This window comes from Oceanobacillus polygoni, from assembly GCF_008304605.1.
Lineage (GTDB): Bacteria > Bacillota > Bacilli > Bacillales > Amphibacillaceae > Oceanobacillus > Oceanobacillus polygoni.
The window spans coordinates 1-57,135 of sequence record NZ_PIJY01000003.1 but is presented as its reverse complement, the minus strand read 5'-3'; the positions used below and the strand labels follow the sequence as shown (position 1 = coordinate 57,135).

69 protein-coding genes are annotated in these 57,135 nt (G+C 34.3%); 35 read left to right on the top strand and 34 right to left on the bottom strand.

Annotation, left to right across the window (positions count from 1 at the left end):
- Positions 1–47: 47 nt before the first annotated feature.
- The 5 genes from F1560_RS01430 to F1560_RS01410 form a co-directional block, all read right to left on the bottom strand.
- A complete protein-coding gene (locus F1560_RS01430) occupies positions 48–1,355 on the bottom strand; it encodes an acyl-CoA thioesterase/bile acid-CoA:amino acid N-acyltransferase family protein (protein WP_149472887.1) in 1,308 nt (435 codons plus the stop codon).
- A 146-nt stretch (positions 1,356–1,501) separates the two neighbouring features.
- The gene (locus F1560_RS01425) at positions 1,502–2,398 is read right to left on the bottom strand and encodes a DUF2268 domain-containing putative Zn-dependent protease (protein WP_149472886.1); all 897 of its coding nucleotides are present in this window, start codon (positions 2,396–2,398) and stop codon (positions 1,502–1,504) included.
- A gap of 13 nt (positions 2,399–2,411) precedes the next feature.
- Positions 2,412–3,158 (bottom strand): MerR family transcriptional regulator, encoded by a 747-nt coding sequence (locus tag F1560_RS01420; protein ID WP_149472885.1) that lies wholly within the window; start codon positions 3,156–3,158, stop codon positions 2,412–2,414.
- 369 nt (positions 3,159–3,527) lie between these two features.
- Positions 3,528–4,019 (bottom strand): ImmA/IrrE family metallo-endopeptidase, encoded by a 492-nt coding sequence (locus tag F1560_RS01415; protein ID WP_149472884.1) that lies wholly within the window; start codon positions 4,017–4,019, stop codon positions 3,528–3,530.
- A gap of 65 nt (positions 4,020–4,084) precedes the next feature.
- Entirely contained in the window at positions 4,085–4,429 is a 345-nt protein-coding gene (locus F1560_RS01410; RefSeq protein WP_149472883.1) for a helix-turn-helix domain-containing protein, read from the bottom strand.
- 214 nt (positions 4,430–4,643) lie between these two features.
- On the opposite strand from F1560_RS01410, the gene F1560_RS01405 reads away from it, so the two are divergent.
- The 26 genes from F1560_RS01405 to F1560_RS01280 all read left to right on the top strand — a co-directional run bounded on the left by F1560_RS01405 (position 4,644) and on the right by F1560_RS01280 (position 23,295).
- On the top strand, positions 4,644–4,883 hold the full coding sequence (locus tag F1560_RS01405) for a helix-turn-helix transcriptional regulator (protein WP_149472882.1): 240 nt from the start codon (positions 4,644–4,646) through the stop codon (positions 4,881–4,883).
- Positions 4,884–4,911: 28 nt separating this feature from the next.
- Positions 4,912–5,163, top strand: coding sequence for a hypothetical protein (locus F1560_RS01400; RefSeq protein ID WP_149472881.1), 252 nt, complete (start codon positions 4,912–4,914; stop codon positions 5,161–5,163).
- Between the two features lie 538 nt (positions 5,164–5,701).
- Complete coding sequence (locus F1560_RS01395) at positions 5,702–6,268, top strand: hypothetical protein (protein ID WP_149472880.1); 567 nt, start codon at positions 5,702–5,704, stop codon at positions 6,266–6,268.
- A gap of 39 nt (positions 6,269–6,307) precedes the next feature.
- A complete protein-coding gene (locus F1560_RS01390; protein ID WP_149472879.1) occupies positions 6,308–6,724 on the top strand; it encodes a hypothetical protein in 417 nt (138 codons plus the stop codon).
- Positions 6,725–6,779: 55 nt separating this feature from the next.
- Entirely contained in the window at positions 6,780–7,007 is a 228-nt protein-coding gene (locus F1560_RS01385; protein WP_149472878.1) for a hypothetical protein, read from the top strand.
- Between the two features lie 88 nt (positions 7,008–7,095).
- Positions 7,096–8,466: an FtsK/SpoIIIE domain-containing protein gene (locus F1560_RS01380; protein ID WP_246811894.1), complete on the top strand. Its 1,371-nt coding sequence runs from the start codon at positions 7,096–7,098 to the stop codon at positions 8,464–8,466.
- A gap of 94 nt (positions 8,467–8,560) precedes the next feature.
- Complete coding sequence (locus F1560_RS01375; RefSeq protein WP_149472877.1) at positions 8,561–9,775, top strand: replication initiation factor domain-containing protein; 1,215 nt, start codon at positions 8,561–8,563, stop codon at positions 9,773–9,775.
- A 419-nt stretch (positions 9,776–10,194) separates the two neighbouring features.
- Positions 10,195–10,440, top strand: coding sequence for a hypothetical protein (locus tag F1560_RS01370; RefSeq protein ID WP_149472876.1), 246 nt, complete (start codon positions 10,195–10,197; stop codon positions 10,438–10,440).
- Between the two features lie 37 nt (positions 10,441–10,477).
- Entirely contained in the window at positions 10,478–10,768 is a 291-nt protein-coding gene (locus F1560_RS01365) for a hypothetical protein (RefSeq protein WP_149472875.1), read from the top strand.
- Between the two features lie 31 nt (positions 10,769–10,799).
- Positions 10,800–11,114 (top strand): hypothetical protein, encoded by a 315-nt coding sequence (locus F1560_RS01360; protein ID WP_149472874.1) that lies wholly within the window; start codon positions 10,800–10,802, stop codon positions 11,112–11,114.
- Positions 11,111–12,142 carry a conjugal transfer protein gene (locus tag F1560_RS01355; protein WP_149472873.1) on the top strand — a complete coding sequence of 344 codons (1,032 nt, stop codon included), beginning with the start codon at positions 11,111–11,113 and terminating at the stop codon, positions 12,140–12,142. Before F1560_RS01360 ends, F1560_RS01355 begins: the two co-directional genes overlap by 4 nt.
- A 13-nt stretch (positions 12,143–12,155) precedes the next feature.
- Positions 12,156–12,407 (top strand): hypothetical protein, encoded by a 252-nt coding sequence (locus F1560_RS01350; RefSeq protein ID WP_149472872.1) that lies wholly within the window; start codon positions 12,156–12,158, stop codon positions 12,405–12,407.
- 11 nt (positions 12,408–12,418) lie between these two features.
- Entirely contained in the window at positions 12,419–12,964 is a 546-nt protein-coding gene (locus F1560_RS01345; RefSeq protein ID WP_149472871.1) for a conjugal transfer protein, read from the top strand.
- Positions 12,915–15,347, top strand: a complete 2,433-nt coding sequence (locus tag F1560_RS01340; RefSeq protein ID WP_281292617.1) for an ATP-binding protein — start codon at positions 12,915–12,917, stop codon at positions 15,345–15,347. Before F1560_RS01345 ends, F1560_RS01340 begins: the two co-directional genes overlap by 50 nt.
- Before the next feature lie 17 nt (positions 15,348–15,364).
- Complete coding sequence (locus tag F1560_RS01335; RefSeq protein ID WP_149472870.1) at positions 15,365–15,601, top strand: hypothetical protein; 237 nt, start codon at positions 15,365–15,367, stop codon at positions 15,599–15,601.
- A gap of 50 nt (positions 15,602–15,651) precedes the next feature.
- Entirely contained in the window at positions 15,652–15,909 is a 258-nt protein-coding gene (locus F1560_RS01330) for a hypothetical protein (RefSeq protein ID WP_149472869.1), read from the top strand.
- Positions 15,910–15,973: 64 nt separating this feature from the next.
- Positions 15,974–16,237, top strand: a complete 264-nt coding sequence (locus tag F1560_RS01325; protein ID WP_149472868.1) for a hypothetical protein — start codon at positions 15,974–15,976, stop codon at positions 16,235–16,237.
- A 26-nt stretch (positions 16,238–16,263) separates the two neighbouring features.
- Positions 16,264–16,545, top strand: coding sequence for a hypothetical protein (locus F1560_RS01320; protein ID WP_149472867.1), 282 nt, complete (start codon positions 16,264–16,266; stop codon positions 16,543–16,545).
- A 67-nt stretch (positions 16,546–16,612) separates the two neighbouring features.
- Entirely contained in the window at positions 16,613–16,849 is a 237-nt protein-coding gene (locus F1560_RS01315; RefSeq protein WP_149472866.1) for a hypothetical protein, read from the top strand.
- On the top strand, positions 16,839–19,235 hold the full coding sequence (locus F1560_RS01310) for a CD3337/EF1877 family mobilome membrane protein (protein WP_149472865.1): 2,397 nt from the start codon (positions 16,839–16,841) through the stop codon (positions 19,233–19,235). The genes F1560_RS01315 and F1560_RS01310 overlap by 11 nt, the downstream gene beginning before the upstream one ends.
- 53 nt (positions 19,236–19,288) lie before the next feature.
- Positions 19,289–20,377 carry a lysozyme family protein gene (locus F1560_RS01305; protein ID WP_187773597.1) on the top strand — a complete coding sequence of 363 codons (1,089 nt, stop codon included), beginning with the start codon at positions 19,289–19,291 and terminating at the stop codon, positions 20,375–20,377.
- 70 nt (positions 20,378–20,447) lie between these two features.
- Positions 20,448–20,939, top strand: a complete 492-nt coding sequence (locus F1560_RS01300; RefSeq protein ID WP_149472863.1) for a hypothetical protein — start codon at positions 20,448–20,450, stop codon at positions 20,937–20,939.
- 40 nt (positions 20,940–20,979) lie between these two features.
- Entirely contained in the window at positions 20,980–21,489 is a 510-nt protein-coding gene (locus tag F1560_RS01295) for a hypothetical protein (RefSeq protein WP_187773596.1), read from the top strand.
- A 17-nt stretch (positions 21,490–21,506) separates the two neighbouring features.
- On the top strand, positions 21,507–21,770 hold the full coding sequence (locus tag F1560_RS01290; protein ID WP_149472861.1) for a hypothetical protein: 264 nt from the start codon (positions 21,507–21,509) through the stop codon (positions 21,768–21,770).
- An 84-nt stretch (positions 21,771–21,854) separates the two neighbouring features.
- Entirely contained in the window at positions 21,855–22,058 is a 204-nt protein-coding gene (locus tag F1560_RS01285) for a DUF3173 domain-containing protein (RefSeq protein ID WP_149472860.1), read from the top strand.
- Entirely contained in the window at positions 22,051–23,295 is a 1,245-nt protein-coding gene (locus tag F1560_RS01280; protein WP_149472859.1) for a tyrosine-type recombinase/integrase, read from the top strand. The genes F1560_RS01285 and F1560_RS01280 overlap by 8 nt, the downstream gene beginning before the upstream one ends.
- A gap of 114 nt (positions 23,296–23,409) precedes the next feature.
- Here the strand turns inward: F1560_RS01280 and F1560_RS01275 are convergent, their stop codons facing one another.
- From F1560_RS01275 to F1560_RS01255, 5 genes are all read right to left on the bottom strand, one after another.
- Positions 23,410–24,621 (bottom strand): site-specific integrase, encoded by a 1,212-nt coding sequence (locus tag F1560_RS01275; RefSeq protein ID WP_149472858.1) that lies wholly within the window; start codon positions 24,619–24,621, stop codon positions 23,410–23,412.
- 38 nt (positions 24,622–24,659) lie between these two features.
- On the bottom strand, positions 24,660–24,845 hold the full coding sequence (locus F1560_RS01270; protein ID WP_017795842.1) for a DUF3173 domain-containing protein: 186 nt from the start codon (positions 24,843–24,845) through the stop codon (positions 24,660–24,662).
- A 517-nt stretch (positions 24,846–25,362) separates the two neighbouring features.
- Entirely contained in the window at positions 25,363–25,617 is a 255-nt protein-coding gene (locus F1560_RS01265) for a helix-turn-helix domain-containing protein (RefSeq protein ID WP_017795843.1), read from the bottom strand.
- A 694-nt stretch (positions 25,618–26,311) separates the two neighbouring features.
- The gene (locus tag F1560_RS01260; protein ID WP_017795844.1) at positions 26,312–27,337 is read right to left on the bottom strand and encodes a sensor histidine kinase; all 1,026 of its coding nucleotides are present in this window, start codon (positions 27,335–27,337) and stop codon (positions 26,312–26,314) included.
- Complete coding sequence (locus tag F1560_RS01255) at positions 27,334–28,005, bottom strand: response regulator transcription factor (RefSeq protein WP_149472857.1); 672 nt, start codon at positions 28,003–28,005, stop codon at positions 27,334–27,336. The genes F1560_RS01260 and F1560_RS01255 overlap by 4 nt, the downstream gene beginning before the upstream one ends.
- Before the next feature lie 206 nt (positions 28,006–28,211).
- Between F1560_RS01255 and drcA the strand changes: the two genes are divergently transcribed.
- A complete protein-coding gene (gene drcA / locus F1560_RS01250; RefSeq protein WP_017795846.1) occupies positions 28,212–28,979 on the top strand; it encodes a daptomycin efflux ABC transporter ATP-binding protein DrcA in 768 nt (255 codons plus the stop codon).
- Positions 28,966–30,891 (top strand): ABC transporter permease, encoded by a 1,926-nt coding sequence (locus tag F1560_RS01245; RefSeq protein ID WP_149472856.1) that lies wholly within the window; start codon positions 28,966–28,968, stop codon positions 30,889–30,891. The genes drcA and F1560_RS01245 overlap by 14 nt, the downstream gene beginning before the upstream one ends.
- A gap of 205 nt (positions 30,892–31,096) precedes the next feature.
- Here F1560_RS01245 and F1560_RS01240 read toward each other — a convergent pair whose 3' ends face one another.
- The 6 genes from F1560_RS01240 to F1560_RS01215 form a co-directional block, all read right to left on the bottom strand.
- On the bottom strand, positions 31,097–31,243 hold the full coding sequence (locus tag F1560_RS01240; RefSeq protein ID WP_017795848.1) for a hypothetical protein: 147 nt from the start codon (positions 31,241–31,243) through the stop codon (positions 31,097–31,099).
- A 360-nt stretch (positions 31,244–31,603) separates the two neighbouring features.
- A complete protein-coding gene (locus F1560_RS01235) occupies positions 31,604–31,858 on the bottom strand; it encodes a helix-turn-helix domain-containing protein (protein ID WP_017795849.1) in 255 nt (84 codons plus the stop codon).
- Positions 31,842–32,279 (bottom strand): RNA polymerase sigma factor, encoded by a 438-nt coding sequence (locus F1560_RS01230; protein ID WP_149472855.1) that lies wholly within the window; start codon positions 32,277–32,279, stop codon positions 31,842–31,844. Before F1560_RS01230 ends, F1560_RS01235 begins: the two co-directional genes overlap by 17 nt.
- A 466-nt stretch (positions 32,280–32,745) precedes the next feature.
- Positions 32,746–33,897: an acyltransferase family protein gene (locus F1560_RS01225; protein ID WP_149472854.1), complete on the bottom strand. Its 1,152-nt coding sequence runs from the start codon at positions 33,895–33,897 to the stop codon at positions 32,746–32,748.
- A 102-nt stretch (positions 33,898–33,999) separates the two neighbouring features.
- Positions 34,000–34,221 carry a hypothetical protein gene (locus F1560_RS01220; protein ID WP_010097533.1) on the bottom strand — a complete coding sequence of 74 codons (222 nt, stop codon included), beginning with the start codon at positions 34,219–34,221 and terminating at the stop codon, positions 34,000–34,002.
- Between the two features lie 24 nt (positions 34,222–34,245).
- Positions 34,246–34,959 (bottom strand): GAP family protein, encoded by a 714-nt coding sequence (locus F1560_RS01215; protein WP_091775541.1) that lies wholly within the window; start codon positions 34,957–34,959, stop codon positions 34,246–34,248.
- Positions 34,960–35,054: 95 nt separating this feature from the next.
- On the opposite strand from F1560_RS01215, the gene F1560_RS01210 reads away from it, so the two are divergent.
- From F1560_RS01210 to F1560_RS22345, 6 genes are all read left to right on the top strand, one after another.
- Complete coding sequence (locus tag F1560_RS01210) at positions 35,055–35,660, top strand: TetR/AcrR family transcriptional regulator (RefSeq protein ID WP_010097529.1); 606 nt, start codon at positions 35,055–35,057, stop codon at positions 35,658–35,660.
- A 288-nt stretch (positions 35,661–35,948) separates the two neighbouring features.
- On the top strand, positions 35,949–36,536 hold the full coding sequence (locus F1560_RS01205) for a GrpB family protein (protein WP_149472890.1): 588 nt from the start codon (positions 35,949–35,951) through the stop codon (positions 36,534–36,536).
- A gap of 277 nt (positions 36,537–36,813) precedes the next feature.
- Positions 36,814–37,635 (top strand): helix-turn-helix domain-containing protein, encoded by an 822-nt coding sequence (locus tag F1560_RS01200; RefSeq protein ID WP_149472853.1) that lies wholly within the window; start codon positions 36,814–36,816, stop codon positions 37,633–37,635.
- A 128-nt stretch (positions 37,636–37,763) separates the two neighbouring features.
- Positions 37,764–38,207, top strand: a complete 444-nt coding sequence (locus F1560_RS01195) for a VOC family protein (protein WP_149472852.1) — start codon at positions 37,764–37,766, stop codon at positions 38,205–38,207.
- Between the two features lie 392 nt (positions 38,208–38,599).
- Positions 38,600–39,298 carry a DUF2306 domain-containing protein gene (locus F1560_RS01190; RefSeq protein WP_149472889.1) on the top strand — a complete coding sequence of 233 codons (699 nt, stop codon included), beginning with the start codon at positions 38,600–38,602 and terminating at the stop codon, positions 39,296–39,298.
- Between the two features lie 249 nt (positions 39,299–39,547).
- Positions 39,548–39,637 carry a hypothetical protein gene (locus F1560_RS22345; RefSeq protein ID WP_245347867.1) on the top strand — a complete coding sequence of 30 codons (90 nt, stop codon included), beginning with the start codon at positions 39,548–39,550 and terminating at the stop codon, positions 39,635–39,637.
- Between the two features lie 230 nt (positions 39,638–39,867).
- Here the strand turns inward: F1560_RS22345 and F1560_RS01180 are convergent, their stop codons facing one another.
- The 3 genes from F1560_RS01180 to F1560_RS01165 all read right to left on the bottom strand — a co-directional run bounded on the left by F1560_RS01180 (position 39,868) and on the right by F1560_RS01165 (position 41,832).
- Positions 39,868–40,380 (bottom strand): SRPBCC domain-containing protein, encoded by a 513-nt coding sequence (locus F1560_RS01180; protein WP_149472851.1) that lies wholly within the window; start codon positions 40,378–40,380, stop codon positions 39,868–39,870.
- Positions 40,381–40,407: 27 nt separating this feature from the next.
- Positions 40,408–40,749, bottom strand: coding sequence for an ArsR/SmtB family transcription factor (locus tag F1560_RS01175; RefSeq protein WP_062750319.1), 342 nt, complete (start codon positions 40,747–40,749; stop codon positions 40,408–40,410).
- Positions 40,750–41,079: 330 nt separating this feature from the next.
- Entirely contained in the window at positions 41,080–41,832 is a 753-nt protein-coding gene (locus tag F1560_RS01165; RefSeq protein ID WP_149472850.1) for an alpha/beta fold hydrolase, read from the bottom strand.
- Positions 41,833–42,151: 319 nt separating this feature from the next.
- Between F1560_RS01165 and F1560_RS21980 the strand changes: the two genes are divergently transcribed.
- A complete protein-coding gene (locus F1560_RS21980) occupies positions 42,152–42,292 on the top strand; it encodes a hypothetical protein (protein WP_156988924.1) in 141 nt (46 codons plus the stop codon).
- Positions 42,293–42,304: 12 nt separating this feature from the next.
- Here F1560_RS21980 and F1560_RS01160 read toward each other — a convergent pair whose 3' ends face one another.
- The 15 genes from F1560_RS01160 to F1560_RS01090 all read right to left on the bottom strand — a co-directional run bounded on the left by F1560_RS01160 (position 42,305) and on the right by F1560_RS01090 (position 56,926).
- On the bottom strand, positions 42,305–43,216 hold the full coding sequence (locus tag F1560_RS01160; protein WP_095312450.1) for a conjugal transfer protein: 912 nt from the start codon (positions 43,214–43,216) through the stop codon (positions 42,305–42,307).
- 15 nt (positions 43,217–43,231) lie between these two features.
- On the bottom strand, positions 43,232–44,242 hold the full coding sequence (locus tag F1560_RS01155) for a bifunctional lytic transglycosylase/C40 family peptidase (RefSeq protein WP_187773598.1): 1,011 nt from the start codon (positions 44,240–44,242) through the stop codon (positions 43,232–43,234).
- A gap of 8 nt (positions 44,243–44,250) precedes the next feature.
- Complete coding sequence (locus F1560_RS01150) at positions 44,251–46,476, bottom strand: CD3337/EF1877 family mobilome membrane protein (RefSeq protein WP_420874459.1); 2,226 nt, start codon at positions 46,474–46,476, stop codon at positions 44,251–44,253.
- On the bottom strand, positions 46,427–48,883 hold the full coding sequence (tcpF, locus tag F1560_RS01145; protein WP_088053206.1) for a conjugal transfer ATPase TcpF: 2,457 nt from the start codon (positions 48,881–48,883) through the stop codon (positions 46,427–46,429). Before tcpF ends, F1560_RS01150 begins: the two co-directional genes overlap by 50 nt.
- Positions 48,867–49,259: a conjugal transfer protein gene (locus tag F1560_RS01140; protein ID WP_149472848.1), complete on the bottom strand. Its 393-nt coding sequence runs from the start codon at positions 49,257–49,259 to the stop codon at positions 48,867–48,869. Before F1560_RS01140 ends, tcpF begins: the two co-directional genes overlap by 17 nt.
- A gap of 61 nt (positions 49,260–49,320) precedes the next feature.
- Complete coding sequence (locus tag F1560_RS01135; RefSeq protein WP_088053208.1) at positions 49,321–49,821, bottom strand: antirestriction protein ArdA; 501 nt, start codon at positions 49,819–49,821, stop codon at positions 49,321–49,323.
- A 168-nt stretch (positions 49,822–49,989) separates the two neighbouring features.
- Positions 49,990–50,211 carry a hypothetical protein gene (locus tag F1560_RS01130; protein ID WP_010097509.1) on the bottom strand — a complete coding sequence of 74 codons (222 nt, stop codon included), beginning with the start codon at positions 50,209–50,211 and terminating at the stop codon, positions 49,990–49,992.
- A 26-nt stretch (positions 50,212–50,237) separates the two neighbouring features.
- A complete protein-coding gene (gene mobT / locus F1560_RS01125) occupies positions 50,238–51,446 on the bottom strand; it encodes a MobT family relaxase (RefSeq protein WP_149472847.1) in 1,209 nt (402 codons plus the stop codon).
- Between the two features lie 229 nt (positions 51,447–51,675).
- Positions 51,676–53,013 carry an FtsK/SpoIIIE domain-containing protein gene (locus F1560_RS01120; RefSeq protein WP_149472846.1) on the bottom strand — a complete coding sequence of 446 codons (1,338 nt, stop codon included), beginning with the start codon at positions 53,011–53,013 and terminating at the stop codon, positions 51,676–51,678.
- On the bottom strand, positions 53,013–53,393 hold the full coding sequence (locus tag F1560_RS01115; protein WP_149472845.1) for a YdcP family protein: 381 nt from the start codon (positions 53,391–53,393) through the stop codon (positions 53,013–53,015). Before F1560_RS01115 ends, F1560_RS01120 begins: the two co-directional genes overlap by 1 nt.
- A gap of 13 nt (positions 53,394–53,406) precedes the next feature.
- On the bottom strand, positions 53,407–53,721 hold the full coding sequence (locus tag F1560_RS01110) for a YdcP family protein (RefSeq protein ID WP_149472844.1): 315 nt from the start codon (positions 53,719–53,721) through the stop codon (positions 53,407–53,409).
- Between the two features lie 107 nt (positions 53,722–53,828).
- Positions 53,829–54,032 (bottom strand): hypothetical protein, encoded by a 204-nt coding sequence (locus F1560_RS01105; protein ID WP_149472843.1) that lies wholly within the window; start codon positions 54,030–54,032, stop codon positions 53,829–53,831.
- A gap of 78 nt (positions 54,033–54,110) precedes the next feature.
- On the bottom strand, positions 54,111–55,211 hold the full coding sequence (locus F1560_RS01100) for a DNA cytosine methyltransferase (protein WP_246811895.1): 1,101 nt from the start codon (positions 55,209–55,211) through the stop codon (positions 54,111–54,113).
- Positions 55,212–55,289: 78 nt separating this feature from the next.
- On the bottom strand, positions 55,290–56,393 hold the full coding sequence (locus F1560_RS01095; protein WP_149472842.1) for a UvrD-helicase domain-containing protein: 1,104 nt from the start codon (positions 56,391–56,393) through the stop codon (positions 55,290–55,292).
- Positions 56,393–56,926: an ATP-dependent endonuclease gene (locus F1560_RS01090; RefSeq protein WP_223116394.1), complete on the bottom strand. Its 534-nt coding sequence runs from the start codon at positions 56,924–56,926 to the stop codon at positions 56,393–56,395. The genes F1560_RS01095 and F1560_RS01090 overlap by 1 nt, the downstream gene beginning before the upstream one ends.
- Between the last annotated feature and the right edge of the window lie 209 nt (positions 56,927–57,135).

Sequence of the window (57,135 nt, the reverse complement as noted above, 5' to 3'; positions counted from 1 at the left end):
ATATGATATTTATAATAAAAATAAGCGTGGTACCCGAGGTACCACGCTTATTTTCTTACTGGGGTTTTGTCCCAGCCTCTTTCCTGTTCACCTAAATATTCTTTAAAAAACTCCTTTGCTTTTCTCCAAGCGTCAGCATGAGCAACCGCATTGTCATGAGAGTTTCCACCAAGTAGCATTGTGGAATTCGAAGCAAAAGAAATCTTATCTGAATGGGTTGTTGGCATGCCAGGAGCAATAAAATAATGCCCCGCACTGGGATAGATTTTATGTTCAAAATAAAAGGGATGATTGTTTCGCTTTAAACGCTCTATTACTCTATCAGACATTATATCTGATGGCCACAATTTATCATCACCACCCGAAATCAAAAGAACAGGACCATTTATGTTTTCTACTGAAATTTCGGCATTCGTTTGTCCTTCCGCCAAATGCAGATACCAATCCCGAAAGATTAAAGGTTTTCCTGTTTGTATACAATTTCCTAAAGAAGCCCCAACCTTTTCAGGTATTTTCCCTTTTGCATAGGGAATTTCCTCTCCTTTATAATTCCAAGAGGAAGAACTTCCATTTTTTTGACTAATACCAGGATAGACAACCGAACTTGGTACATACCCCACCACTGCTTTAATTGCTGGAAACATGGAAGCTGACAATAGTGCTAGCTCTCCACCCTTTGATGTTCCCATCATACCAAGTTTATTAGAATCTACATTCGGTTGACTACTTAGCCAATTTATAGCTTTTTCAATATTATCAATTGGAATATTAACCAACTCATCTGGTAAATCTTCCACACCAAAGTAAGCTAAAGCTAGCGTGTTAAACCCATAGGAAGCTAAAAGTGCCGCCTGTTCCTCATATAACCCACCCTCAGACCCTCCAAGGATAATGATGGTTGGAAGAGGTTCCTCTTCGGGATGGAAAAAAGATGTTGCAACTAACCCTTGTTCATGAATAGGGATTCTTTTAATTTCGGGTAAAACAAAATGACGTTTCAAAGAGATTACATCTAATACTTCTTTTTGTCTTATCAATACTAATTTGGTTTCCAAGGGTTTTAATGATGTTTGCTTGTTTGATTTTATATTGGAGACAGGCAACATAGACCAAAAAAGACCTGTTTCATCGACTTCAGTATAAGTTCCTGACATTGGTTTTGCAGTCCTTAAATCAATTTTTCCGTTAGAATCAGCTTTAAATATAGCGTGGGATTCCCATTCTGTTCCTAAGTTATCCCGCATTTCGGCTTTAAGCGTTACAACATCATCTGGAGAGAGACCAGTAATCAAAATTTTCATCCAAGAATCAATCAAAATGCTACTAGATGAAAAATGAATTTTTGGTAGTTCCATTATCTCACTCCTCTTTACACTATATTTTATAATAATGATATGAAAATTACTCGTTCTATACTATTTTTGAGTAAAAGTAGATTGTTTTGTTTCAATTAATTCATATGGTAAAACATTTATTTTTAGTCTGGGTTGTTCATCCGTTTTTATTTAGTAAACAATCCACAATTATTAATTATTTCATCTGTTCCTAATAGGGTTGCTTCTGCAATTCCTATGTTATTTTCTTTCATAAAAGACTGTACAACTTGGAATCCTACAGCATAACCAGCAAATGGTGATAGCCCCACAGGTTGGTATCCTTGTTCCACTGAAATTTTATCTCCAAACATGTAGCTACTAACTTCCGCAAACCCCTTAACATCTAATGCGTCTTTTATTACTTCGGTAGAATACTCTAAGTCTTCTTTATCAAAAGAGGTCACCCAAGGTCCTAAAAGCTCTGCGCCATACATTTCTTTTGCAAATGATTCCGCCAAGCCTTCTATGATTAAATAATCACCAACAGTTACATTGCCATGATCCCAATCAAAGTAAGAAAAACGGATGTTATGGTTAAGTTCATGGGCAATGACAGCAGGAATTTTAGGAATATTATAGGAATCGGGATAAATAGACACTTGAATAAATCCAGGAATTCCGCCAAATCCACAATAACCTTTTTGTAATTCTAGTTTCTTCGGGTCAGCTATATACATTCCAAATCTTAATTCATCCGCATTTATATTTAAATTATTTTTTTCAATAAAATGAATGCAATCGTTCAACGCATTACGTGCTGTTTCAAGGGCTTTAATTTCTTTTAGATTTTCTAATGCTTTTCTTCCAGTATTGGTTTCCGATACATGAAGGTATCCAAGCATATTTGTTGCCATTATGACATCATAACCATTGGGTTCTTTTGCCTTTAATGGAACATTAATCGTGTTCCACATCTTTTCAAAAGGTTTCATCATGGAGTATCGGAAATAATTTTCTCTATCTTCGTCCATAGAGAATAACTGTTCATATTGTTCAATTGTGTTTTCTATAATTAATTTCATTGTTACCACCTTTTTATTTTTGATTATCTACAAATACTTTCATTGCTTCACTCATCAATCTCGTTAAACCTGCACCATACTGTTCAATGTTTTTTGTAAATCGTTCATCTTCCATGTAAAGCAGACCTAATCCATAGAATTCATCAAGAGAGTAGTTCTTAAAATTTTCGTTTAAAAAATCATACCATTCTTTTATGATAGCTTGTACATCTTGAGATTCGGCTGAATAGTCACGAAAGAGGGCAAGCTTATTGAAAATTGTCTCCCATCTTTTCGATAAACTTTTTTGCTCTTCCTTTGACATGCTTTTTATTTTTGCATTTAAATGCTCAACAGATTGATTTCCCCAACGTATACGTGCTTCTTGTTCATATGCTTTATGACTAAAGTTAATGCCTTCAAATTTTTCTTCATTTGTCATCTCTATTTCACCTAGCATATGTTTAATTGTTTTATCGATAGTTTTAATCATTTTATCAATATTATTTCGTTTCTCTATTAACATTTTCCGTTGGAGAAGCAATGCTTCCCGTTGATTAAATGAAGGGCTATATATAATCTTTTTTATTTCCTTTAGGGGAAAACCAAGTTCTTTAAAGAATAAAATTTGTTGTAACGTTTTAAGGTTTTCTTCCGAGTATAATCGATAGCCAGCACTGGTAGTTTCTTTTGGAGACAACAATCCAATCTGGTCATAGTGACGCAGTGTACGCGTACTAACACCGATTAAATCAGCCACTTCTCTTACTCTCTTTACCACCTTTTAGCACCTCCTTCATTTGGAACTATAAGGTATTACGCAACGTTAATGTCAATAGAAAAGTAAAAATACTATTTGTAGAAATATATTTATTACTCAAGCCAGTAAAAAATTTTTATTAGAGGAACCTAACATGCAAATTATGATAATAAACTTGTTTGAAAAAATTTTTCATGAAGATAGATACAGGATGGTAAAAAGAAATATCTTGGGTTATACAATAATAGTGCTTTGTCGGAAGATTTTTTAATTTGCTATTTAGCAATTACTTCCTTCCTAAGTAATGGTGATGATGTTTTTGAGAGTACAAAGGAATCCAGCCAATTGACAATATTATTACAATTAATTAAACTCGTAATCCTTTAATTCCTATTTATAAAACCAATATGTAGTTTTTGAATTAGATTGAATCAATTGATTTCTATAATGATTCAGTCTTTTTTTTGCAATTTCATCAGTAACGTTGAACTTATTTTTAATTATATAAATACCTTCATTAATGGTACTTATTTTATATTTTTGCAACATAAAAGTGGGAACACAAAAATGCAGTGCAAAATTATTAGCTTTCCATTCTTGATATTCTAAAAAAAGAGTGTTTATGTTTATTATTTGATTACCATATTGTAAAAGGATGTGACAGAGTTCATGTCCAAAGTCTTCCCATTGGATTTCTGGAGGTAATCGGGAATCAATAATAATTTCTCCGTTGTAAGTTCTACTATGAATAGGCAAAAAGTGTATAGGGATATTTAATGATTTGGCTATTTCTCTCATATCTAATTGGCTAGGATTATGAATGTTTAACTGATTATAAAATTTTTTTATTGCGTCCTCTAATAGTGTTGATTGATATTTCATAATTAATCACCTCTTAGAAACATTTGTTCGATTGAATGGTATAAAAAAAGCCCTAAATATAGAGCCTATTTTTTTTTGTCTCTTTCTTGAATGAATTCCCAAAAACGAATTAATTCTTCTATTTTTTCTTCTGGAGCACCCTGTAAATCTTTAAAAAATATTTGTGTTTTAGGGTCTAGAAATTCTTTCCACATTTCATCTGGTGAATTGCTAAATTCGTTTCCAGTGATTAAAAAATCCAATGATACATTAAAGTAATTAGCAATTTTTTTTAGTGTTTCGTAATCAGGCTGTCTTTTATTTATTTCATAATGAGCATATGTTCCTCTTGATATATCTAATTTTTTTGATAGTTCTTCTTGAGATAGATTATGTTGCTTTCTTAGCTTTTTTAGTCTATCGCCTAACATTTTAAATAACCTCATTTCTATAACGGTATACAATTGTAATCCGTTCTTATGTGATTATTATACCCGTAATTTTTGGTAGCATAAAGCTACATAAAAAAAGAATAAAAAATGTATCAAAAAAGTACAAAAAACTATTGACTGTAGCAAATCGCTACTATATACTTGTAATTAACAAGTAGCAAAACGCTACAAAAAAAGCAGGTGATTTAATGATATGAAAAAAAGAGAATGGTTGTTTGATAAAAGAACTGAAAAAGAATTAACACATGCAGAATTAGCAAAGTTATCTGATATAAAAAGACCTTACTATACTCAAATTGAGTTAGGTTCAAGAAGTCCAAGTGTTAAAGTTGCTAAAAGAATTGCTGATGTAATTGAAACTGATTGGAGACTTTTTTTTGAAGATAATTGTAGCAAAAAAGAACAAAAAGATAAATATTTATTGAATAAATAAATTATAGTACTTTGAGGGGGGAATACAAATGGATTTTAAGGAAATGCAATCTTCAATGAAAAAAGCTGTTTCTTTAGCAAAGGAAATGGAAGGTGATTGGCAAGCTAGGATGAAATTAGCTTTTAGATCAATACAGGTAGAACATTACATGCAACAACCTATTTCAAAAGAAATAGTTGAAAAATTATTATTGCATGGTGTTTCTTATAGAAGAATATCTAAGAACTTTGATATTTCAAGGAAGGGAATCAATTCAATAATGGCATTTGATAACGAATGAAAAGTGTGAATTTATACCACTTGAAGAATTGGTTTGAAAATGCGTAAAGGGGAATGGCACATTGAAAACTACATATAGAAAGAAAGCGCATATGATAATTTATCATACACGCAATCAATAAAACCTAGACACTTTTATTGTAACGTTTATTGATGGATTTGTCATTAGTCGTAATCTAAGTGATGACAGCTAACACTTTTAAAACAAGCTGTAGCAGTCCATAGCGAGGGTGCTAATGATTGTAAAAACAATCTACTATATGTCGCCATAACCTTATAAAGTGAGCGACTGATAAGCGCCGTAATGGTTCTTATTATTGTTTGAACCTAGCGAATTATTATTATTTTTTTATAGAAAGGATGATTTTATGTTAGATAAAAAAATTGCTTATTATTTGAAAAAAGTTGCTGAATATACATCAATACATCCTAGTAAGAAAAGAAAATCTAATCGGCATGAAAGATTACTTTTATATAAAAAAATATTGCATGAAAAAATAAAGGAGATGAAAACATTTTATTGAAAGGCAGGTGAATAAATGAAGCTGAATGATTTATTGAAAAGAAATAAAGTAGTAGCTTTTGGATTCCCGGCGGTAAAAGATTTAATACGGTATGATAATAAAGATTCGGAAAATACAGTTATTATTTCTGCTCTTTCACCTAGTCAATTGGTTGAACATGGAATCAATGAATATTATGGCTTGGAATTGCCTAGAGATACAGTTTTTGAAACAGGATTGGATATTATTAAATCAAATATAAATGTATATAAGTATTGTTTGACTGCGTTGGAAATTTATCCTTTAGATAATAGAAATGATTTCATCATTGTAAGTCGTCATAAAGGAACTATTCAAATTTTGAAAGAAGAATTTCCATTTTTGAAGGATGTTCCTATATTTGAGCGTGTAGAATCAAGTGATATTAAAGGCAAGCATGTATTTGGAACTTTGCCACATCACATGATAGCCGATTGTGATTTATATACCTCTGTTAGTATTAAAGGGTTTGATTACAATAAGGATGGTGATTTGAACGGTAGCGAATTAAAAGAACGTATTCAGATTGCAGAGTATCCAATTATGCTAGAAAAATTAAATTAAATTTATATAAATTATTAAAAATTAAAGGAGAGATTTTGAATGGAAATTAAATTATCAGAACAACAAGCAAAAGAAATTTTAGGTGAAATCAGATTAGTGAATACGAAAGAAAGAATTGATAGAGATACGGGAGAATTGTTGCAAACGGTTTATAATATTGGTTCGCCGAATTTAGAGGGTGGTACATTTGCTGTTAGACTTGAAGGAAATAAACCTTGTAATATAAAGCCGTTTGGATTAGTTAAATTAGTTAACCCTACGTATGCCCCTAGAGCAGAAGGTGGTACATTGCCAAACGGTCAAACATGGACTAGAATTGCAGAAAATTTTAATGCTGATGATGTTTTACCGTTGGATGATTCACAAAAAATCGCAGATGAAAATGGTGAAGCAATTGATCAAAAGAAAAATGAACCTAATAAAGAACCAGTAGGTGCAGGTGGTAGTAAAAAATAATAATGCGGCTAAACCTGTTCCTAGCAAAATTTTTCACTAATGTATAAAGGGGAGGATGGCAATTGATGAAGAAAATGAACTTTTGTTAGAACAAAAATTAAATCAAAAGTTATATTTTGTTGAGATGGAGCAGGCATTAGTTGAAGTTACGTATTGTTTAAAAACTTATGATTATACAATTGAGCAAGCTATTCCACGATTAATAAAAATAATTGATATGCTGGAAGTTGAACAAAAAGTGATTATGAATGAGATTTCTAAAATAATTAGAAACTCTGGTTAAATCAGAATCGATATAGTAATAGTGTGCTGGTTATTGATTAATTGGCACACTATTTTTTATGCCTTAACATGTAAATAAGGGTGTGATAGTGATTGAATTTTTAAAGAAAAGATTGTGGAAATATAGAGGAATAAGAATAACTGCTGGTATGCAACATGGAGTATTAAAGGCAGGATTAACAGTTTTTCTACCAGTTTTTCTTATTTCTCTTTATTTTTGTTATAAAAATGGTATTAATAATTACTCTGGATGGGCTAATTGGGATTACTTGAAAGATTTAGCGAATTGGAATTGGCTATATATAGGTAAAGGGATATTAATATCTTTTGTTATTGGTGCTGTAACAGTTGGATTAGTATATTTCTGTTTCTTTGAAACTTATAAAAGGATATGGCATAGGCAGAAAATAGCCAGAATGTTTATAAGTAACCGATTTATAGAAAAAGAAAGCTATTCAACGGAATCGACTTGGGGATTGTCTGATAAAAAGGTTACAAAAAGTAGAGTAACTTATTTCCCGAAAGCATATTATAAAATTAAAAAAGGCTATATTGAATTGCGTATTGCTATGGATATGAGCCGATTTCAAGATAGATTTTTACAGTTGGGTGACCAATTAGAAAATGGCTTATATTGTACATTAGTAGATAAAGAATTAGAAGAAAATTTTGTTTGTTATAAGTTGATGTATGATGTACAAAAAAATCGTATTCCTATTAGTGATGTAATTGTTCAAAATGGTGCTATGAAGCTAATGAAACATATTAATTGGAAATTTGATGAACTTCCTCATATGTTGATAGCTGGCGGTACTGGTGGAGGTAAAACGTATTTTATTTTAACAATGATTCAAGCATTGTTAAAGTCGGGTGCAGATTTAAAAATATTAGACCCGAAAAATGCTGATTTAGCTGATTTGGAAACAGTAATGCCAGAAAAAACGGTTTTTAGTATGAAAAATGGTATTAAAATGACTTTGAAAAAAGCTAGAGAAGAAATGCACGAACGCTCTGAAAAAATGAAGGAAATGCCTAATTATAAAACAGGTGGGAATTATGCCAGCGTAGGAATGAAGCCTTTGTTTGTCATTTTTGATGAATACGTGGCTTTCATGGAAATGTTAGACCATAGAGAAAAACAGGAAGTCTTGGAGGATATGAAACAACTAACTATGTTAGGAAGGCAAGCTGGTGTATTCCTTATTTTGGCAAACCAACGCCCAGACGCAAAATATTTGGCAGATGGTATTAGAGATCAATTTAATTTTAGGGTTGCTTTAGGGCGTAATAGCGAAACAGGGTATGGAATGATGTTTGGTGATGTGGATAATACATTTATCAATAAGCGTATAAAAGGTCGTGGTTATGCGGATTATGGTGCTTCTGTCATTACAGAATTTTATACACCTTTAGTACCAAAAGGTTATGACTTTTTAGAAGAAATAAAGAAAGCTGTTTAACAACGCCGATAATGGAGGGTGCGCCAGCGACGACAGTCGCTAGCGACAGCGCAAAGCACCCGTAATGATAGGCGTGGAGGAAGGAGCGTAGCGGATGACGACAAAGGAATTTGTTACTACCCCCGACACTAATAGGGGGGTAGTAACTGAAAGAGCCGATATATTGGATGTAGTAAATGAAGATGAACTCGCTGTCTGTATTGATTGGGTGCAACTTACAATCAAATACAGAACGATAGAAAGTATCTGTGAAGATTTGTTAGGTATTCCAATGGAACTTATGAGAGAGGACTTCGGAACAGGTATAAGAGGATATAGTGCATTACTACGTTTTGATGATATTCGTATTCTTTACAGGGAAAATAAAGATGGTGAAAAAGATTATCAAATACTTTTAGCTGGTAAGGCTTGTCGGCAATTTGAAATGTTTTTAGATGCAAATAATAGAACATGGCATGACTTTTTTAAACTTTGTTTGGATTATGTAGATAATGTTCCCAGAATAGACCTTGCAATTGATGACCGTAAGGTCTATTTTTCTATTGATGAACTTCTTACGAAAGCAAGAAATGGTGAATGTGTAAGTAGATTACGTCTAGGAAAGGAACATGGAGGGTTTAGCTTAGGTGATGGCACAACAAGAGGTCAAACAATTACTTTTGGTTCAAGGGAGAGTAACACCTGGATGTGTTTCTATGAAAAGAACTATGAACGTGCTGAAAAGCTTGGCTTGACAGATGAAGAAATGGAAAAGCAATGGAACCGTTATGAAATCCGTTTTAGGCAGGAACATGCTGTAGAGGTAATGAAAAGACTTGTTAACAGTAATAGTGTTAGTGATGTAGCTTTAGGTGCAATAAGTAACTACTTACGATTTGCTAATAAGAGTGAAACGAATAAATCAAAGTCTTATTGGGAAACTTGGAAGCCTTGGGCTGAATTTGTAGAAGGGGTAAAAGCGATAAGGTTATATGTTGCTCCAAAAGCTAAAACATATGACGATTTATTAATTTGGGTAAAAGTTTATCTGTCTCCTACACTAAAAGTATTAAAAGAAGTGGATGAACGTATGGGGACTGATAACTTAAATCAACTGATAGATGAAGCTAAATTGGATAAAAAGCATTTGTTTATGATTGAAAACTTTGAGAACCAATGCAAAGCCTTTTCCAAAGAGGAAATGGCTTCTTTTTATAGTAATTTGTTAGGAAATGAAGATGATAAGGAAATTATTCAAAATATGGAAAGGAGGGCAAAGAGGGCTAGCGAAAGACCAATTGAATTACATCCTAGTAATTGGAGTAGATAGGCTTCTTTTGTGTAAGGTTATTTGACTTTCCACACTTTTGGGGCAGTGATATTGCGCTAGTCGTGTGGGGGCTAAACCCCACGATCTTAACGTCACTATATTAAATTAGATTATTATATTTTTGTACGATAGCACTTAACGTTTTTGGCGGTAAAATAGCTAGTGTCAAGTCAAGTAAAAAAATGATTCTTTTGGGTATAGTTGACTTGGCAACTATAAAAGACCGCCAAAAAATCGGAAAGCAAGGGGGAAAGGGTGGAGATTTTTTGAGTGGTTTTCTCAAAAAATACTACCTGTACCTTGCTTGTAGATTAGTGCTTAGGAAAGGAGTTAGCCTATGAGTTTTATTAAAAATTATAAGGATACTATGGATAAATTTTTGAGTAGATGAAACTACTCTTTTTTTATGGGGTGGAATAATGTTCAAAAAAATATTAAAACATTTTTTGTCTATTGGAACATTAATGTTCTTTTGTGGAGGGTTGGTGTTAATTGGTGTTATTTTTCTTTTTGCAGGTTTGCCAAAAGTAGCGAATGTTTTTGGCTTAATTTCAATGTTCTATTTGTTTATTTCTTTGCCAGCCATTGTTATAAAATACAGCATTGATATTATGAAAGATTTAATACGCCTATGTAAAAAATGGAAGGAATGGAGAGAACAATAATTGTTCTATTAATCTTCTTTGAAGGGAGGGGGATGAAATGGTTCCACTTGTCATGAATCATGGTGAATTTATGGAAGCATTGGAAGAAAAACAGTTAGTAAATGAAAAATATACAATTTTGGAAAAGTTACAGGAGGAAATATATGGTGTTGATAATTCTATATATCAAGAATTAAGTTTCTATCATCATGCTGTAAATGAAGATGGCGATTATAAATCATATCATTTTTATTTTGCTGTAATTCCAGAGAAACAAAATAAAGTAACTGGTAATCCTAAAAATGCTATTTTAGGTTTGGAATTTCGATTCTTGGTAGCCGTATTGTAAGCTAATTTTGAAAGGGGAGGTTGTGGCTGTTGTGCAACAAATGGAATCACTGACTAATCGTTTTAAGGATTTAGGTTTTTCGGCTGATATTCCTAGAAACAGAGAAGGGGAGAAACATTATTTTTATCTTGCATTTGTGAAGGATTTATCTGTAAATACTTCGCTTGTTGTGGAAGGCTATAGAAAAAAAGGATATTCAACGTATCGCTTTAGTTTTTATAAGTCCACGTATATTGAAAATGGGAAAAAGATAAATGAAAAAGTTTATTTGGAAAATGCGTCACCAATACAAGTTTTGAATAAGGTAACATCTTTTATAAACTATTTGGAAAGGAGTTCAAAATGAGCATTAAGGAAAAATTGAAACAAAATAAAGCTGTTGGGAAGCTAAAACAAATAAAAAAGCCGGAAAAATCAAAGGGAGTCCGCAAAGATACATCAAAGCGTACTGCCTTTTTAGTTTGGTCTTTAATATTAGGAATGTTGTTTATTGCTTTCTTGTCTATTTTGTTATCTGTAAATACTCGTTCAACTTTAAATGAAACAAATAGATTAGTACAGGCGAATGAAAATGAAAAAGGAGAAGAAGAATTTTCTCATGAATCAGCCAATGAATTTTTATCAAATTTTATTAGAGAGTATATTAATGTCTCTAATGATAGTGAAGCATTACAAGAAAGAGCCAACAAATTAAAAGAATATATGGCTTTTAATGAAAGTTTTAACAATGATGATAATGCCTTGTATAACTTAGAGGGGGTGAATGGCACACGATCGTTGGAATCCTTTAGTCTTTTTAATGTAGAAGATGAAGGAAATACAAGCCTTTATCAATATAAGGTTACATTTAAAAATACACTTGAAACAGAAGTTGAAAAAGAGGTGGGAAAAGGAAAGAAAAAAGAGACTGTGACAGAAATTGAAAAAGAAGAAGAAACAAAAACACTACTCTTAAATTTATCTATTATTCATGAAAATGGTTTATTTAGTGTTTCAGCAGTACCTTACTTTACAGAAGTACCGTCACTAGCTGGTACGATTGAATATGAACCAGAGACAGTTCAATTAGAAGAATACAATGGAAGCGAAAAAGAGAATATCGAGCAATTTCTAAATAACTTTTTTGAAAAATTTACTACGGAATCAGTAGATGAAATGGCTTATTTGATGGAAGAACCGCAAACAATGAACGGTTCTTTTTTATTTGAAGATATAAGAAATTTAGAGATTTATGTAGATGGAGAGAATTACAAAGTCTTAATGGGGGTGATGTTTAGAGACGAATTGACAAATATACAGCAGTTTAATCCTGTGGAAATGACTGTTTCAAAAAACGGAAACAATTTTTATGTTGAAAAATTTACTTACAATTAGGAGGAAATAAAGAATGAACTTTTTAAACAAACTATTAATAGCAAGTGCTGATTTACCGACACTTGATGGTGTGGAAAATTGGGGAATAGAAGTTGCCAAACAAGCAGTTGTAATTATTGTTGTTTTCCTTGTGGCGAAGTATTTTGCAAAACTTAGATTCGGGCAAATTATTATTTGCTGTGTACTAGGTGGAGTGGTTACTTTTGTAGTTGGAAATTGGGATTATGTTAGTCGCATGATTGAAGCCTTCATCAATACGTTTTAAAGAGGGATAATATGTCAGAAAATAAAAAAGAAAGTAGAGTAGTTTTTAATTATAGGAGAGCGTTGAGAGAACCAAAAAAAATTAGGCAGATAACAGATAACTATTATCTGCCTTTCACAATTGAATTAATTCCGGCTTTGAATTTTATTATCTTTTTGATAATAACTTTATTTCTGGGGTGGTTGATAAAACAATTTTATCCTTATGCTTTTTCAAATTCATGGTTTATTTTTTCTGTTGGTATTCCATTAGTATTAACATGGCTAGTTACAAAAATTAAGCCAGAAGGTAAAAATATTTATATCTTTATTTATGATTATGTAAAATATCTGTTTACTATAAAGATTCCTAAAAAGCAATATTGTGATGGTGAAGAGGTCAAATGGGCGAATCATAATAAAGTAGTATTTAAAGATTGTGTATGGGTGGTGAGTAAAAAAGATGGTGAAATTAAAACCAGCGATAAAGACAATAAAGGACAATTTGCTATTAACGAGAACGGGAGACGTGTTCGCGTATTATCGGATAAAGAGCGAATCAATTCCGATTCAGAATAAAAAAGTAGTAGCAAATTATAAAAGAAGTTGGAAAGGTTTTTTTGAGGAAGTAACAGGATTTGAGGATTTTCATTTAAAAATGTATCCGCAAGAATTTAGGCTGAAAGAGCGTTTTAATGATTTGAGTTTAGATGTATCAAAAGATAGTGAGAGCGTTGGTCTATATTATTTAGATGAAACAGCAAATATATTAACCTCTCGATTAGGTAATATGACAAAGAATGATTTTATAGTCGGTGTCAAGCTGAAAAATGCTTTTGTCAATGTGGATGAAGGTATTAAGGAGAATGCTTATTCAGTTTTCTCAAATGTAACTGATATGTTTGTTAATTTTTTGGGGTGGGAACAAAATGTTCCTACTTCTTTTTTTGATCAATTTACAGAAGTTGAAGATAATGTTTATAATTCGGTGCTTAGTGTAAATGGTTCAAGATTACAAGAAAATGAATTAATTTATGTTGCTCGTTACGACTTTATACGTGGTTTGAAACATAATGTGAAGGAAGAAGAAAGCAATATAAAGGCAGTAACGAATACAATTATTAATCCAGTAGAATCCTCTACTTTGAAATTAAGTAGTGAACAGGATGAAGGTTATTTAAGTTTTGTCGTTATTGATGAATACCCAGATAATATGGCGGAAAGTGATGTTTTTTATGAAGTTCAGTCTTTACCGTTTGAAGTTGGAGTAGATATAAAAATTCAAACAGAAGGAAAAGGGAAATCAAAAGTCAAAGTAAATTTAAAGGGTAAAGATTTAAGCGAATCAGCGAAAGAACAGGCGAAAACAGGTGATACTGTAGATGATTCAGTAGTGGATAGTCATTATTTGATGAAAAATTTACAGCAGGAAATCAAAAGTCATGATGTATCTGTAATGAATTGGCTTGCGACAATTGCTGTTACTGGAAGGAACAGAAAAGAATGTTTAGCAAGAGCGAAACAGGTTGTACGTTATTTTAAGCAGTTAAATATTGTTTGTCGTATTCCAACTGCTGACCAATTAAGTTTATTTTATCGAACTCTTTTAGGTGAAAAATTAGAATTAACGAATAGAAATTGGTTACAGTCTACTACACAAAATGGAGTTGCTGAAAGTTTAATTGGTGTAAATGCTGAAATTGGAAATAAAATTGGTTTCTTTATTGGCTGGGTAGACAGGTTTCATAAGCATAAAGATTTGGAAACAGCAAAATTATCAAGTCGTGACCCGATATTTTTTCATCCAATGCTGGCTAATCAAAATATAAGAGGAAGTAAATATCGTAGCCCGCATGTTTTGATAACTGGTGATACAGGAAGTGGAAAATCTTATCTTGCAAAATTATTATTTATTTATGTAACACTTCTACACATTAAAACACTTTATATTGACCCTAAAAAAGAGATAAGAAAATGGATAAATAAAGTAATTAATGATGGTGTCATTAGGCGTGATTATCCGTTATTTGTGGAGCATTTAGAGAAATTTAATTTTGTAACATTGGATTTTGAAGATAAAAATAATTGGGGTGCATTAGACCCTGTTGCTTTCCTTCCTTCTGGTCAAGCGAAAGAATTAATTCAAGATATATTTTCAGAGGTTTATAATTTTAAAGGTAAAGATAAAATTCATACTGTATTTTTACAAGCCATAACAAAAGTATTAGAAAGAAAACAAAAAGGTGAACAGGTTGGCTCTATGCACATTATAGATATTATGAGAGAAAACGAAGATACATCTGTTTCTGAAGCAGGTGATTTTTTGCATGAGGTTGTTTCTGATTCTATATTAAAGCTATGCGTGCATGATGGTTCTAATTCAGCATTATCATTAACAGATAGAATTAGCATTATTGAAATTGAAAATATTGATTTGCCCGAAGCTACTGCAAGCGTTGAAACTTATACAAATAGTCAGCGGAAATCAAATGCTATTATGTTAGCTTTGGGGAAATACTGTGAATTATTTGGTCGGAATAAAGATGAAAAAACCATAGAATTTATAGATGAAGCATGGGTTATCATTTCGTCACAACAAGGTAAAAAAGTCGAAAAACAAATGAAGCGTGTTGGTCGTAGTTATGATAATGCTTTATATTTTATTTCTCAAAGTACAAAAGACGGATTGAGAGAAAAGGATGATGAAACAGGGAACTTTGGAGTAGCTTTTGCATTTGATGAAGAAAACGAGAGAGAAGATATACTGAAATGGATGAATATGGAATCGACAGATGAAAATATAGAAATGTTGGACAATATGTTGCAAGGACAATGTTTGATGAAAGATGTGTTCGGTAGAACATCTAAAATTACGGTCGAATGCCTTTTTGAAGAATGGGAAGGTGCATTGGAGACAATTGATAAATCGGCTGTTGCTTATGCAGAAGAAAAATATCTGTAAAAGAAAGGAGAGGTTGAATGAGTGGTGTAGATAAATTTATATTAGCTTCAATTATCTTATTCATGAATTTAATGAGTTCCGTTATGTTATTGTTTGCTTTTGTATATTTTGGTGGTGATTATTTAGATTTATTAGAAGATGGGTTACTAACAGGTATTTATGTAATGATAGTTTGGTTTCTATTACTTTTCTTCCAGTATTACGTCACTGTTAGATTAGTAGATAATTCAAAAATATATAAAGAAAAAGAATGACTATCCATAACGGGTAGTCATTTTTTATATAAAAAAGGAGAGTGTAGAGAATGGAAACAATAATAGACGTGTATAACTGGGTAGAATTTGAAGAAAATTTGGTAGAACTGGATGTCTTTCATTTAAATGAGAAGGTGAGAATGGAAGCAATAGAAAAAGCAAATGCAGGGGGAAATGAAGATTTTAGTGTTACAGCATTTGATGAAAGAAAGGAAGATAAGTATTGGTTTCATTTTCGTCTTTTAGTATCAGAAGATGATGGAGAAAGAACGCTCCATTATATTAACTATTATGTAACAGATGAATAAATGAAAAGAAGATGGCTACTGTCAAAAGATAGTCACTTTTTTTATAAAGAAAGGAAATTAATAAATGAGCGAAATTGTAGATATTGTAAATTCGTATAAGTTAGATGAAGAATTAGTTGAATTGAAAATGTCGAATCAATATGACCCAATTTATACAGAAGCTGTTGATAAAGCAAATGAAATTTCAAGGTATGAAAAGGCTGATTTTTATATTACTTCTTATCTTAATGAAACAGAAAAAGTATGTCATTTTTATTTTTCTTTTCATTATTTTGATGATGATCCAGAAGATTTAACATTGAAATACACTGGATATACAGTAGATTAAATTTATTTATAAAAGGAGTGGGAGAGTTGAAACATATTGAATTAGCAAATATTCGTAATTTAGCAAAGTTAGAAGATGATTTGAATGCTTTAGGAAAAGGTAATGATTATTCGGCTGTAGAAGATGAAGCTGTTGAACTGGCACGTATTCCAGAAAATTTGGAATCTGGATTGATTAATGTACGAAAGGATTATGAAAAAGATTCTATTGTATGTATTTTTCATATCATAGAATTGGAAGGAAATGAGGATGAAGAAAATCAAGTGTTAATAGATTTATCTTATACTAATACAAATCATTATTCTTAAAAAAATTAGGTGTCTGCTGAAAAAATGCAGTCACCTTTTTATTTTGTCTGAAAGGTTGGTGGTAAAAATGTGTTTAGATTCTGTAACTGGAAATATACAGGATGTTAGAAAAATAGATGATAATTTTTTTATTGAAACATTTGTAAAAGGAATAAGATTTAATCTTATTATGTTAAAAAATTTAGAGGAATTGAAAAATGAAACTGAAAGAGATAGTGAACATTTTGGCTACTGTAAGGGTGGAGTTGAAACATGTGAGAGAATCCTAAAATTTATAGAGGATATGAATGCTAATGAAAAATAATAAAAGGTTGGTGATATTTCTTACTATTATTCTGTTATGTATGGGGTTATCCTCTACTGTTTATGCAGAGGAGGAAGAAGTAGATGAAAGCGGAAGATGGTCTGATTTATATAATGTTGAAGATACTACAAGTGCATTGGTGCTGGACTTTTTATTGGAAGCGTTTGGTGATAAAGAGTATAAACCATATCCACATATGACTGAACCAGCAGATGAAAAAGTTGGTGGGGTAACTTTAGAAATAGAAAGATATCCTGTTGAACGGTATATGGTGAACAATCAGGATGTTAACGGTACTTTTGGTGTTAGTTTACATGGGATTAATAATTTTCTGATGGGAATTAACCAAAAAATTGTTACAGCTACAGATTCAGCAATGGGGAATCTATTTCTTATGAACTTTGTTGATGATTTTGCAGATGATATAGAACGAATTACGGATGATATTTTTGATACACTGAAAGATTATTTTGCAGAATTGCTTTTTTCTTTCTTATGTGTATATCTAATTTTTTTATTTTTAGCGAAAGGGAATGCTAGAGAATCATTTAGGAAATTTGGTTTGTTTGTAATTGTGTTGGCTATTGCTGGTTATTGGTTATCAAATGCCAGTTTTCTTATGAAAAGTATGAATGCTTTATCTGGTGAAATGCAAGGACATTTAGTTGAAGCTGGAAATAGTATTATTGATATTCTGGAAGATAAGAGAAGTGGTGTTTATTCTGGGATTGACGATATAGAAGAAGATGAAAAACTGGAAGGTACTATCTCAGTTATTCGTAATGTGTATTTTGATTTAGCAATGAAAAGACCCTATCTTTTAATTAATTATGGTCAGACGGATGAAAATTTAATTAATGATAAGGATGATATAAAAGAAATAGGTTTTGGATTTCAAGAATTTTCAAGAACAGATAGAATGCTAGCTTTTAAATTAAGTGCAGATGGTTCAGCATATCGTATATCCCATGCAAATACAGAAGTAGCATATGGTAACGAAAATATGGCTTCTGGGTCAAGTTTTGCTCAATCGGGGTTAGTATTCTTAATGTTTATTATAGTAGTTGGGTTATCTATTCCAATGGTATTAATAAGTGTATTAAATTTTGGATTACAAATAATGGCTATAGTAATTGCTTTAGTTTTGCCTTTTGCTTTTATTATCAGTTTCTTACCACAATTTGTTATGAGTGGTCTAAAGGCTTTAGGAAAATTATTTACTACTTTCTTATTAAAAGCGTTGATAGGTATATTCTTATTTATTATTTACCTATTAACTTATACTATGTATGTTTTTGTTAATCCAGATGAAGAAGGTATGTATTTACTACATGCGTTCCTTTTAATTATATTGTTCTTTTGGATTATCTGGAAAAGAAATTCTATTATTAGTTTTGTTACAGCAGGTCGTGTGCAATCTGTAGACGGAAATATAATGGGTAATATGAATCAATATTATAGTAAACAATTTGATAAGGCTAAGGGGAGAATGCAAAGAAATAGAGTTTTAAAACGTTTTTCTCCAATGGCAAAAGAAAATTCAAATAATAAACAGGAACGAAAAAGTCAAAATCCTACCAATAAAAAGGAAGATAGGCAAAGTAATGTTGTTGTTGGTAATGAAAAAAATCGTAGTAGAACATCGCAAAAACGGAATGAAAATGATAAGGAAAGCGTGAATAATCCAACTCCATTAAAAACAGAAAATCCAACACGTAAACGTAGAAATCAAAGAAAGGAAGGAAAAGAGGATGAAAGCTCAAAGGAAAGTATGAAAGGTAAAGAAACTGGTCGTGGAACAGATAATGAAATAGAGCGTAATAAACAGGAAGATTCTTTTGAGGATAGAGAGATAGAGAATGTTTCAAAGGAAAATAGGGGGAATTGGGAAGTTAATCGTGGAACAGATAATGAAATAGAACGTAACAAACAGGAAGATTCTTTTGAGGATAGGGAGGTGGAGAATGTTTCAAAAGAAAATAGGAGCGATTGGGAAGCTAATCCTAGAACAGATAATGAAATAGAACGTAACAAACAAGAAAATTCTTCTGAGGATAGAGAGGTAGAAAATGTTTCAAAAGAAAATAGGAACGATCGGGAAGTTAATCATGGAACAGATTATGAGGTAACACGTGAAAAGCAAGAAAATATTAAAGACGATAGACAAGTAGAAGATGTAAAGAAAGAAAATCGTAATTACTCAAGAACTGGTTATGATACAGAACAGGAAGTACAACGTAATAGAAATACAGATTTTATGGATGATAGAAATGTTAATCAAATTAATCAAGAAAATAAAATTCATTTAGAAAGGGTGCAAAATGAAGAAAGAAATAGAAATGTATCTTCTGTAGAGGAACGGAAAAAAGAACGTGATGAAACATAAGGATTGCTAATTCAGCAGTCCTTTTTTTCATGTGTATGGAGGTGGATTTTAGTTTGAGTATAAATAAAATTCCAGCGGTAAAATTGGCTAAATTGAAAATAAAAATTTATATAGCAATATTTTTGTTTCTTTTTGCCTTTGTGATTGGAATAGTTCTTCTTTTTATTCTTGTTATTGCAAGTAACGAAAGTATGGAATCTCATTTAACGCAAGAAGAAGTTCAAGAAGAGGAACAGCAACCTGTGTCTGGCGCTTATGTCGTGTCTGGAATTGCTACGGAGGTTACACGTTATGAAAATCACTTTCGTAAATATGCAGAAGAGTATGGCATAGAGGAACATACAGAGGTTTTGATGGCAATGGCAATGCAGGAATCGGGAGGACGGTATTTAGATGTAATGCAAAGTTCAGAGTCTTTAGGTTTGCCAGTAAATACATTGACTGACCCCGAAAAGTCAATTGAACAAGGTGTTAAATACTTTTCTCAAACTTTAGAACAAGCAGGCGGTGATGTGGAATTAGCGTTACAGGCTTACAACATGGGTAGTGGTTTTATCAATTATGTTGATGAACACAATAATGGTGAATATAGCAAAGATATGGCTATTGAATTTAGTAACATGATGGCTAGTAGGATGGGGTGGTCAAGATATGGTGACGTGAATTATGTTGATAATGTTATGCGGTATTTAGAGCAAGACGATTCTGTGCCAGTTAATAAGGATGGGAATAGTGGATGGTCTTTACCTTTGAAAGAAATTAGAATTACCTCTGAATTTGGAATGAGAACACATCCAGTGACGGGAGAACCAGAAACATTTCATGGAGGGTTAGATTTTGCTTGTACGCCGGCAGACGATATTATGGCTGTCAAAGATGGTGAAGTTGTGGAAGCTATTCATAGTAATGTTGGTTATGGTAATTATGTTACTGTTCAGCATTCAGAAAATGAATATAGTCGTTATGGTCATATGACATCATTGAATGTTTCCGTTGGCGATAATGTTTCGCAAGGGGATTCAGTCGGTAAATGTGGTACGACAGGAAGTAGTACAGGTAATCATTTGCACTTAGAACACATGACAGAGTTGGGGCAAGCACATCCAGATAAGATAGACCCCAGAAAAACGTTAGGATTGTAACGTTCGGTTTTTGGTTTATTTTCAACTGATAAAAGATCTTAAAATGTTCGGATTTTAAAGAGGTGATAAGATGAAGAAGTATATACCATTATTTGCTATTGGTGTATTACTCATTGTTTTTTTATTTATAAAGAATGAAAATTATAGAAATGAATTAAAGCATGCAAAGAATCAAATTAGTGAGTTGGATAATTCAGATGAAATGATTAATTTAGAAGCTGGAGAAATAGGAGAAAAATTTATTACGAGTTATTTTAATTATCGAGGAAAGCCAGCAAAGGAAGATGTAGAAATATATCTATCAGATGAAATAATAAAAACACTAAATTTTGATACAAGTAATGAGTATGATGAAAATTTAAGTGAAATTAATTCATCTGTAAAAAATTTAGATATTTATTTAGGGAAAGCAACGGATGGAAAACAAAAAGTTTTAGGTGTTTTCTCCAATGAAATTGGGATTGGAGATGAAATTAATGAGGTGGATTCTTTTGTGGAATTAGATTTAGAAAAGGTGGATGATAGTTGGTTAATTGTTGATTTCCGTTTCTTCCAATATTAAATCTGTGTTATCCTATAAGTAAATAAAAAAAGGTTTAGGGGTGATTTTTATTTTTAGGAACAGTATAAAAATAATGGGATTAATCCTTTTATTAATGGTACTGGTTGCTTGTGGGATAGTGGGTAGCAAAGAAAATGATAATAAAATAAAAGCATCAAATGATACTGGAAATGAATTGAGTAATGAAGAATTAATTAATTTAGCTATACAGGAATTTAAAGAATATAGTCATAGTGACCTTTTTAGTTTTTGTCTTGAAAATGCAACTGTTGAGGATGTTCGGGAAGCAACTGATATAAAAATTTGGGAACGTGAAGGTCGTTATATAGAAATTTCAGTTGATACAGAAGTAAATAATGGTGATGTTTTTGATGGTAGTAAAAATTATACTGAACTTTATGAATTAGTAGATGGAGAATTGGAAGAAACTGACAACCCGACAGAAGAAAAATCAGATGATGTTTCTGTTAAAATATTATCAATGGAACCAGATTATATGGAAGAAAATGATAGTGTATTAGATGTTACAAAAACTACACAATGTGATTAAGGGAAAGGGATGATAAAATGTCAGAGTTTGAAGATAAAGTATTGAAGTTATTAGGTGAAATGAATAATCGCCAGAAAACTTTTCATGATGATGTGAATAAACGTTTCGATAATCTTGAAACAGATATAAAAGAATTAAAACAAGGTAATGAAATGGTACAGCAGGCTGTAAGAGAAACAGAAGTGAATGTGAGACGTTTAGTAGAAGATGAAAAATCTATTCATGAAATAATCGGGGAACATGAAATTTCTATTAGATCGTTGAAAAGGAAGCCTGTTTAATTTAAAAATTAATTATTTGAAAGAGCAGATAAAAATGTCTGCTCTTTTTTTTATGCTCTTTATTAAAAAAAAGGAGGAGAAAAAATGAATAAAACTATTTCAAAAGATGAATTAAAAAATATGGGTTTTTTGCAAAATCAAGCAGTTGAAATTATTAGACAAGCAAAGTATTATATGGTTCAGCAGGGTTATCCTTACTATAATAATAAGCGACTTGGTAGAGTTCCTTGTCATGCAGTTGAGTATATAATCGGTGTATCCCTTGAGGAAGGGGATACAAATGGCTAAAACTAAATATAAAGGAGTCTATACAGACAATAACGGAGGTTTCTTCTATCATATTGAATTAGGAGTAGATAAGGTAACAGGTGAAAGAATTCAAAAGAAAGCTAGAAAAAATAGCAACGGTGAAAAGTTCAAATCTGCAAGAGAAGCTAATAAGGAAGCAACTAGAATAAGAAATGAATATCTTAGCCAAAATGGTTATGCTAATTACAGGCTTAAATTTGGTGAGTTTATGGATTTGTTTTTTTTACCACATTATGAGTCAAACGTTGAAGAGAGTACCTGGATAGCAAGAAAACATGTTTTTGAAATAATTACTGAAAGATTCTCTGATAAAGTGCTAAGAGAGATTGATATAAGAGATTGTGAAGCTTTTAGAACATGGCTCTTGAACGAACCGGATTATTCACAAAATTATGCTGGAATGATTTATGGAGCATTTAGACAAGTAATGGAGTATGCTGTTACTTTGGAATTTTTAGAGAAAAATATTTCAAAGAAAACTAAAGCAATAGCAAAAGTGAAAAGTGTTGTTGGTTATTGGGTAAAAGAGGAATTTGAAAAGGTTATTTCAGTGATTTATATTCAAAACTTTTATGAGCATATGTGCTTTGTTGCAATTTGGTTGTATTTTATGACAGGAGTAAGGGTAAGTGAGGGTTTGGCTCTTTACTGGAATGATGTTGATTTCGAGAAGAAGAAGTTAAGGATTCATCATACTTTGCAATCTAAGTCATCAAAAGAATTTGTAAGAAAGCCATATACTAAAACTGTAGATGGTATACGAACAATATCTTTAGATGATGATACATTGGAAATCTTAAAAATCTGGAAACAAAGACAATCAGAGCATGGAATAGAAGATTTCATATTAAGTTATACGGGATTACCTGTTCATCGGTCAACGATTCCTAGAATAGTTACTAGGTATGCAAAAATAGCAAAGGTTAAAGATATACAAGCTAAAGGATTAAGGCATTCTCATGTTAGTTATTTAATTAATGAATTTAATGCTGATGTTTTAGTTGTAGCACAAAGGTTAGGACATAGTTCGCCAGAAATAACTTTAAAACATTATGCACATTTGTGGAGTAGGAATGATGAACCTCTTGCTGAAAAAATGGCAGGGAATATTAAGTTTAATTTTTCTAAGGAAACTTATATGGATTTCAATGGGAATCAAAATATTAAGATGGAATTGGTTCCCTACCAAAACCCTACCATAGGGGAGAATAAATAATCTGAAAGCAGTGATAGCAAGGGTTCAAGGTAGCCCATCTACAATCGAGTGGGAGTAGTAGAAGGAGAGCTGAAACCCCTTTGTTTATAAGGGTTTCGGCTCTTTACTCTATTTTCATTGCATTGTTATTGCATTATTTGTTTCTAATCCTTTACGTAGGTAACGAGCAGTGAACTGATTTTTAGGTGAAGTATCTTCATTTTGTGTTGCTGTTTGGTAAGACATAATACCTTCTAATTTATGGGCTACCTCAAAGTTACTGTTAGGATACAAATGTCCGTAAGTGCCGAGTGTCGTTTCAATATCTTCATGCCCTAGACGGTCTTTAATGATTAATGGGTTTTCACCCATGCTAATAAGCAATGAAGCATGAGAGTGTCTTAAAGCATGTAATCTAATTCGATGAACCCCAGCTTTTTTTGAAAAACGTGTAATGGCATTCGCCAACGTATGTTTTTGTGTAGGAACACCATTATAGCTCATCACATAATTGGTTTGAATGACAGCTTGCTGCACGTTCTGCCATTCACGGAGTAAAGTTAAAGTATCCTCGTCTAATGCAATTTGGCGCACACTAGCCTTTGTTTTTGGTTCTACAAAAGAGTAATTATCTAAATTCTTATAGTAAAGTGTTTTATCAATAGATAACACGCCAGAATCAAAGTCAATATCTTCCCATTGAATTGCAGTGGCTTCTCCAATCCGCATCCCAGTCATAAATAAAAACCACAATGAGATAAATAAAAAGTGTTGATAGTAGTCTTCCTTATAAAAAAGAGAGATGACTTTTTCAAATTCTTCTTTGGTCCAAAAATCTATTTTTGTCTTTGTCTTTTTTACATTTCCAACAATTTTAGATGGATTACTTTCAGCTAAACCTAAAACAACCGCTCGATCCATCGCCATGGAAAATAACCCTTGAACATTTCTAATATAAGAAGAACGATACTTCTTTTTAGATAATGCTAATTGCCATTTTTGCACATGAATCGGGGTAATTTCGGTAGTGATTAAACTATTAAAAAAAGTGAAATGTTTTCTTACGGTCGGTAATCGATTTTCGTACGTTCTTTCTTTTACTTGTGTTTTATACCAAGGTAAAAAAATATCTTCAATAAACTGTTGGAACAGAATGTCATCTTGCTTTTCTTCTAATTCATCTGATTTTGTAAGCAGTAACCTCGAATATTCTTCCCTTGCTTCTTTTTTAGTTTTAAAACCACTACGGTATTTCTGAATTTGCTTGCCAGTGATCGGGTGATACCCTAAATTAGCACGAAAATAATATGTTCCGTTCTTTGCCTTTTTGACGATATCTTTAGTCATGATTTCACTCCTTACGCAATTAGTGCAAGAAGTACAAATCACACATCTAAAGTTATCCCTAATACTTCCTCAACAGCTTCTTTAGGAACACGATCTAACTTTTTAGATTGATAATACGCATGTCCTTTTGAAATCATTAGTTTTTTACATTCTCTAATGATATCAGCTGAAAAAGAGGGACCATAACCTAGTGCTATCAAGTCTTTTTTAGTGACTGTGACCATATGAACTCCTTTCCATAGACTAGGATATGCTATTTGATATCTGTCTATTATTATATCGCTTCTATAAAACTAATTCTAATACGTTGCGTGAATTTGGCTCTTGCACTAAAATAAAAAGGATTTAATGTCATAACTTGATAGTTACTTTAACCTATTTTGCTAAATTGAATATCAAAAATCAGACGGCTGCTGGTGCAGCTCCACGGGAATTTCACCCCTGCAAGTATTTCTTCCAGCCCTACTCATAGCTTGCGACGGTTCAAACGCTCGAACCATGACGATAGGGGAGTATCATTATCCTAACTGATGGGTTATCGCCAGCAATCCACCACGATTACATTAGATTCATAGATTATCGCTCGTTTCTAACGAAAGTCATGGCGTATGAATCAATTGGCTCATCATCAGTAGAACGTATCTGATTTTTTGCTTATACTGCACGGCGTAATCTTCCGTGCTTTCTTTGTCAAAGAACAAATATATGATGAATGAAAGGGAAAACCTAACCATTCTGTATTCAAATTTTGAAAGCTAAAACAGATTGCATAAGCTTCGCTCGTAAGCGTTCGCGTGTATCTTCATCGATGCCCCAATAAGTGTTTCCTTGTTCATCACGGAGCTTACGCATGGATAAACTTGTCATATAGCTTCTATAATGTAGAACAACTACTTTCATTGCTTCTAGCTCACCCTTATTTGCAGCTAAAATGATTGGATACGGCAAAAAGCCACGCTCATTGCTTTCCGTATTAGTATTAATCATCCCATTCATCTGCATGCTCCTCCAAAAAACGTCTTGATGATTTCCCCTTTCATTACCTTCAACAAGTTTTTTTGTAAAATGCCAAAAATCAGAGAAAAAGTTTTTAAAAAACAATAACCCAACTGAATATTAACAGTTAGGTAGAATCATTTTTAATATTTAATATTAAGGACCAAAACAAGAAATACTTTAAATGTCAAACTCTATTTTATTACAATTCACATAAAAACTGATCGAACATAATAATGAATAATACAAAAATAAAGTTTTTTAAAATCATTTTGAGCCTCAGTTGATTTCAAAAGTCATTGCATATCTGTTAACCGTAATGAAACTTGAAAGGTCCAGCAAATAAAATAGTAAGAACATAAAAATATAACCAAATAAAAATCTTAAATAAAGTGTATGCATGGTGAAACCATGGATAATATTTCCCATACTTGGAACTGGAGATAAAAAGAGGACATATAACTTTGATTTATCGTGGTATTAATAGAACAATTTTTGAAAAATTCGATCAAAATATAATAAAAACCTGGTTATAGCTATTTTCAATTACTCATTTTTTATCAATTAATGCACTTACTATTGACTATATTATTTAATATTTATTAAGCCTTACGATAAACATTATTCTACTCGAACACCTTTAATTTGATACTTATTTTCCGATTAATCAATTTCTTTAACCCCACCATTATACTTATAGATGATAATAATTTCTGATTTTTGGAAAGTGGATGATGACCTTCGTATATTTCCCATCTTCTGAATGAATGGAAAGGTCATGTCCTAATTTAAGAGCCATTTCTTTTGCAAGGTAGAGACCTAAACCGGTAGATTTGGCATGACTTCTCCCAATAGATCCTGTAAATCCTTTTTCAAATACGCGGCTGATATCCTCTGGCTTAATTCCAATGCCTGTATCTTGAATCTGTAGCCGCTTTTCTTTTCGATCTTCCTCAAATTGTACGGAGATTTCCCCGCCTTCACCTGTATATTTTAAAGAATTTGAAAAAACTTGATCCATAATAAAACCAAGCCATTTACTGTCGGTATGGACAACCTGTTCAATATTGTCCATATGAAAACGAATTTGCTTGTTAATAAAAGATTTGGCAAATTTCTTTACACTATTTTTAGCGACTTGATCCAACACTACCTCGGAAATAAAATAATCTTTGGAAAAAGAATCAATGCGAGAATAATAAAGAGCCTGCTCCACGTAATTTTCGATTCTATCCAACTCATCTTCAAACTTGTCCACAAGGTTTTCAACAGTTCTTCCATTACTGTTTTCCATAAGCAAGCGACCTGCCGCAATCGGAACCTTGACTTCATGAATCCAAGATGTAATAAAGTCTTGATGATCCATTTTTTCGTTATACAACTTTTGTAATTGATCGCCATGCACACTATTTACTTTTTTTAATAACTCAAGATATAACAGTTGTTCATCGTTTCGCGGTTTAGGCAGAGTTGCGAGAAATTCTTCATGATTACTTTCAACCACATCATTTAATTCCCGATAAAATTCTCTATTGTAATAGTATTCGATGATTACGTATATAGCTACAATAAAAAAGATAACCATATTGGTATATACGATATTACTTACAGCGTTTCTGGAATCTGTGCTCACAATCATCATCAAAGAAACAAAGAACATAATAATCATGTTTAATATAAAGAAATTCCGTTTATCTTTTAAGTAATGAAAGAAATTCATTGAATTATATAACCTTGTCCTTTCTTAGTTGTAATAAAGTGTTCTTTTCCAAGTTCAACAAGTTTTTTACGCAGGCGAGCAATATTAACCGTCAATGTATTTTCGTCCACGAAATTTTCATTCTTCCAAAGGCTACGCATCATTTTCGTACGACTGACGATGATTCCTTTATTTTTCATAAGAATTTTTAAAATAAGAAATTCTGTTTTCGTGAGTTCCGATTTTCGATCTCCATGTAAGACCTCTCCGTTTTCAAGATTTAATATAATTCCATCATGTTCCATTGTCTGAGACTGTGTTTTCATATAGGAATACGTTCTGCGAAGGAGTGCATTTATTTTTGCAATCAATACATCCATATGGAAAGGTTTTTGAATATAATCATCTCCTCCCATGTTCATCGACATCACTATATCCATTGGTGTATCACGGGAAGAGAGAAAGATCATAGGGACCTTTGAAATTTCTCTGATTTTATTACACCAGTAAAATCCGTCAAACGATGGCAAATTGATATCCATGATGACTAGGTGAGGATCATGATTAAGAAATACCTGCATGATTTGGTCAAAGTCTTCGATCTTAACGGTTTCAAAACCCCACTTTTCTAATGCTTCCCCTACCATATCACGAATGGTCAAATCATCTTCCACAATCATGATTTTCATTCCTCTTCCCTCCAAACAATCATCCTTCTGTAACATCATATTAATTGAATATCGACCAACATACAAAGAAAACATCGTGTTTAATATATTTTTTATCAATGTGACGAAAATGTAAGGTTACGAGATCAAGCTGTAAGTTTATATAAAGAGCAGCTATTGTAAAATAAAAACATAAAACAAAACTATTCTGAATGGAGGATTTAAATATGAAAACTATTGTCGAAGCAAAACAAATAAAAAAAGTCTATGGTGCAAAGGGAAATGTATTTTCAGCTTTGGAGGATATAGACTTAACCGTCATGGAAGGTGAATTCGTCGGTATTATGGGTCCCTCGGGTGCTGGTAAATCAACTTTACTAAATATATTGGCAACAATTGACGAGCCGACTGCTGGTGACATCGTGGTTGACGGAATCAATTTGACAAAGATGAATGAAGAGCAATTATCTGCCTTTCGCCGTGACAAACTTGGTTTCCTTTTCCAAGACTATAATTTATTAGATACTCTAACTGTGAAAGAAAATATTATCTTGCCGTTAGCCTTGGCAAAATTGAACGTTGAGGAATTGGAACGAAGAGCAGATGAAGTGGCAGATAAGTTTGGCATTCGCGACATTTTAAATAAGTACCCGTACCAAATTTCTGGGGGACAAAAGCAACGCACGGCAGCATCACGCGCGATTATTTCAAAGCCAAACCTAATATTGGCAGATGAACCAACAGGTGCGTTGGATTCGAAATCAGCAACAGACTTATTAGAAAGTTTAAAGGATCTTAATGAACAAGACAAGGCAACAATTTTAATGGTTACCCATGATGCTTATGCGGCAAGTTATTGTAATCGCGTCCTATTTATTAAAGACGGTAAAATCTTCACAGAACTTGTAAAAGGGAAAAGATCCCGCAAAGAATTTTTCAACAAGGTATTGGATGTTCTATCCGCACTGGGGGGTGGGGCAAATGACGTTATTTAGTTTAGCAAGGAAAAATATTAAAGGTAATTTCAATAATTATTTTGTCTATTTTGTTACACTCGTCTTCAGCATGGTTATTTATTATACGTTCACTTCCTTGCAATATAGCGAAAAAATTCAGGAAAGCATTGAATTGTCGGATACAATGAGTTTCATGTTTGGGGTATCATCAATTATCTTAATTTTATTCGTAGCAATCTTTATTTTGTACTCCAATTCATTCTTCACAAGAAAAAGGAAGAAAGAAGTCGGATTGTACGCCATACTTGGTTTACGCAAGAAAACCATTGCAAAAATGTTGTTTTATGAAAATTTGATTATGGGAATCATTGCAATAGTTATTGGAATTATTCTTGGAACCTTACTTTCCAAATTATTTGCAATGATTTTAATAAAACTTATGGGTTCAATTGCCGAGGTGGACTTCGGTATTTCTATTCTAGCGATTACCCAAACAGTCATAGTCTTTATGGTCATTATTTTATTCACTTCCGTTCAAGGTTACCGTTTGATTTATCGTTTTACATTAATCGAATTATTCTATGATGAGAAAAAAGGAGAACAAATTCCAAAGGTTTCACTTATTACGGCTGTTATCGGAGTTATATTTCTTGTCGTTAGTTACTGGCTGATATTAAAACCATTTCCTGACGAATTTACTACGGAATATTTAATAAAAAATTATGGTATTGCTTTTGTTGCTCTCGTCATTGGCACCCATTTATTTTTTCGATCTGTAACGGTCTATTTATTAAGATTATCACAAAAAAATAAGTCGCGTTATTACAGAGGAACTAGAATAATTGAAACATCTCGTTTACTGTTTCGTATTAGAGGGAATGCACGTACCTTTACAGTCATTGCATTGTTGAGTGCTGCTACGATCTGTTTCTTAGGTGCAACTTACAGTGGGTATTACAGCAACGAAAAAAGAGCTAAGGAAGTTGTTCCATTCAGCTATTCGCATTTGTCAAAAGGTCCAGAATTTGATTCGCAGGTGGAGAGCATAATAAAAGCAGATCATCGACATCCAATAAAAGCCCAACTAGACATACCCGTCATTCAGGTAAAAGGAATACTCTCATTTCAACTGGATTATGACATAAATCCTGTGAAATTAATCTCAGAAAGTACATTTAATAAAGTAGCGAATGCTTTAAATAAGGATGAAACAGTCTCACTATCAGGAAATCAAGCAGCAGTAATCCAGCCAAGGTTTACTGAATATACGAAGTCGGTTTTTAAAGGAGAAAATATAACGATTCAATTGCATCAAGGAAGCAACGAACTGCCATTTGTTCATATGGTTGAAAGTAATGTGCTACCTTTCGATTATCCCGATTTCTTTCTAGTAGTCAGTAACGAAATGTTTGCTGAGATAGCCAAAAAAGAGGCTCCATTAACTTATAAAGTGTATGAAGTGGAAAATGAAGTAACGGCACAAGCCACATCAAAGAAAGTAAATAAACTGGTTGGAAACGATTTTCAAGTTTCTTCATCATTTTATACGGAGTATAAGCAAGGTAAAGAAGGAAACGCAATTACTCTCTTTATTTTCGGATTTTTGGGGCTAGTATTTTTAGCAGCAACTGGAAGTATCATTTATTTCAAACAGTTAACAGAAGCGAATGAGGCGAAAGGACACTATGAAATCCTTAGAAAAATCGGTGTCAATAAAAAGGATATACGTAAATCAATCAAAAGGCAGTCATTATTTGTGTTTGGATTGCCACTAACCATAGGAATATTGCACAGTTGTGTGGCATTGTACTTTACTAGCAACTTTATTTCTAATCTCATTGGAATCAATCTTATTTTCCCTATTCTAATGGCTATAGTCTTCTTTGTTATTATCTATGCAGTCTATTACGTATTAACTGTTAATACGTACAATCGCATTGTAAACAAATAAGGGCGAAACATCTCTCGAATGTTCGGTTCGGGAGGTGTTTTTTCATGTATTCCTTTGTTAAAAAAATCCTCATTACTCTGGAATCTAGACCGATTATATTATTGAAGATCAAATTGAACATCCTTAAATCTTCTAACAACAAAAAATCGAATGATTGGAAATATGATAACTCCTATACAAAATGTATCGCCAATAGAAACACAATTCAGTCTGTAATATCAGAAATAATGCCATATTCTTTCATTAATTTATTTTTAACCATGTAATATTCTTTCTTGGTAATCAAATTACGGGTTAGCAGTTGTTTTAACATAGCAATTTGTATACTATAAAGAATCAAATCCTGTTTCAAAAAACACGCCCCCCTATAATTAATTAAAAATCAGACGGCTGTTGGTACAGCTCCACGGGAATTTCACCCCTGCAAGTATTCCTTCCAGCTCTACTCATAGCTTGCGACGCTTTGAACGTTCGAACCATGACGGTAGAGGAGTATCATTATCCATACTGATGGGTTATCGCCAGCAATCCACCACGATTGTATTAGACCCATAGATAATCGCTCGTTTCTATCGAAAGTCATGGCGTATGAATCAAGTGGCTCATCATCAGTAGAACGTATCTGATTTTCGGTCTATACTGCACGGCGTTATCTTCCGTGCTTTCTTTGTCAAAGAACAATATATGTGAAAGGGAAAACTTAACCATGTAATCAAATCTTGAAAGCTAAAATGCCCTGCATAAGCTTCGAACGTAAACGATCATGTGTGTCTACATCAATGCCCCAATACGTATTACCACGCTCATCATAAAGTTTACGCATAGACAAACTTGCCATATAGCTTCCATAATGCAAAATAACGTAATTCATCGCTTCTGGATCACCCTTATTTGCAGCTAAAATAATTGGATACGGTAATAAGCCACATTCGTTGTCTTTTGTGTTAGCATCAATCATCCCAGTCATCTGCATGTTCCTCCAAAAATCGCTTTAACCTTTTAAAAGAGCTTGTCCGTCTATACTGAACCGTACTACGAGGAATCTCTAGTAGTTCGGCTATTTCTACATCTGATTTATCAAAAAAATAGTATAGTAGGACTGTCTTACGCTTTTCTATTGGCAAAGTACGCAACGCTTCAGCGAGTAATTTCGGAGTTATTTTCTTTCCAACCACTTGAAAACTTTGTCCTTCTTCTCCTTCATATTGCTGATCTAAGGTATAGAGTTGATTTTCTTCTTGTGGTGTGAGATCAGAAAATGTCATCTCCTTTGCTTGTCGTTGTTGTCTTTCGTTGAAAATATTGATTGCTTCATTCTTCAGTACACGTTTACAAAAAGCATTAAATGCACAGCGAACTTGCCACTCGGTACGATCTGGTTCTATCATGCATTTCCTCTCCCTTCGCAACTGCAAAGGTGGGTGATGATTTCCCCTTTCATAACCTTCAACAAGATTTTTTATGAAATGCCAAAAATAAGAGCAATATTTTAAAAAATATTCATTAAATACAAAAAAGCCCAACTGAACATAAGCCAGGTGGGAGTAAAAATTTATACATTTTATTAAATGGAAAATTCTATTTAAAAAAGTGGAAAGCCTTAGTTCAAAAAGAAAACAAATTACGACAAAACAAAAAGTAAAAGTAATATATGAGCTAAGGCACGATTATCCTGTGAAGACATTACTCAAAATTTCCGGTATTCCACGTAACACTTATTATTATAAAATTAATACTTTTGAGCACTCAGATAAAAATTCCAAGTGGAAAAGGCTCATTAGTTCTATTTTGAGAAGCATAAGGGCAGATATGATTATCGTCGTATCCTCTTTTCTTCTTTAATACTCACCATCCCTAAAGAATCTTTGACACAAAGGGAATCTGCTTAATTATATAACTTAACAAGAAGCAAAGTGGTAACGTGATCAGAATCATAGCTAGAAACATGAAGGATGGTGGAAAGTGGATGACCTTCAATCCAGCAATAACAATAGCGATAATCGGTATATGAATGATATAAATCACGAAGGAATGGGCTGACAAGAAGCTCCAACTTTTTCCTTGACGAGAAACTCTTTTGCGAAAGAATATGATTAATCCGAGAATGACGCCAACACAAAATAGAGCTTCCCACAGAGAATAAACCAAAGATGCCCAGTTCCAGCCGCCAGAAAACTGTAATTCGTCTACCCAAAATATCAAGACTAAGGGAAGGAGAAGAATCGATGCTCCAATTGCAATTCCAAAACCCGCCCTCCCCATAGAATCAGGGGTATTTCGAAACCAATTGCGTTGATAAGCGATGATGCCTAAAATGAATAGCCCGACATATTGTGGGAGATCATAGCCGCTTGCTGTAAATAGTCCAACGAATGCTCGAACCTTGGGAGATCCGCCTGGCAAGTCGAGAGCAGGGACCCACAGTCTTATGATGAAATACGATACTGCTAATATCATGACAAAGATGGCAAGCATTGTGTAGGTGGGTGGCTTACTCTGACGAACTACTGATAGCTTATTTTTACTCATAAACTTCGCCCAAACTGCGTATAAACAAACGAATACGAAAAGTAGCTCGACGTACCACATAGGCCCGTAAGTTAAATGTGAAAAATAGGTTTGCCATGTAAATGGCTCTTGGTTAAGTATATAGGCTTCAATTGCTTGAGCTTGGCTAAGAATGAAAATATAGAAGATAAATGGGATTAGGAATCGGACAGATCTATCTTTGATAAACCGAGTTGCCCCATTACTTTCAAAAGATGAAGGGACAAAGTAACCAGAAATAAGAAAAAATGTCCCCATAAAGAAAGTCTGATTAAAAGCAAGGAATAAAAGGCCCATTACAACCCCAATAGACCCTTGTGTTAATACATCGTTATAGATGGAAAAGTACACCAAATGATGTAGCACAACCAAAACTGTAAGAGCTCCTCTTAGGTTATCAATAAAGGATAATCGTTCTTCCTTTTGGGAAGACGAGCTCCCTATATGTCTTGAATTCATAATAATTCTTATGTTCCTCTCTATAAATATTTAAAAATATATTTCAACGGAGTATCCGCCAAACTGGACGGCTATGTATAAACCGTCCAATTTGCTCTATATTTAATTTTCTCTTTTAGTTGATCTGTCTATTTTCCAAGAGGCTAAACCTATGATCCCACCAACTATAATAAAAATAATGTCCATAACAATTTCAAATCCCTGAAACGCATTAATATAATTTACCAAAAACCAACTTTTTCCACCATTAGTCAAATGATTGATTAATCCGCCTACTCCCTGTATAACAAAAAGTAGACCAAGTCCACTGATTATTTCTTTCATGATGAACACCTCATTAATAATTTTTTAATTTAATATGCCTCTAAGACCGATATTGAAAAAAACCGCACCTACTACTCCTATCGCTACCAAGAGTGAGGAAATCGGAGCTTCATTTAATTTTGATTTAATTTTATTTAGAAATTGTTGCAGTCTCTCTTTAAACATAATATTAACCCCTAACAAAAGAAGAGAAGGAAGCACCATTACAAGATTGTAGCCAATTATAATAAAGATAGAAGAGGAAGACTCAATTGTTAGGTGATTCATTAACAAAATGGAATAAAAGTAAGGCAATGCAGTTACAAATTCAATTAGAAAAACAATGATACCTAATATGATCATCCCTTTCATCGTTGTTTTTTGGGGTATAAATGAAATTAAACGTTTTTTTGTAGTATCATTTGGTTTACAGAAGCTAATTAGAACAATAACTGCTCCAAAAAGGAGATAAAACCAATTGATAAAGTCAAATTCAGATAATTTTCCAATTCCTTTCAATAATGAATCTCCACCAAAGTATAGGAATAAGCCCACTACGAAGTAGCCAAACTGCGTAATAAATAAAAAAACAAGCAAGCGAGAAGATAATTGATTAGGCTGTGTCAATAATAAATAAGCTGTTACAGCAAGTACACCAGGACTTAATATATCAATTAATGCGCAAATAGAAATAATTAGCAAAGCTATCGATGTGTCTATTGATGAAGAAGGCATCAATGCTTCAATACTTTCAATCAAATGTAGAGTCCCTCCTTTTTATATGTTATAATTTAAATAGCACAGTGTGTTAAAAATATAATAACACACTGTGTTAATAAAAGGAAGTGATTTTTATGCCAAGGATTGTTAATCATGAAAAAAAGAGAAAGTCAATTGCTGAAGCCGCTTGGAATATAATTAAGAAAGAGGGAACAGAAAAAGCCTCCATAAGAAGAGTTGCGATTGAAGCAGGCATGTCTGCTGGAGCGTTAAGACATTACTTTTCAACTAAGGATGAAATGTTATTATTTATCATGGATTACTATCTGGAAGAAGGTAAAAAACGATCTCAAAGTAAAAGTTGGTCAGAAAATCCATTGCAGGCTGTCGAAGAGGTTTTATTGGAGCTTGTACCAATTGATGAAGAAAAGAAAATCGAAACGAGTGTTTGGTGGATTCTTGCACTTCAGTCACTTACAAGTGATACATTAAAAGAAAAGAAAGATGAAATGACTAACGGTACATATGAATTAGCAAATTCAATGATTGAGATATTAGTCCTAAAAGGGATTTTATCTGATTCAACTAATGTAAAATTAGAAAAAAGTAGGCTAGCGGCATTAATTGATGGATTGTCCATTCATGCTCTGTTAAGACCTGATGTCTACTCTCCAGAAAAGGTGAAGGAAGTAATCCGTTATCATTTAGAAACACTCTGTAATGAAAGTCAATTGAATTGATTTTGCAACCTTTAATCTTCATTTGTTTACCGATTACAGTGGTGGCATTGGCGTCAATTTCTTTGATGAGCCATTTACAATAACTATAGATTATTTTATACTTCTCTTTACTTTTGGAATTGCTCTACAGCTATATAAAAAGTATACAAGAACACTATGGATGAATATTATCTATCATATTGTTTATCTTGAAGTGGCTAGATATATTTCCATGGGTGGTATGTTGAAAAGTGCGGTACGTTTGAATGCTATTAAAAATCGAAATGGAGGGAGATTTAATTGACTTTGATGCACGATAATTTAAAATCTAAAAATGAAGAAAAACTGCAAGAAGTAATGGTTGGAGAGCTAAAACCTCACGATGCACAAATTACACTCCTTGACTATGATCCGAAATGGCCGAAGTTATTTGACCGAGAGGCTAAAAGAATTTATTCCATACTTGGTAAAAAAGTACTTCAATTGGAGCACGTTGGATCAACTTCAGTGCCAGGTTTATGTGCTAAGCCAATTATTGATATTCTATTGGTTGTGAAGGATTCTGCTGACGAAAGTGCTTATGTTCCTGACTTGGAGGAAGACGGCTATACTTTACGTATTCGAGAACCAGATTGGTTTCAACACCGACTTTTTAAAGGCCCCGATACAGATATTAATTTACACGTATTTAGTAAAGGCTCATCTGAGATCGACCGAATGTTGCGGTTTCGCAATTGGCTAAGAATTAACCATTCCGATCGAGATAAGTATGCAAACGTAAAGCGTAACTTAGCTCACCGTAAATGGAAACATGTCCAAGACTATGCGGATGCAAAAGGTTCAATAGTACAGGAAATTATGGGGAGAGCAAATGTGGTCGATGAGAAGAAGGGTTGAAACTTACAAATTCCTTTTATAAGGGTGAAGGTATTTAATAATATTACTTATCAGTAAGATAAGTTTGTAAAATAAAAAGTCCTGTTATCACGTCATAACAGGCAACTTGATTTTTCTACACTTATTAAGAAAATGGAAAAGGGTTAATTATAAGTCCTTTTCTACCAAATAATCCGAATATCCTAAAAAATAAGGATTTAAATTACATTGTTGATCGAACTTTATTCCAAGCCAACAATAATGGTTTTTTTAGAATAAATTAAAGGTAGTGATTGCTATGGTTGTTTTTCGAACCTACAACCCCCCGCCTCCCTTGTCGAATTTTATAAATATTTTTTGGTATTACAAAAGTTATAAGCCGCCTCATGAAATGGAACGCGTCCTTCCAGACGGCTCTATGGAATTAGTTATCAATCTAGAAGAGGACTTGATAAAGGTATACGATCAAAAGAATCAGGACCGATTCAAAAGTTTTCGTGGGAGCGTGATTTCTGGACCGCATTCAGATTTTACTGTTATCGACACAGCATGTCAAGCTTCCACAATAGGGATTCACTTTAAGCCAGGTGGTGCTTTTCCATTGCTTAATATATCAGCCAATGAATTATATAATAGGCACGTATCTCTAGAAACACTTTGGGGGGCAAAAGCGGTCGAAATGCGAGATCAGCTTCTTGAAGTTGAAATGCCAGCTGCCAAATTTAGAGTTCTTGAACATTACTTATTGGAGATGATAAATCAAGCCTCGGCTCTTCATCCAGCAGTTGTCTTCGCGTTAAAGAAATTTCAGGATTTCCCTTATCAGTTAAAAATTGCTGATGTGACTAATCAAATTAGTTTGAGTTCACGCCGTTTTATTCAGGTATTCAAGGAAGCAGTGGGAATGACACCCAAACAATTTTACCGCATCCAACGTTTTCAGAATGTACTTCAGCTCATTAATGAGGGAGAGCAAATTGATTGGACAACATTTGCGTTAACTTGCGGTTATTATGATCAGGCCCATTTCATCCACGATTTTCGTGCATTTTCTGGTCTTAGCCCAACAGTCTACCACATGAATCAAGAGAAACAACAAAATCACGTTCCACTTAAATAGGGTCATTTTTTTACAATACAATTCATTCCACCGTAATTTAGAATAAATTTGATGCAATCATTCCCAATATCTGACCTGTTTCTTTGGAATAATTGTATCCAAATTTAAATTCATTGGAGGAATATTTCATGACATCGAATACAAAAGGCATTCCAGCAGGATACCACACAGTGACACCGTACATGATTATCAAAGATGCAACAGCTGCCATTTCATTTTATAAAAAGGCATTTGGAGCTACTGAACAGATGCGTGTTACAGATAACAGCGGTAAAATTCAGCATGCAGAAATCAAAATCGGTGATTCACCAATCATGATTGCTGATGAGTTTCCAGCATACCCGATTATGCAGAGCCCCCAGTCTCTTAAAGGAGCTGGGATGCATATTTTTCTCTATGTTGAGGACGCAGATGCACTTTTTGCACAAGCTATTGATGCAGGAGCAAAGGAACTGGAGCCCGTAGAAGATCATATTGAAGGCGATCGACGTGGAGGTGTAATAGATCCCTTTGGGCACATTTGGTGGATTGCAACACATATAAAGAATGTGCCGATTGAGGAAATACAATAGCACTTTGTAGGTTTTGTTAATCCTATTTGATGGGAATAAAACTACAACTTAATTTGAAGTGGGAATGCTGATTTAACAGCATTTACCCTAATTTAAAACGGACATATTGATTAAAAATAATATAGTTCTCTGCCAAAAACCCTGCCAATAAAAAATTTTGGCAGGGAACATTTTTAGTAGGAAAAATAGGGTATCGACTTATAAGAAATACAGCTTACTGTTTCTCATGTTCAATTTCCTGACACAAAAATAAGATTCCCTTGGCCAGGAGAATTTTGCGGTATGAACGTACTTCATGAAAACTAGAAGTCTATATAAAATTAGCTATATGACTCGTTTATTAAAAAAATTTTAGAATATGTAAATGTATCCTGTAAGGGGGATGAGAATTGATGGAGTTTATGTTTATGGTTGCTCGGTGGTTTCATGTTTTAGGGGGATATTTGGCATTATGTGTGTTTTGGGTTCCAATAGTTACGAAGAAAGGGAGAAAGACGCATCGACGTAGTGGTTGGGTATATGTGGTTGCCATGAGCATTGTATCCATTTCAGCATTATATATGGGGATTTATCGCCTTGCTTTGGATCCGTCATTTCACGCAGAGGATGTTCCATTTTCTTGGTTTCTGATTTTTATTGCTATTTTAAGTGGAGGGGCTGTATGGTATGGCTTACGCGTCCTTCGATATAAAAGACGCCGAAATACTCACAAGCATGTGATTGATTTGTTTTTTCCGATACTATTACTTACCTTTGGTATCGCAATTAGCATATACGGTTGGAAGATTGATTTTCCGTTATTGAAGTTTTTCCCTATTATAGGTGTGTTTTTGGGAGGAATCCAACTGCAATATTGGCTGTCTGCTCCAACCAGAAGATCTCATTGGATAGTGGAACATATAATAGGTATGCTATCATGCTGTATCGCAACCGTTACTGCATTTGCCGTCTTTGGTGCACCAAGACTTCTTCAAATTGAATCTGTCAGTTTAATTATATGGGTCATTCCAATCCTTATATTTGCTCCGCTTATTTTTGGATTCACCAACTATTATACTAACAAAATGGATGGAAAACGTTCTGCATCTTGAACGTGTGAAAAGAATACCTGCACTAATCAATGAATAAAAGCTTTTATGTTCCTGCGGAAAATAGGTGCAATTTTCCAGATCTCATTTTTAAAAAAATAAGGTATGGGGAGAAACAAATGAATAATAATTAAGTTACCTATAAATTAGCAAATTCAATGATTGAGATATTAGTTCTAGCTATAAGGAATTTTATCTGATTCAATTAATGTACAATTAGAGATAAGTAGGCTATCGGCATTAATTGATGGCTTGTTCATTCATGCCCTGTTAAGACCTGATGTTTACTCTCCAAAAAAGGTAAAAGAAGTAATCTGTTATCATTTAGAAACAATCATCTAGGTTACCTTGCCTACCTTATTCCCTTTAATAGGATCGCCAAATTATTGGCATTGGTCTACAGTATTCTGAAATTAGCTGAACCTCGCAGGCTACTTTTCGAAGATTTTTTAGAAACGAAAAACAAGAGGAAGAAAGATATTTTCCCCTCTTGTTTTATTTTCGAGACGTATTAGACAGCCCTTTGTGAGTGTTTTGTCAAAAATCATATTAAATGATCAAAGCTTTATTCTCTATTTTAATCTCTCTACCAATACATCTAAATTATTCCATGTTTGTGTGATTCCTTCCAACAATCCCATGTCCAAAACAGCTTGCAGGGAATCCGCTGAATCGAATTCAGAACGGCTGACCAATTTTGTTTGACTGCCTAAATCGATGAATTCCATCGTGACCTCTGGAGAAGGCATGGACTCATTGATATTGCCTTCTGCATCCGAAAAATAATCGTTATAAACAATCTTTTCTGGCTCAATAATGTCTTTATAAATGGTTTTGTTCCAAGATTCCATTCCATATTCTTCTTGATTCTTATCAACACATTTCATGCAATAGTGCCATACGCCTCCTGGGCGAAAGTCCATGTTGCAAACGGGCAGTTCCCAACCATCCGTACTCCACCAGCGCTTTAAATGCTCTGGTTCCTTAAATAGTTGAAATAGTTGATCACGTGGCATATCATAAACTCGTTCTAAAACAAGAAACCTTTCTTTCTCTACTCTTGAAACCATTTTGTTATTTGGCATAATTTTTCCTCCTTATTTTTCACTTGTCTATTGTTTTTTATTTTGCAGTTCTTGTACATAATCGTCCAAGTTGTCGAGTCTTCTTTCCATATCCTTTTGAAAGGAAGTCGCCCAATATTCTATTACTCGGAAGGGCTCAGACCGTAGCTTGTAATATCGACGATTAGCTTCTGGCTTCACTTCTACAATTCCATTGTCACTCAGCACCTTTAAATGCTTTGAAGCATGCGGCTGGCTCAATTCCAACCGATTAGCAATTTCCCCCACTGTTAAAGACCCATTACGCAGCAACTCAACGATTGCCATTCGATTAGGTTCAGCCAATGCCCCCAGCATAGATACATTCATGCCTGGAATTTTACCTGACATGTCGCTCACCCCATTAAAAAAATATCTATTTTTATCATCGCATCCCCTCTCTGACACTTGACTTAATTCATGTGATTTGAATATAACACAAACGGAATATAACTGTAAAGGCATATTTAATGTATTTCATCTATCCCAAGTCATTTAGGAGTCTCAAATTGGTATTCTCACTCTTTGAATGATACGTAGTCAAAATCCATAATCAATTGCTTTCGTAAGCTATGCTTATATACTTGTCAAAACCACATTCAGGACAACGTTCTGGTGGGATTGCTTCCATTTGCGATTTTCCCGAACTGGAACTGATCCCTTATCTGTGTTTTCGTGATATTACCATTCTAGTAAGCTCAAAAAATGACTGATGTGGTCGGAAACGTCCTTAGGATGGGTCAAAGTGATGATGTGATTAGCGCCAGGTATACGCACAAAGTTAATATTGGGAATTTCCTTATATAATTGTGCGATTTTAAAGAGATCTTCTGAGTCCTCCTCGCCTATGATAAAAAGTGTCTTCGTTTTAATTTCTCCCAATCTTTCCATCGCTGAATTGGAGGAAACAGTTTCGAATGTTTTCCAATCAAAGGTCTTTTGAATATTATGTATCATCATTTCGCGCAATAAATCGTATGCTTTTCCGATAGAAACGCTCCAGGAAGGCTCACTTAATGTTACATTAGTCATTTTCTCGACATCTGGTGCAGCTTTAGAAACTCGGCTCTCTAATTCCGCATGTTCGGAAGAAAATTTAAACCCCGACAGGCCTGGAGCGACCAATACCAGTTGAGAAACCCTTTTCGGATAGGTCAGAGTAAAATCAGTTGCAATTTGTCCGCCTAGGGAATGTCCAACGAGAGCACCTTTCTTAATTTTAAGATGGTCCAAAAGTTTTCTAAGATCCTCAACATAATCAATGGGTTCATTCGGAATGGGTGACCTTCCTGCACCCCGGACATCAAGAGTGATTACTTTGAACGACTTTGAAAGATGTGGTGTGATGAATTCCCAGTCACGTGAATCCATAGCTCCACTATGAAGGAGTATAACCGGCTTTCCGTTTCCTTTAATTTCGTAATGAAGATCCATCTATTTCAATCTCCTTTCCCTGAAAAAAGTAGGCACTGCTCATGACTATCTTCGTTTCATTTCTAAGATTCCTTTTCATATCCCCCAAACAGTTCATAAAACCATTTATTAAACTTGTTCGGTTAAAAAGGAAGTTTAATGTACCTTACAAATGATTTAATTGTTTAAGAAGGTCCTATTTCACCACTTTATTAATGTCCATCCGCTTTAATGTTCCAATGAGTGATTTTAGAACCTAAACATCCCCCTTATTTATTTCACACACTGTGATGAAACGATAATAACACAGTGTGTGAAATAAAAGCAAGAGGTGATTTAAATGCCGAAAATAGTTGATTATGATCACAAAAGAAAAATGATTGCTGAAACAGCTTGGTTCAAAACGGGTTCTTTTAATTTAATTATGGGTCTGCGGGTTGTTTTTGATCAAACCTTTATTCTAAAAAGCTACAGTAAATAAACTTAATCATTTTTACTCGACAATCATCCAATTTGTATCTTTTTCTAACGTGATTATATATTGTGAATACTGTGTGGCTTTTGTTGCTTCGTCAATATATTTAACAGTAACCCATACTTTTATTTGGTTCTCTATTGTCTGGAATACTGGATTGACTAGCCCTGAAAATAGATAATCCTTACCAATCGGTGGTAAAGCATTATTTTTCACATAATAATCAAGTTCCTGTTCTGTTGCAGTCGGATAAAATGTAAAGAACGTCTCCAAAAACTCTGTCACTTCTTGCACAGTATCGGAATCAACTGTACCATTACTTTCAGGTTGTTGTGGCTCATAGTCTGATTTATTCGGTATGCTCCATAAGGTAGGGTTTTGTTTAATAACTAAGTTACCTATATTATCTTGATGTAGTATGATTCGATAGGTGGATCGGACCCTTTCGCTATTTTTATCTTCCGTAATTTTTTGATCTACCGAATAAACAACCGCATAGGTACTATCATTCTTTGGTGACACTGACCAGATATCAATACCACTCACACTGGAACTAGTAGGAATATCCACTCTAACAGTATCGGTATTTAAAGCTTGTAATTCCTCTGTCAAATAGTGACTGATCTTTTCCGCTCGTTGTTCAATGGAATCTTTTTCGTTTTGCCAAGTGTAGTAGTCTTTCACAAAGTTTTTTGTAAAGCTCTCAATCGCATTGGTATCCATGATCTTGGTTTCAATGATTTCTCTTTCATGAACGGTATGTTGATCAATTGCTGTAAAGTTTTTATAGATCCCAAAGGCTAGGCTACCAATAAGTAATATCCATAAAAGAGTTACTGTTTTTTTACGTGTACCGACAGTCCGTACTTTCATTTTTCTGGATTTTGCTTCGGTCGTTTGTTTTTCTTTTCTTTGAAAAAATCTTCTCATCTGATTCAAACCTTTCTATTGTTTAATACGTCCAGCTCCAATTAAGTGCTTTTGCCAGTAGGCAGTAGTTAAATTTGCATAACCGATTGGATCTCCAGCATTATACATTTGGTTGTTCCCAACATAGATCCCAACGTGAGTGACATAGGTTCCTGCATTATATGTGGAATGAAAGAATACTAAATCACCAGGTTTTGCTTCAGACAAGGGTATATGCTCGGTCACGTCATACTGTTCCTGCGCTGTTCGGGGCAAGTTAATACCTGCCTTTCGATAACTCCATTGTGTTAATCCGCTACAATCAAAAGAAGTATTTGGATTATCTCCCCCAAAAACATAAGGAAACCCTTCATACTTTAAAGCTTCATTCATCACGATCTGAACCATTTCATCATCGAAGTGAGGCGATATAAAATATTGACTGACTAAATCGACATAAAACATATTGCCATAACGGTAACGCCAACCACCATTTTTCTTTTTGGCTATTGGATTTGAATAAGTGACTCTGCTACCGCCTGAACGTTCTTTCGCAAAACTTTCGGCTAGTCCAAAACTATATTGTGTGTCTCTTTTTGCAACGTAATCAATAAAAGCACCGCCATAGTTATATGCTTGAATGACTGTATTCTCATCGACACCGCTTGCTTTTGCGGAACGTAATAAATCCGCAAAGTATTTTGTCCCTTGTTGAATCGATGCTTCGGTATCCAATGTGTTTGGTGGTAATCCCAATGATTCACTACTTTGCATCACATCTTTTAACTTGCCGCCGCTTTCTACTTCAATAATGGCAAGTAGAGTAGAAACATACTCAAGAATGCCATATTCTTTCGCATATTTTTCTACCATTGCTTGATGTTTTAGCACATCCGCAGAAACAGATATACCGCCTATCTCATCAATGGAGTCATCACTATCTAATGAGTGTTCTTCATTCGATATAAAAATCGCTACAAAGGCCAATAATCCTAAAAAGGCAAGAAAGCCTAATCCCAAAGCAATGAACATGATCTTTAATTTCATGACTTTCATTAGCGTTTCCTCCTAGTTGCATGGATTGGACGCTTAGTGATTTGTTTCTGGTTTGTACGTTTCAACGGTTTAGAAGGACGCTCGATGATTGTCCGACTATTTTTTGATCGAGAACGTTCTTCATTGGGAGATCGGTTTTCTTTTTTTACAGGTTGTTTGGGATTATCTGTAAAATACTCTTTTCTGTCTGGACTCGATAACTGTCGTTGTAATTTGAATTGCTTCATATGCTCGCTTTTTGCGACAGGTCTTATCTTTTCTTTTTGTTGAACAGTTGGGTTCTTTAATCTGTCTTGATGTGCTGATTCATTGACATCATGCGTGACTGGTCGTTCATGACTGGCAGTCTTTCGAGAAGGGGTACGTTTTTTATCCAATGCTTGCCGCCTATCCGCAATGGTTTGACGATGTTTTGCTTGACGGTCTGCATCTGTTTTTTGTCTCTTTTCCTTTGCTTGCTTCATGCCTTCTTTAAAATCACGGGCGGGTTTTGTAAGCTGTTCTTTTCCTTGCATCACCGCAAATTGGGTAGTAGTAGGTAAATCATGCAGTTGTTCTTTGCGGTGATCTATATTCGCACGGAACTGATTTTTCGCACCAACGATTTTCCCTGTGACTTGACCCATTTTCTGACTTAAAGATGTTGGTTTCGTACGATCAGTTGGACGTTCTTTGTTATTTTTTGTAGTCGATGTTAACCGTTGCAATGGGCGTAGGGGAGAGGATGAACCTTTTGTTTGTTTTGATTTCCCGACTATTGCCCCGACCGTTGCTCCAGCTGTTGCCCCCGCAAGAGTACGCCCAATCGTACGTTGTAATCGACGGTTGCCTCGATTGAATATTCGATAAGGACGACGCATGACTTTACGTCCGACCTGTTGGGAATCATTACTTTGCAGGTTAAACATGCTCATAATGTCACCAAGTTTCATGTAAATGCCTGCAAACGTCACAATCTGCAAAAAGGCAATCAAGAAAAATGGATAACTTGTTGTTAAGCTGTAAAGCATGGATGAAACACTAAAAGCAACGGTAATAATGAGCGTAATACCAGCCCGAAGCATAATCACATTAAATAGTTTCATAATCGCCTGTTTTCCCATGTTTTCAAAAGTCGGTATCATCGACAGTAAAAAACTGATGGGTAAAAACATCGCATAGATAATAAACAGAATTTGCGAGAAGATCATAATTCCCGATAGAAGAAACACAAAAATTGAAATCCCAATATTGAATAGAAATAAAAAGAAGACCATTCCTAAGCGAGTGGTCGTTTTCGTAATCGTTAAGTTTTTATTGTCATGGTCTTCAATTTCTGCTTTGACAGCATCTTCACGATCTTTCCCGTTATTCGTATCAGGATTGATAGAAACTAAGGTTTCGACACGTTCTTCGCCAATTGTTTCTTTATCCGAATCACCAAATTGTAATAACATCCAAGGCTGTTCCACTTGAATGGAAAAGAGGTTATTCCGTATCAGATCAACGCTGTCTTTTCCTTGACTTGTAGAGTTAGGCATCAAAATTTTAGTTCCTAAATCTAAACTTGCTTGACTAATATCTGCTGAAAAATCATTGATTTTAGCAATATATGTTGGAGCGTAAGCGATAAAAGAAGCTGACAAAATAAAAACGACTAAAAAGTTTAGGATCGCCCGAATGGCTTTCGTCGTTTCCCGTTTCATTAATCCTGTATATGCCACGTAAATCCCAATCACTAAAATGAAAAGAAGCAAAAAACCTACATAAAATCCAGAACTACTGAACCCACTTGCTGTAATTCCAGCTAATGTTTGCATGTTTTTCCCGATAGCGTCTGCTGTTTGGGAAATGAAGTCGAGAGAATAAGCTTGTTGGATTAAGTAGCCTGTCGCATTTGATAAATACAGGCTAATAATCCAAATGAAATTCGTGATTGTGTATAGCCCATACATCACTTGTTTTCCAATGCCATCATTCCAATTCCATGGCAGCCAATCCCAACCTGTGTCTACGTAAAAATCGAGTTGGTAATGATCAAGCGGATATTTAGAATACAGATTGTCTTCCGATATCGTATCATCAACCAACCCAGCAGCTTGGGCAAATGTTCCAAGTAAAAGAAGGCATAGAAAAACGGTAGTACCAATAAGTACCACCGTTAAGACAATCTTTTTCCATTTTTGTTTGTTCAAATTAATCGCCACCTTTCTTCTCCTGTGAAGGTGGACGCGTGTCAAAAGCATAAAATAAATCTTCAAAGACAGGGTGGACTTGAATAATCCCCACACGTCCATACAAATCTTGAATTAAACATTGACCGTTCTCCAGTTCCCGAAGTTTCCTTTGATTCCCTTCATCTTCTTTATCTACTCCAAAAAATTCAAGTGTCTTTTTTATTTCATTTATATCCCTAGAGCGAAAAGCAAACTTCACACCAATGTTATTTTTTAGTTTTTCATCGGTTAGATCAGCCGCATTTTGCGTGACGAAGTACACACCCGCATTCATCGCACGCCCCGCTCGCACTAGTTTGTTAGATAATGTCTTTCCTTGTGCTACTTGCAAGAATGACCAAGCTTCGTCTAAATCTACAATTTTGAATACACTGCGATCCGAATGGATAAAATCTAATGCAAATGTAGAAATGACAATGAGCATAGCGACACTAAGTAACTCCATCGTCGTATACTCTTCAAAATTTGTTTCTGCATCTGGTAATACTAAGTCTGCCACTTGGATGATATTTAATTGTTTTTCTAAGCTAATCGAGTTTTTCACTGTTCCATCTGAAAACAGAAGGTGGGCGAAGTCATAATCCGTAAAACTTTCGATATGGTCAGCAATAGGGCCTGCTAAAGGATTGGGATCACTTCTTAGTTCATGGATCACAAGAAGTAAACCACGTTCTTCCTGTTGGCCGACGGCTCGAATCGCTCGTCGTAATACCGGGAATTTATCTCCATCTCGACTCGATATACCCGTGAGAAAGGTAAGAATATCAATCGCAAGACTTTCCGAATCCTTTTTCTTTTTCATAATGACAAAAGGATCAAGTAGTCCTTTATTGCTTTCCTCACTCGTTAAATTGACAATATTTATTTCATGAGCAATTTCGGGCAATGTTTCTTTCCATTTTCCTCGTTCCGCTTTTGGGTCAACAATGAGAGCTTGACCACCAAAAAGAACCGCATAATAGACAAGCAGGTTATTACTAAAGGATTTCCCACCACCGAGTGAACCTAAGAATGCAGATGCTAACGCATTGGTGACAGAACCTTTTACGCCTTGACTGGCTAGGCTTGGATTGAGATAGACATTTCTTCCCGTATCTAAGTTGTAACCAAAATAAATCCCTTCCGTTTCTCCCAACATTTGTGTTGCCCCAAATCCAAGTCCTGCAAGAAAATCAGACGTAACATATTGAATGTAATCATTCATATAACGCTTACTAGCTGGGATAAATTCACTGTGTAAGCCCAACATATCCCCAAATGGACGAACGAGTTTCACGTTTAAATCGTCATAAAAATCTTTCACCTCATTACAACGCTGTTTAAGTTCGTCTAAATTAGGGGCAGAAACTCGGATCACATAACTTAACTTATACATCGATTCCTTCGTTTGGTCGAGAACGTCTTCTAATTCGTTCACCTGTTCCAATGCGTCGATAACATTACTGCCTGTTTCGTTATCGGATTCCCAGGCATGATTATCCAAGTCTTTGAGTTCTTTTTTCTTATTTCGTACGGTAGACAAGGCTTTTTTGTTGGTGACTATTTCTACATTCATGGACGTATCGATTGGGAAATCGAATTGTTGTTGTTGATAATAAAAGATTTCATCGGATGGAAATTCAAGATCACCGACAATCGAGTTGATGGTAAAATAAGAAACATAAGTCGTCTGTTCTTCCTGTTCGATTTTTAAATAACGTTGGTTTTCCTTGATCAAACAACGAGTCGGTTTAATCAGATCATAACGCTTCACTAAAGTTTCCTTTTTTAATTTCTTTAGAGGGAGGGCATAGTCATATTCGTCATAAGCAATTCCTGTTTGTTCATGAAGATGTTCAATCAGATAGCCAAAGTCATTTTTATCTAGAGGGCGTACTTTAAAACGCCTAGATATTTTGTTTTGTAATAAAGATTCCATTTTAGAGAAACGTCTGATTTCTTCATGAGGCATGGAAACAAAATCTCCCATCAGGTGATGGTTTACATCACGGACAAATGAAGAAAGTGAATTTTTGATGTTTTTCCCCATTGCTTTCATACTGACTTCTTCTTCATTCAGCAATAGTTTAAACCCGATAAAAAAACGATAGTCTACTTGATGTTCACCAATCATGGAAACAAGGGCTTCCGTTTGGTCATCAATACGCTCATAAGCAACTTCTTTTAATCGTCCTGTCACTAACTCTTTACTTCGTTCCTGCACCGAACGAATACTGCTTGCGGTACTGATCTGTAAGGCATGAATTTTGCCGTCTTGATTCTGGGCAATTAATTGACGGAAGTGGTCATGTACTTGTATTTTCTCATCCTCCGATAAAAAGGAATAATTATATGGCAACAACTCATAATAGGCAAAACATTCGCCGTCATGATTGAAAACAAGATTATTTTCAAGGTATTTAATCGGATAACGCATGGACTTCACTCCTCACAGCAGTGATGGATTCATTTACCTTCACACGTTGAAGTTTGACGGGTTTTCCTGCATAAGTCACTTTAGGCCGGAACCAATATGTCAATACGGACTTGAGAAAGCTATACGGTTTCTTGCCATCAAATGTTTTCTGACTCATAAACCATGTCAAACCAACTGGAATCCCGATATATTTTAATAACGCTCCATCAATAAAAGAGAGTGGGGGAAGATTCCCAAGTAACATCACCACTAGAAGTGAAAAGACAAACCATGACATTTGATTGAATGTTACGGGAAAGGGTAAGCGAAAATCATTAATTGCATAGATGACTTTTTCTACCGACCAAATACGTGTGTAGCTCTTTAATTTTTTCAAATAGAATCAACCTTTCACACATAGAAAAAACAACCTGTCCAATAACAAGTTGCTTCTCCATCTATTGAACATATTCAAATACACCATGTGACGTCACAAGAAAGCTGCCTTCAATTTCAAGATCACGTCCAAAAGCTCTATAATCAATATAATTCTGTAAATTAGCAGGGACTTCCCCAAGTACGCCTGTTTCTTCTATCAAATATCTCGCAACATCTTCCATATTTTCACAATCAGAATAACAAATGATGTCATCCTGATGTTCCAGTAATTCTTCCAAACTATCAAACCAATAGCCTTGCACTTCTGATAGTGCATCATATAAAGGAGAGCCTTCGATTTCTTGAACCATTGCACATAACCGATTGATTTCAGAAATCGGCGTATATTCATCCACCTCAAAGGGCAACTCGAAATCATGAATTGCATATTCTTCATATTCGTCCTTTAAACCAATACGTTCTTTCACATCTTCCATATCAATGGGTGGGGTAAACCAAGCACCAACCAATTCACCCTCATTATATTTTCCGAGGTTAGCTATATAGACCTGCATTTCCATTGGTTATCACATCCTTTTTATTAAAAATAACCATAAAAAAAAGCAGCAGCTTATTATCTGCTGATACACAAATGAGGCTTGTTAATCCCTACCGCACTACCGTTTGGTCCACCATTTTTTTGCAGAACATAAGAAGACCGCTTATCTTCCACAAAAAAACGGTATAATTTAAGCCCCTATGATTCGATTAAAGAGGTTTAACAACACATCTTTCACTCCGGCCGCATTAAAGACTAATCCAACCGCAACCAAAGCAATAATTAAAAAGCCTATCAATTTGGAAAACTCCCGTTTAAAGCCTAAATAAATTCCAATCACGACAATTGCCATTAATACTAACGATTGTGCATTACTTAGAAACCAGTTGTATAAATTCTGCCCAAAATTCATTTGGATTTTCTCCCTTCATAAGTTAATCATTCGTTATCTGATGATGGTTGAATCACTTTCTCTATAGGAATGGTTTGTTGCATGAGTATTTTTTGATGGCGCTTGGATAACTCTGTCTGTTCCAACATATCCTTAATTACACTCGTTTGATTGAGTTCATCTATCTTTGTCGCTAGTTTCCAAGTTGGGGCGACTTGATGAGCTAGCCATCTGAGTGTCTTATCAAAAGTGTAAGGTTCGGGCTTTGTCGTTAATGAAATTTTTCTATTCACACCCAAATCCAAAAATCGTTGCCATTCCTTATTCATTTTCCAACTACTGCGACGTTTTTCCTCGTTTTTATCGACAAAACGAATATACCGATTAATGATCGAAAAGGCAGTCCGTCCTGCGTCTTCATACATCATTAGATCGACAACCGCATGGTAAGCACGATCATTTTTCAAACGGATTTCAAAACGATTTTTCACGTCCGTATCTTCGAGTGATGTTCCATATTTCACGTATTGTTCATAATCCTTTTCATACGCACAAAAGTACACGTCACTTTTTAAAGAACCAATATATAACGTATTTCCCATTCCCATGTCAGGCTTGTCTTCACTCTGCACAAGTTCACCAGAACGATAGCTTTTAAAACTACGGAAAACAGAGATACATTCTTCATTACGACATTTGTTAGTCAGAAATGGAATATCCAATATCCCTGTTTTATCGTTTATCGCAAGATCAATTCGTTTAAAAACTCCACCAACACGAAACACTTCCATAAAAAAATCGAACCATGTTCGTTGCTGTGCTAGTAGGAAATTCTCAAATTGCCTGCATCCTTTTCCTTTAAGTTCAAGTAAACAGCCTTTGTCTTCATCAGGAGAAACCATGACCACAATATCACCAAAAACGTATTGTTCCATATAAGAGTAAAATGCAAAATCCTCATGTAACATGTATTCCATTTTAAGTTTCAAAATATCTTCAATAACTGGTTTCGGGTTTGTCGTTAAAAATCGAATTCGCACATAATCAAATAAGATTTCTAATGGAGCATCTGGGTTAAATTGTTCTAAAATATCGAACAAGGCAGCTTGTAGTGAATCGGAAGGAGTTACTTTTCCTGTTTCGATTTCACTCATATATTGTCTTGAAATCCCAATATGAACAGCCAGTTTATTTTGAGACACACCGTATTCCAGTCGTTTTTCCTTTAATTGTTGATACCAAGGTACTTGGTTCATGTGCATTCCTCCAAACTAAAAAAGATGTCAACTAAAGGTTAAAAGCTGACATCTTCTCCATATGTTCCAAACCGTTGCGCCATCAGGTGTTATTAGCTTTTGGAACAGTTTCTTATTGTTTTTCTACCCCCCTGTTAGAAATGGGGGGTTAAGGCGTGGCTATCGCCACGCAGGCTTTGCCCAGCACAGCGGCTTTCGCTTCGCACGCCGCCGCACTGGGCAGCCTTTATTACACTAATTTACCAATTTCTTTTAGAAAATCGTGGCCTTTGGGGACAAGGGGTGTATAAAATTCAGAAATGACATTATCTCCTTTATCGACATACCCCCGGCCTTTAATCTGTTTTAAGAAAAATTGTTTTTGTACGTCGCTTCCAAACATCATTCCATACCCGAGCTCACTCATACGACCTAAAGCAACCCGAAAATTAAATTGATCTCGAATGCCGTCCCCAAGGTATTTTGCGTCTGGTCGCTGACAGGCGAGGATAAGAAAGAAGCCAGCTTGTCGTCCTAACATAACAATCTGTTTTAGCTTAGTTAACACCGCTGTATTTTCCTTAGAAGCAAGCATTTCCATAAAAGCTACGTACTCGTCAAAAATTAAAAAGTGAGGAGATAGGCCTAAATAAGCATAGTTTTCTCCTGTTTTATAACCCTTCATCTGTTTCATTTCTTCACTACGAACCATCATAGCTTCATAAAATTGGTCAATACATGCCATCATGTCTTCCTTTTTATAATAGACATCTGGCATAACAGTGGCTAAATCCGCTAAATCTGCATTTTTCGGATCTAAGATATACAATTTTGCGTCTGTTTTGAGTAGGGCTTCAATCAAAGTTAAAATAAAGTACGTTTTCCCACCGCCTGTTCCACCGGCGATTAACATATGCGGCAATTTATCATATTCCCAATAGAGTGATTTCATCAGTTTTAAGCTGCCATTTTGTGCAATGACTTCCTCAATCGGAATACGGTTCACACTCATATCATAAAAAAGGATATACTCTACATAGGAATCGTGTAACTCTTTTGAAACTAATTCACAATACAGCCCACTTTCCAGTTTGTTTTCAAGATTCAACAACTGATCTTGATATTTCCCAAGTGTAATTTCCACTTGAATATGAAGTAATCCTTTTTCAAATCGGTAATATATCTTTGGAAAATGGCTGATTTTTTCCTTAGTTTTATTGGATGGAATGTCCTTAAAGAAACCCTCTTGTGTAACTTGTTTCGTTTCGTACCAGCCATTTTCCAGAATCATTTTTGCGAGCTTTTGACGATGAATGACTTGCTTTATCTTGTCATACCGATAGCGATAATAGAGATACGCACATCCAGCGGTTAAGGCAAGACTGATTAACAAGGTCACCCATCCATATGTGCTAAAAAAGTGTATTTGAAACACATCCAATTGCCACGTGGTAGAGAGTAAAAATGACAGCTGAAAAGGGATAAAGGAAACGAGCCATACACCAGTCAATCCAAAGAATATAAATTGAAAGACGAGGGAAGCATCTTTTTCTTTAATGCGTTTCCCTCGTCTCTTAAAAGTTTTCATTATTTTTCCTTATCAGGGGTAGATTTTGAAACATTACTAGTCGATGTTGCCGCTTTTCCCTTTAAGACTAAATCATCTGCTTTAATGTACCAATCAACATCTGCGCCACGGAATGTTGCATTTGCGACGGTATCTGCGACAGGGTTAATGAGTTCCACTTCTGCATTGTAATCAAATTTTTTCAAGGGAATGGAAGCAGGAATACTCACTTGAATCATGCGACCTTGTTCACGAGACTTTAAATCATACGTGCGTTCCTTGACTTCTGTTGATACCGTGCCATCTTCATTTTGAAGAAATACCTCACGACGTAATGCCGAAAATTTTAATAAACCAAACGTTTTTTCCTTATCAATGACAATACCTTGTGCTAATCTCATCTCTTTTTCCTCCTTATGCTTTGACCATGTCATCTGCATGTAAAATGTATTTTGTAAAACCTCGATCACCAATTTTATAGCCTTCTGCGGTAATTCTTGCATTGACTAATTTTACTTTTTCTTCATGTTCAAAGAACTTTTCTCCTGATTCTTGTGGGAGAACTACTTCAATATCATCTGCACGTTGAATATCGGAATACAAATTATAACTCTTGGATAGCGTGGTCATACGTCCATTAATTCGGCGTTGTTCGACTTTGCCTTCTCCTGCGTATTCTAAATTTCCAAACGTTTTTTCCATATTTGGAATGACATATTTTAATTCCATCATATAAACCTCTTTTCTTTTTTTAAGTTTTGGTTATTTATTCATATGGAAAGCAAGGACAGAAGGGAGGGGAACGAGAAAAATACATCTTCATTTGTCAATCACTCCTATGCTTCTTGTAGTCGATAATCCACACGCCCATAAATCACACACCAAAATACAACCATTGTTTCTCCATTTTTATCCCGTATCAATTTCCCATAAGGAAAAAAAGGAAAGTCTTCAATCTCAATTTCATTCATAACAAAATGGTCATCGATCCATTCCATGACCTTTTCTTCGTATATATCTTGTTCATTCAAAGACATCATGCAACTTTCCCCTTTCTATGAATCCATAAAAAAAGCACGTCAGATGAGAATAATCCAACATGCTCAAAAATTGATTTACTATAAACTTTCCGCAATACCAGCCATGATATATTCCGCACATGGCATGGCAATCGCATTTCCAATCGCTTTATATCGTGCATAATCGCTAATCGTTTCATCTTTGTGTCCTAAAGCAGTCCAACCCTCTGGTAATCCCATCAAACGTTCACATTCTAATGGGGTAAGCTGACGAATAAATCCTTCTTTTTCTTCCCCTTCATACCAGAATGAAAAATAATTTACGGAACCTGCAAGCAAAGTTGGAAAAGGGTCATCGGTCCGTCCAAAACTTCCAATGAATCCTGTTTTGTTTTTGTCTTTTGCGGCACTTCGCATGCGTCTTTCTTGAAAGGGTCGGACGATGGGTATTTTCCCCCTTGCTTTTTGAGTAGATAATCCACTTGTAATGGTGGAGGACAGCCTGCCCTTTTCGCAAGACGTAGGAAACGATTGCAAATCGCGGGCTTTAAATAGTATTTCTCTGGCACTTGTTCCTCTAAAATCTGCCACGAGGAAGATACGTCTTCTTCTTTGAGCGAGCGTGGGGATTCCCCAATATCGGGCATCCAAGAGTCGCCAACACACATCAACATCCTTCCCTCGGACCATTCCAGCGTTTGCCCATTCTCCAGAAGTAGGCATTGGAATATCGGTTTTTGTGAACGACTCCAGCACGGCTTTAAAATCCAGCCGGTTATTTGATGAAAAAGCTCCCATGACGTTTTCCCAAACAGTGATAACTGGATATGCTCCATTCGTTGCACACCTCATTTCTTCAATAATTCGGATTGCATGATAAAATAAACTAGATTGACTTCCTGCAAGACCTTCTCTTTTTCCGATATTTGATAAATTTTGACAAGGCGAACCAAAAGTAATGACATGAACAGGCGGTATTTCCCCACCATCTATTTTTGTAATATCTCCCAGATGGAGCATATGAGGGAAGTGTCGTTTTGTAATAGATACAGGTGCTTTCTCTATCTCACTTGCCCATGTTGGACTAATGCCATAGCGGGAAGCAGAGAGGGGGAAGACACCTATTCCATCAAAAAGGCTTCCTATTTTTAAATTTGTGTTATAATCCATTTTAATCATGTCATCTTTCAAATATTTCACCTCCAATTTAAAAACAAAAAACGCCATCTGTCGGTAAGTAAATACCGTCCAAATGGCGTTGCAAGTAAAAATTAATTACTATTCGTATATGGGGAGTATATCTGTTTCGATATTATTTTTACATACAATTGCAACACTATATCGTGCTCTCGTTACAGCTACATAAAATTTACACTTAATATCAAAATTATCAAACTTTTTATCATTAAATAACCAGTCTGATATCTTTTGAGTTGGATATATTAATACTCTACCACGTGTTGTACCTTTGGATTCACCAAAATTCATAACTTCATAATTTGAGTTTACTATTTTAGTTCGAGAATATCTTAATTGAGTTGGAGAATATTCTTTTAAATAACGTTCAATATCTTTTTCTCTCACAAGAAAAACCCCATCATGTCCCGTAATTTCATTATGGAGTGAATCACAGGATGGATATTCTGGGAATAGACTGTTGGCAAAATCACAGATAGTCTGGCTATTACGCCAACTGTCTCTAAGAGTTTCTGTATCGATATTAAAATCTATAGATCTACATTCATTTAATATAAAATCTTGTATTTTCCCATCAGAATATTTTTTATATTTGTCGGGAAAATGAGTGTGATATGTTACTTGTCTAGGGTCACCAGCAATTTTAATAATTGAATCAGATTGAAACAAAAGTTTTATTATCTCTAAATCGTATCCTGCCATATCTTGTACTTCATCTATAAAGATATATTTAAATAACTTAGCAATCCGTTCAATTACATAGCCATTATTTTTGTCATTACAACGAACAACAAATTTTGAGAGCTTATCAGAATATATTTGGAAATCATTTGAAAAATAATGTTTCTCAACTTCTGCCTCTTTGTAGTACACTGGGAATTTTCCGTTTCTATATCTTAATCCCGATTTTTTATTCATCAATAACAAACCGTTTATATTTTTATTTGTTAACTTTCCTTGATATGGTTTTGCGCCATGCTCTATTAAAAATGAAAACCATGTTCTAATAGTAACGTTATGTGGAATAACACCATTATTTAACTCAAAAAATTTCTTTTTTATTTCTTTTTTATTTTCTTCAGTAAAAGTAGTAATTAGGACACTTTCTTTAAGCTTTATAGCTTCTTGTACGAAAAGAGTTGTTTTTCCAGCACCAGCCGCAGCAACTAAAAGATTATTTTTCATCACAATGCCCTCATAATAAATTCTGGATAATTAATCTTATCTTGAGATGAAAATATTTTTAATGCACATTCAGTCTTATTTGATTTCATGTACTTAAGTAGAGAGTCCTCAGTTTCATATTTAGTATCGAATATGGCATTCAACTTTTCTAAACTGTTTGCACGTAATAAGGCTGGTTCTAAAGTATTATAATTAAAAGGTTTATTATCTTTTCCTATAGTTAGTGATCCAGTGTGTATTTTTTCTTCGTAGCAAATCTCGATATTTGATTTTTTGTTTTTTCCCAAGTAATTATTATATTTCCGTTTTAAGGACTCTAAGTCTCCATCATTGTCTGTAACAACTTTTACAGGTATCTCTAAACACTCAGCAATTTCTAAGAACCTTAGGAAAGATGTTCCTACGGAAATGATTTCTACTTCATCTTCAATAGGTAATTTATCATTGTTGTTGTCCCTATATGCCCTTTGAAGTACTAATTCATCAGAATCTCCCTCAACTAGAATTGCTTTCTTGCATAATATTAACCGCAAAGTGTCATATCCTGATACTTTTTCAAAAAAATCTTTGGATCTTAAATGATCAAATTTAACAGTTTTTTGTTTATTTAATAATATTAAATTATCTAAACCTAATTTATTAGAAACAAAACTGCTATGATGGATCTACGTCAATATTTAGGACACATTTAAGTTAGTTTTTTGGTTGTGCTTTGAAGCTTATTTGAATAGATATGTGAAGG

Bases quoted from the DNA above. Each gene is read 5' to 3' on its own strand.
- F1560_RS01430 (WP_149472887.1), bottom strand. From the start codon at position 1,355: ATGGAACTACCAAAAATTCATTTTTCATCTAGTAGCATTTTGATTGAT.
- F1560_RS01425 (WP_149472886.1), bottom strand. From the start codon at position 2,398: ATGAAATTAATTATAGAAAACACAATTGAACAATATGAACAGTTATTC.
- F1560_RS01415 (WP_149472884.1), bottom strand. From the start codon at position 4,019: ATGAAATATCAATCAACACTATTAGAGGACGCAATAAAAAAATTTTAT.
- F1560_RS01410 (WP_149472883.1), bottom strand. From the start codon at position 4,429: ATGTTAGGCGATAGACTAAAAAAGCTAAGAAAGCAACATAATCTATCT.
- F1560_RS01405 (WP_149472882.1), top strand. From the start codon at position 4,644: ATGAAAAAAAGAGAATGGTTGTTTGATAAAAGAACTGAAAAAGAATTA.
- F1560_RS01400 (WP_149472881.1), top strand. From the start codon at position 4,912: ATGGATTTTAAGGAAATGCAATCTTCAATGAAAAAAGCTGTTTCTTTA.
- F1560_RS01395 (WP_149472880.1), top strand. From the start codon at position 5,702: ATGAAGCTGAATGATTTATTGAAAAGAAATAAAGTAGTAGCTTTTGGA.
- F1560_RS01390 (WP_149472879.1), top strand. From the start codon at position 6,308: ATGGAAATTAAATTATCAGAACAACAAGCAAAAGAAATTTTAGGTGAA.
- F1560_RS01385 (WP_149472878.1), top strand. From the start codon at position 6,780: ATGGCAATTGATGAAGAAAATGAACTTTTGTTAGAACAAAAATTAAAT.
- F1560_RS01375 (WP_149472877.1), top strand. From the start codon at position 8,561: ATGACGACAAAGGAATTTGTTACTACCCCCGACACTAATAGGGGGGTA.
- F1560_RS01370 (WP_149472876.1), top strand. From the start codon at position 10,195: ATGTTCAAAAAAATATTAAAACATTTTTTGTCTATTGGAACATTAATG.
- F1560_RS01365 (WP_149472875.1), top strand. From the start codon at position 10,478: ATGGTTCCACTTGTCATGAATCATGGTGAATTTATGGAAGCATTGGAA.
- F1560_RS01355 (WP_149472873.1), top strand. From the start codon at position 11,111: ATGAGCATTAAGGAAAAATTGAAACAAAATAAAGCTGTTGGGAAGCTA.
- F1560_RS01350 (WP_149472872.1), top strand. From the start codon at position 12,156: ATGAACTTTTTAAACAAACTATTAATAGCAAGTGCTGATTTACCGACA.
- F1560_RS01345 (WP_149472871.1), top strand. From the start codon at position 12,419: ATGTCAGAAAATAAAAAAGAAAGTAGAGTAGTTTTTAATTATAGGAGA.
- F1560_RS01335 (WP_149472870.1), top strand. From the start codon at position 15,365: ATGAGTGGTGTAGATAAATTTATATTAGCTTCAATTATCTTATTCATG.
- F1560_RS01330 (WP_149472869.1), top strand. From the start codon at position 15,652: ATGGAAACAATAATAGACGTGTATAACTGGGTAGAATTTGAAGAAAAT.
- F1560_RS01325 (WP_149472868.1), top strand. From the start codon at position 15,974: ATGAGCGAAATTGTAGATATTGTAAATTCGTATAAGTTAGATGAAGAA.
- F1560_RS01315 (WP_149472866.1), top strand. From the start codon at position 16,613: ATGTGTTTAGATTCTGTAACTGGAAATATACAGGATGTTAGAAAAATA.
- F1560_RS01310 (WP_149472865.1), top strand. From the start codon at position 16,839: ATGAAAAATAATAAAAGGTTGGTGATATTTCTTACTATTATTCTGTTA.
- F1560_RS01300 (WP_149472863.1), top strand. From the start codon at position 20,448: ATGAAGAAGTATATACCATTATTTGCTATTGGTGTATTACTCATTGTT.
- F1560_RS01290 (WP_149472861.1), top strand. From the start codon at position 21,507: ATGTCAGAGTTTGAAGATAAAGTATTGAAGTTATTAGGTGAAATGAAT.
- F1560_RS01285 (WP_149472860.1), top strand. From the start codon at position 21,855: ATGAATAAAACTATTTCAAAAGATGAATTAAAAAATATGGGTTTTTTG.
- F1560_RS01280 (WP_149472859.1), top strand. From the start codon at position 22,051: ATGGCTAAAACTAAATATAAAGGAGTCTATACAGACAATAACGGAGGT.
- F1560_RS01275 (WP_149472858.1), bottom strand. From the start codon at position 24,621: ATGACTAAAGATATCGTCAAAAAGGCAAAGAACGGAACATATTATTTT.
- F1560_RS01270 (WP_017795842.1), bottom strand. From the start codon at position 24,845: ATGGTCACAGTCACTAAAAAAGACTTGATAGCACTAGGTTATGGTCCC.
- F1560_RS01265 (WP_017795843.1), bottom strand. From the start codon at position 25,617: ATGAATGGGATGATTAATACTAATACGGAAAGCAATGAGCGTGGCTTT.
- F1560_RS01260 (WP_017795844.1), bottom strand. From the start codon at position 27,337: ATGAATTTCTTTCATTACTTAAAAGATAAACGGAATTTCTTTATATTA.
- F1560_RS01255 (WP_149472857.1), bottom strand. From the start codon at position 28,005: ATGAAAATCATGATTGTGGAAGATGATTTGACCATTCGTGATATGGTA.
- drcA (WP_017795846.1), top strand. From the start codon at position 28,212: ATGAAAACTATTGTCGAAGCAAAACAAATAAAAAAAGTCTATGGTGCA.
- F1560_RS01245 (WP_149472856.1), top strand. From the start codon at position 28,966: ATGACGTTATTTAGTTTAGCAAGGAAAAATATTAAAGGTAATTTCAAT.
- F1560_RS01235 (WP_017795849.1), bottom strand. From the start codon at position 31,858: ATGACTGGGATGATTGATGCTAACACAAAAGACAACGAATGTGGCTTA.
- F1560_RS01230 (WP_149472855.1), bottom strand. From the start codon at position 32,279: ATGATAGAACCAGATCGTACCGAGTGGCAAGTTCGCTGTGCATTTAAT.
- F1560_RS01225 (WP_149472854.1), bottom strand. From the start codon at position 33,897: ATGAATTCAAGACATATAGGGAGCTCGTCTTCCCAAAAGGAAGAACGA.
- F1560_RS01220 (WP_010097533.1), bottom strand. From the start codon at position 34,221: ATGAAAGAAATAATCAGTGGACTTGGTCTACTTTTTGTTATACAGGGA.
- F1560_RS01210 (WP_010097529.1), top strand. From the start codon at position 35,055: ATGCCAAGGATTGTTAATCATGAAAAAAAGAGAAAGTCAATTGCTGAA.
- F1560_RS01205 (WP_149472890.1), top strand. From the start codon at position 35,949: ATGCACGATAATTTAAAATCTAAAAATGAAGAAAAACTGCAAGAAGTA.
- F1560_RS01200 (WP_149472853.1), top strand. From the start codon at position 36,814: ATGGTTGTTTTTCGAACCTACAACCCCCCGCCTCCCTTGTCGAATTTT.
- F1560_RS01195 (WP_149472852.1), top strand. From the start codon at position 37,764: ATGACATCGAATACAAAAGGCATTCCAGCAGGATACCACACAGTGACA.
- F1560_RS01190 (WP_149472889.1), top strand. From the start codon at position 38,600: ATGGAGTTTATGTTTATGGTTGCTCGGTGGTTTCATGTTTTAGGGGGA.
- F1560_RS01180 (WP_149472851.1), bottom strand. From the start codon at position 40,380: ATGCCAAATAACAAAATGGTTTCAAGAGTAGAGAAAGAAAGGTTTCTT.
- F1560_RS01175 (WP_062750319.1), bottom strand. From the start codon at position 40,749: ATGTCAGGTAAAATTCCAGGCATGAATGTATCTATGCTGGGGGCATTG.
- F1560_RS01165 (WP_149472850.1), bottom strand. From the start codon at position 41,832: ATGGATCTTCATTACGAAATTAAAGGAAACGGAAAGCCGGTTATACTC.
- F1560_RS21980 (WP_156988924.1), top strand. From the start codon at position 42,152: ATGCCGAAAATAGTTGATTATGATCACAAAAGAAAAATGATTGCTGAA.
- F1560_RS01160 (WP_095312450.1), bottom strand. From the start codon at position 43,216: ATGAGAAGATTTTTTCAAAGAAAAGAAAAACAAACGACCGAAGCAAAA.
- F1560_RS01155 (WP_187773598.1), bottom strand. From the start codon at position 44,242: ATGAAATTAAAGATCATGTTCATTGCTTTGGGATTAGGCTTTCTTGCC.
- F1560_RS01150 (WP_420874459.1), bottom strand. From the start codon at position 46,476: ATGCTTTTGACACGCGTCCACCTTCACAGGAGAAGAAAGGTGGCGATT.
- tcpF (WP_088053206.1), bottom strand. From the start codon at position 48,883: ATGCGTTATCCGATTAAATACCTTGAAAATAATCTTGTTTTCAATCAT.
- F1560_RS01135 (WP_088053208.1), bottom strand. From the start codon at position 49,821: ATGGAAATGCAGGTCTATATAGCTAACCTCGGAAAATATAATGAGGGT.
- F1560_RS01130 (WP_010097509.1), bottom strand. From the start codon at position 50,211: ATGAATTTTGGGCAGAATTTATACAACTGGTTTCTAAGTAATGCACAA.
- mobT (WP_149472847.1), bottom strand. From the start codon at position 51,446: ATGAACCAAGTACCTTGGTATCAACAATTAAAGGAAAAACGACTGGAA.
- F1560_RS01120 (WP_149472846.1), bottom strand. From the start codon at position 53,013: ATGAAAACTTTTAAGAGACGAGGGAAACGCATTAAAGAAAAAGATGCT.
- F1560_RS01115 (WP_149472845.1), bottom strand. From the start codon at position 53,393: ATGAGATTAGCACAAGGTATTGTCATTGATAAGGAAAAAACGTTTGGT.
- F1560_RS01110 (WP_149472844.1), bottom strand. From the start codon at position 53,721: ATGGAATTAAAATATGTCATTCCAAATATGGAAAAAACGTTTGGAAAT.
- F1560_RS01105 (WP_149472843.1), bottom strand. From the start codon at position 54,032: ATGATGTCTTTGAATGAACAAGATATATACGAAGAAAAGGTCATGGAA.
- F1560_RS01095 (WP_149472842.1), bottom strand. From the start codon at position 56,393: ATGAAAAATAATCTTTTAGTTGCTGCGGCTGGTGCTGGAAAAACAACT.